At 52.0% G+C, this 56485-nt stretch carries 57 protein-coding genes and 2 pseudogenes (1 of these 59 cut by a window edge); 34 read left to right on the top strand and 25 right to left on the bottom strand.

Going from position 1 to position 56485, the window contains the following annotated elements; all coding sequences use genetic code 11:
• From CWM52_RS14940 to CWM52_RS14905, 8 genes are all read left to right on the top strand, one after another.
• A protein-coding gene (locus tag CWM52_RS14940) for a type IV toxin-antitoxin system YeeU family antitoxin (RefSeq protein ID WP_100684817.1) crosses the window boundary here: on the top strand, window positions 1-212 show its 3' portion. Its footprint begins 112 nt before the window's first position; only the last 212 of its 324 coding nucleotides appear in the window; its start codon lies off the left edge, out of view; it ends in the stop codon at window positions 210-212.
• Between the two features lie 36 nt (window positions 213-248).
• Window positions 249-569 (top strand): TA system toxin CbtA family protein, encoded by a 321-nt coding sequence (locus CWM52_RS14935; RefSeq protein ID WP_100684816.1) that lies wholly within the window; start codon window positions 249-251, stop codon window positions 567-569.
• Window positions 570-682: 113 nt separating this feature from the next.
• Window positions 683-1513 (top strand): DUF4942 domain-containing protein, encoded by an 831-nt coding sequence (locus CWM52_RS14930; RefSeq protein ID WP_049265507.1) that lies wholly within the window; start codon window positions 683-685, stop codon window positions 1511-1513.
• Between the two features lie 76 nt (window positions 1514-1589).
• A complete protein-coding gene (locus CWM52_RS14925) occupies window positions 1590-2597 on the top strand; it encodes a restriction endonuclease (RefSeq protein WP_100684815.1) in 1008 nt (335 codons plus the stop codon).
• Between the two features lie 540 nt (window positions 2598-3137).
• Window positions 3138-3716: a hypothetical protein gene (locus tag CWM52_RS26850; RefSeq protein ID WP_100684814.1), complete on the top strand. Its 579-nt coding sequence runs from the start codon at window positions 3138-3140 to the stop codon at window positions 3714-3716.
• A 132-nt stretch (window positions 3717-3848) separates the two neighbouring features.
• Window positions 3849-4298 carry an STM2901 family protein gene (locus CWM52_RS14915; protein WP_100684813.1) on the top strand — a complete coding sequence of 150 codons (450 nt, stop codon included), beginning with the start codon at window positions 3849-3851 and terminating at the stop codon, window positions 4296-4298.
• Window positions 4292-4618, top strand: coding sequence for a DUF1493 family protein (locus tag CWM52_RS14910; RefSeq protein ID WP_100684812.1), 327 nt, complete (start codon window positions 4292-4294; stop codon window positions 4616-4618). Before CWM52_RS14915 ends, CWM52_RS14910 begins: the two co-directional genes overlap by 7 nt.
• A 17-nt stretch (window positions 4619-4635) precedes the next feature.
• Window positions 4636-5121: an Hcp family type VI secretion system effector gene (locus CWM52_RS14905; RefSeq protein ID WP_100684811.1), complete on the top strand. Its 486-nt coding sequence runs from the start codon at window positions 4636-4638 to the stop codon at window positions 5119-5121.
• Between the two features lie 201 nt (window positions 5122-5322).
• Here the strand turns inward: CWM52_RS14905 and symE are convergent, their stop codons facing one another.
• The 6 genes from symE to CWM52_RS14875 form a co-directional block, all read right to left on the bottom strand.
• Window positions 5323-5655: an endoribonuclease SymE gene (symE, locus tag CWM52_RS14900; RefSeq protein WP_100684810.1), complete on the bottom strand. Its 333-nt coding sequence runs from the start codon at window positions 5653-5655 to the stop codon at window positions 5323-5325.
• 421 nt (window positions 5656-6076) lie between these two features.
• Window positions 6077-7093, bottom strand: coding sequence for a Gfo/Idh/MocA family protein (locus CWM52_RS14895; RefSeq protein WP_100684809.1), 1017 nt, complete (start codon window positions 7091-7093; stop codon window positions 6077-6079).
• Window positions 7094-7115: 22 nt separating this feature from the next.
• The gene (locus CWM52_RS14890; RefSeq protein WP_100684808.1) at window positions 7116-8096 is read right to left on the bottom strand and encodes a PTS glucitol/sorbitol transporter subunit IIB; all 981 of its coding nucleotides are present in this window, start codon (window positions 8094-8096) and stop codon (window positions 7116-7118) included.
• Window positions 8093-8464 carry a PTS glucitol/sorbitol transporter subunit IIA gene (locus CWM52_RS14885; protein WP_100684807.1) on the bottom strand — a complete coding sequence of 124 codons (372 nt, stop codon included), beginning with the start codon at window positions 8462-8464 and terminating at the stop codon, window positions 8093-8095. The genes CWM52_RS14890 and CWM52_RS14885 overlap by 4 nt, the downstream gene beginning before the upstream one ends.
• On the bottom strand, window positions 8461-8988 hold the full coding sequence (locus CWM52_RS14880; protein WP_100684806.1) for a PTS glucitol/sorbitol transporter subunit IIC: 528 nt from the start codon (window positions 8986-8988) through the stop codon (window positions 8461-8463). The genes CWM52_RS14885 and CWM52_RS14880 overlap by 4 nt, the downstream gene beginning before the upstream one ends.
• 155 nt (window positions 8989-9143) lie before the next feature.
• Window positions 9144-9416, bottom strand: a complete 273-nt coding sequence (locus CWM52_RS14875) for a helix-turn-helix domain-containing protein (RefSeq protein ID WP_227521306.1) — start codon at window positions 9414-9416, stop codon at window positions 9144-9146.
• 130 nt (window positions 9417-9546) lie between these two features.
• Here CWM52_RS14875 and CWM52_RS14870 point away from each other — a divergent pair, with 130 nt between their 5' ends.
• The 4 genes from CWM52_RS14870 (at window position 9547) to CWM52_RS14855 (ending at window position 11158) form a co-directional block, all read left to right on the top strand.
• On the top strand, window positions 9547-9828 hold the full coding sequence (locus CWM52_RS14870) for a helix-turn-helix domain-containing protein (RefSeq protein ID WP_100684804.1): 282 nt from the start codon (window positions 9547-9549) through the stop codon (window positions 9826-9828).
• A gap of 110 nt (window positions 9829-9938) precedes the next feature.
• Window positions 9939-10190, top strand: a complete 252-nt coding sequence (locus CWM52_RS14865; protein ID WP_054829351.1) for a helix-turn-helix transcriptional regulator — start codon at window positions 9939-9941, stop codon at window positions 10188-10190.
• Between the two features lie 87 nt (window positions 10191-10277).
• The gene (locus tag CWM52_RS14860) at window positions 10278-10517 is read left to right on the top strand and encodes a helix-turn-helix domain-containing protein (protein WP_100684803.1); all 240 of its coding nucleotides are present in this window, start codon (window positions 10278-10280) and stop codon (window positions 10515-10517) included.
• Window positions 10518-10852: 335 nt separating this feature from the next.
• Window positions 10853-11158: a helix-turn-helix domain-containing protein gene (locus CWM52_RS14855; RefSeq protein ID WP_416308810.1), complete on the top strand. Its 306-nt coding sequence runs from the start codon at window positions 10853-10855 to the stop codon at window positions 11156-11158.
• A 239-nt stretch (window positions 11159-11397) separates the two neighbouring features.
• Here the strand turns inward: CWM52_RS14855 and CWM52_RS14845 are convergent, their stop codons facing one another.
• Complete coding sequence (locus tag CWM52_RS14845; protein ID WP_100684801.1) at window positions 11398-12471, bottom strand: FUSC family protein; 1074 nt, start codon at window positions 12469-12471, stop codon at window positions 11398-11400.
• 265 nt (window positions 12472-12736) lie between these two features.
• Here CWM52_RS14845 and CWM52_RS14840 point away from each other — a divergent pair.
• The 4 genes and pseudogenes from CWM52_RS14840 (at window position 12737) to CWM52_RS14820 (ending at window position 14893) form a co-directional block, all read left to right on the top strand.
• A pseudogene (locus tag CWM52_RS14840) lies at window positions 12737-13233 on the top strand (tlde1 domain-containing protein).
• Complete coding sequence (locus tag CWM52_RS14835) at window positions 13214-13750, top strand: hypothetical protein (protein WP_100684800.1); 537 nt, start codon at window positions 13214-13216, stop codon at window positions 13748-13750. The pseudogene CWM52_RS14840 and the gene CWM52_RS14835 overlap by 20 nt, the downstream one beginning before the upstream one ends.
• Window positions 13751-14226: 476 nt before the next feature.
• Complete coding sequence (locus tag CWM52_RS14825; RefSeq protein WP_100684799.1) at window positions 14227-14586, top strand: type II toxin-antitoxin system RelE/ParE family toxin; 360 nt, start codon at window positions 14227-14229, stop codon at window positions 14584-14586.
• On the top strand, window positions 14570-14893 hold the full coding sequence (locus CWM52_RS14820; protein ID WP_100684798.1) for a helix-turn-helix domain-containing protein: 324 nt from the start codon (window positions 14570-14572) through the stop codon (window positions 14891-14893). Before CWM52_RS14825 ends, CWM52_RS14820 begins: the two co-directional genes overlap by 17 nt.
• A gap of 214 nt (window positions 14894-15107) precedes the next feature.
• Here CWM52_RS14820 and CWM52_RS14815 read toward each other — a convergent pair.
• A pseudogene (locus CWM52_RS14815) lies at window positions 15108-15356 on the bottom strand (SymE family type I addiction module toxin); the annotation flags it as partial.
• 549 nt (window positions 15357-15905) lie between these two features.
• On the opposite strand from CWM52_RS14815, the gene CWM52_RS14810 reads away from it, so the two are divergent.
• The 7 genes from CWM52_RS14810 to CWM52_RS14775 all read left to right on the top strand — a co-directional run bounded on the left by CWM52_RS14810 (window position 15906) and on the right by CWM52_RS14775 (window position 23722).
• Entirely contained in the window at window positions 15906-16148 is a 243-nt protein-coding gene (locus tag CWM52_RS14810) for a hypothetical protein (RefSeq protein ID WP_165785400.1), read from the top strand.
• Between the two features lie 1518 nt (window positions 16149-17666).
• Window positions 17667-18227, top strand: coding sequence for a hypothetical protein (locus CWM52_RS14800; protein WP_100684794.1), 561 nt, complete (start codon window positions 17667-17669; stop codon window positions 18225-18227).
• Between the two features lie 42 nt (window positions 18228-18269).
• On the top strand, window positions 18270-18974 hold the full coding sequence (locus CWM52_RS14795; protein WP_100684793.1) for a fimbria/pilus periplasmic chaperone: 705 nt from the start codon (window positions 18270-18272) through the stop codon (window positions 18972-18974).
• Between the two features lie 8 nt (window positions 18975-18982).
• Entirely contained in the window at window positions 18983-21556 is a 2574-nt protein-coding gene (locus tag CWM52_RS14790; protein WP_227521305.1) for a fimbria/pilus outer membrane usher protein, read from the top strand.
• A gap of 64 nt (window positions 21557-21620) precedes the next feature.
• Window positions 21621-22172 carry a fimbrial protein gene (locus tag CWM52_RS14785; RefSeq protein WP_100684792.1) on the top strand — a complete coding sequence of 184 codons (552 nt, stop codon included), beginning with the start codon at window positions 21621-21623 and terminating at the stop codon, window positions 22170-22172.
• A 146-nt stretch (window positions 22173-22318) separates the two neighbouring features.
• Window positions 22319-23119, top strand: coding sequence for a hypothetical protein (locus CWM52_RS14780; RefSeq protein ID WP_100684791.1), 801 nt, complete (start codon window positions 22319-22321; stop codon window positions 23117-23119).
• A gap of 216 nt (window positions 23120-23335) precedes the next feature.
• A complete protein-coding gene (locus tag CWM52_RS14775) occupies window positions 23336-23722 on the top strand; it encodes a hypothetical protein (protein WP_100684790.1) in 387 nt (128 codons plus the stop codon).
• Between the two features lie 92 nt (window positions 23723-23814).
• Here the strand turns inward: CWM52_RS14775 and CWM52_RS14770 are convergent, their stop codons facing one another.
• The 4 genes from CWM52_RS14770 to CWM52_RS14750 all read right to left on the bottom strand — a co-directional run bounded on the left by CWM52_RS14770 (window position 23815) and on the right by CWM52_RS14750 (window position 28576).
• Window positions 23815-24141, bottom strand: a complete 327-nt coding sequence (locus tag CWM52_RS14770; protein ID WP_100684789.1) for an NIPSNAP family protein — start codon at window positions 24139-24141, stop codon at window positions 23815-23817.
• A 168-nt stretch (window positions 24142-24309) separates the two neighbouring features.
• Window positions 24310-24822 carry a DUF6622 family protein gene (locus CWM52_RS26155; protein ID WP_133121750.1) on the bottom strand — a complete coding sequence of 171 codons (513 nt, stop codon included), beginning with the start codon at window positions 24820-24822 and terminating at the stop codon, window positions 24310-24312.
• A gap of 573 nt (window positions 24823-25395) precedes the next feature.
• Window positions 25396-27075: a glycoside hydrolase family 43 protein gene (locus CWM52_RS14755; RefSeq protein WP_100684786.1), complete on the bottom strand. Its 1680-nt coding sequence runs from the start codon at window positions 27073-27075 to the stop codon at window positions 25396-25398.
• A 61-nt stretch (window positions 27076-27136) separates the two neighbouring features.
• On the bottom strand, window positions 27137-28576 hold the full coding sequence (locus tag CWM52_RS14750) for an MFS transporter (protein ID WP_160702580.1): 1440 nt from the start codon (window positions 28574-28576) through the stop codon (window positions 27137-27139).
• A 444-nt stretch (window positions 28577-29020) separates the two neighbouring features.
• Between CWM52_RS14750 and xylA the strand changes: the two genes are divergently transcribed.
• A complete protein-coding gene (gene xylA / locus CWM52_RS14745) occupies window positions 29021-30340 on the top strand; it encodes a xylose isomerase (protein ID WP_100684838.1) in 1320 nt (439 codons plus the stop codon).
• A 526-nt stretch (window positions 30341-30866) separates the two neighbouring features.
• On the top strand, window positions 30867-32249 hold the full coding sequence (locus tag CWM52_RS14740) for a carbohydrate porin (RefSeq protein WP_100684784.1): 1383 nt from the start codon (window positions 30867-30869) through the stop codon (window positions 32247-32249).
• Window positions 32250-32507: 258 nt separating this feature from the next.
• Here CWM52_RS14740 and CWM52_RS14735 read toward each other — a convergent pair whose 3' ends face one another.
• On the bottom strand, window positions 32508-32753 hold the full coding sequence (locus tag CWM52_RS14735; protein ID WP_032689680.1) for a helix-turn-helix transcriptional regulator: 246 nt from the start codon (window positions 32751-32753) through the stop codon (window positions 32508-32510).
• 125 nt (window positions 32754-32878) lie between these two features.
• Here CWM52_RS14735 and CWM52_RS14730 point away from each other — a divergent pair, with 125 nt between their 5' ends.
• Both CWM52_RS14730 and cspA read left to right on the top strand, forming a co-directional pair.
• Complete coding sequence (locus CWM52_RS14730) at window positions 32879-33139, top strand: helix-turn-helix domain-containing protein (protein ID WP_100684783.1); 261 nt, start codon at window positions 32879-32881, stop codon at window positions 33137-33139.
• A gap of 475 nt (window positions 33140-33614) precedes the next feature.
• Window positions 33615-33827 (top strand): RNA chaperone/antiterminator CspA, encoded by a 213-nt coding sequence (cspA, locus tag CWM52_RS14725; protein WP_031520308.1) that lies wholly within the window; start codon window positions 33615-33617, stop codon window positions 33825-33827.
• A 217-nt stretch (window positions 33828-34044) separates the two neighbouring features.
• Here the strand turns inward: cspA and CWM52_RS14720 are convergent, their stop codons facing one another.
• The gene (locus tag CWM52_RS14720) at window positions 34045-34203 is read right to left on the bottom strand and encodes a YqaE/Pmp3 family membrane protein (RefSeq protein WP_100684782.1); all 159 of its coding nucleotides are present in this window, start codon (window positions 34201-34203) and stop codon (window positions 34045-34047) included.
• A 218-nt stretch (window positions 34204-34421) separates the two neighbouring features.
• On the opposite strand from CWM52_RS14720, the gene pspE reads away from it, so the two are divergent.
• Window positions 34422-34760 (top strand): thiosulfate sulfurtransferase PspE, encoded by a 339-nt coding sequence (gene pspE, locus CWM52_RS14715; RefSeq protein ID WP_100684781.1) that lies wholly within the window; start codon window positions 34422-34424, stop codon window positions 34758-34760.
• A 110-nt stretch (window positions 34761-34870) separates the two neighbouring features.
• On the opposite strand, the gene CWM52_RS14710 is transcribed toward pspE, so the two are convergent.
• Both CWM52_RS14710 and uxaC read right to left on the bottom strand, forming a co-directional pair.
• Complete coding sequence (locus tag CWM52_RS14710) at window positions 34871-36415, bottom strand: MFS transporter (protein WP_100684780.1); 1545 nt, start codon at window positions 36413-36415, stop codon at window positions 34871-34873.
• Between the two features lie 23 nt (window positions 36416-36438).
• Window positions 36439-37845 (bottom strand): glucuronate isomerase, encoded by a 1407-nt coding sequence (gene uxaC, locus CWM52_RS14705; protein WP_100684779.1) that lies wholly within the window; start codon window positions 37843-37845, stop codon window positions 36439-36441.
• A gap of 464 nt (window positions 37846-38309) precedes the next feature.
• Here uxaC and uxuA point away from each other — a divergent pair, with 464 nt between their 5' ends.
• On the top strand, window positions 38310-39380 hold the full coding sequence (uxuA, locus tag CWM52_RS14700; protein WP_100684778.1) for a mannonate dehydratase: 1071 nt from the start codon (window positions 38310-38312) through the stop codon (window positions 39378-39380).
• A 113-nt stretch (window positions 39381-39493) separates the two neighbouring features.
• Here the strand turns inward: uxuA and CWM52_RS14695 are convergent, their stop codons facing one another.
• Window positions 39494-40387, bottom strand: coding sequence for a LysR family transcriptional regulator (locus CWM52_RS14695; protein ID WP_100684777.1), 894 nt, complete (start codon window positions 40385-40387; stop codon window positions 39494-39496).
• Between the two features lie 74 nt (window positions 40388-40461).
• Here CWM52_RS14695 and CWM52_RS14690 point away from each other — a divergent pair, with 74 nt between their 5' ends.
• Complete coding sequence (locus CWM52_RS14690) at window positions 40462-40686, top strand: 4-oxalocrotonate tautomerase (protein WP_304528740.1); 225 nt, start codon at window positions 40462-40464, stop codon at window positions 40684-40686.
• A 145-nt stretch (window positions 40687-40831) separates the two neighbouring features.
• Complete coding sequence (locus CWM52_RS14685) at window positions 40832-41812, top strand: DMT family transporter (protein WP_100684837.1); 981 nt, start codon at window positions 40832-40834, stop codon at window positions 41810-41812.
• A 49-nt stretch (window positions 41813-41861) separates the two neighbouring features.
• Here the strand turns inward: CWM52_RS14685 and CWM52_RS14680 are convergent, their stop codons facing one another.
• From CWM52_RS14680 to CWM52_RS14670, 3 genes are all read right to left on the bottom strand, one after another.
• Entirely contained in the window at window positions 41862-42383 is a 522-nt protein-coding gene (locus CWM52_RS14680; protein WP_165785399.1) for a DUF2867 domain-containing protein, read from the bottom strand.
• A gap of 197 nt (window positions 42384-42580) precedes the next feature.
• Entirely contained in the window at window positions 42581-43909 is a 1329-nt protein-coding gene (locus tag CWM52_RS14675; RefSeq protein ID WP_100684774.1) for an OprD family outer membrane porin, read from the bottom strand.
• A 77-nt stretch (window positions 43910-43986) separates the two neighbouring features.
• On the bottom strand, window positions 43987-44769 hold the full coding sequence (locus tag CWM52_RS14670) for a histidine phosphatase family protein (protein WP_100684773.1): 783 nt from the start codon (window positions 44767-44769) through the stop codon (window positions 43987-43989).
• Between the two features lie 542 nt (window positions 44770-45311).
• Here CWM52_RS14670 and surE point away from each other — a divergent pair.
• Entirely contained in the window at window positions 45312-46187 is an 876-nt protein-coding gene (gene surE, locus CWM52_RS14665; RefSeq protein ID WP_100684772.1) for a 5'/3'-nucleotidase SurE, read from the top strand.
• Between the two features lie 50 nt (window positions 46188-46237).
• Here surE and CWM52_RS14660 read toward each other — a convergent pair whose 3' ends face one another.
• From CWM52_RS14660 to CWM52_RS14645, 4 genes are read right to left on the bottom strand one after another with little or no spacing between them, the layout of a single operon-like run.
• Window positions 46238-49396: a CusA/CzcA family heavy metal efflux RND transporter gene (locus CWM52_RS14660; protein ID WP_100684771.1), complete on the bottom strand. Its 3159-nt coding sequence runs from the start codon at window positions 49394-49396 to the stop codon at window positions 46238-46240.
• An 11-nt stretch (window positions 49397-49407) separates the two neighbouring features.
• Window positions 49408-50667 (bottom strand): efflux RND transporter periplasmic adaptor subunit, encoded by a 1260-nt coding sequence (locus tag CWM52_RS14655; protein WP_100684770.1) that lies wholly within the window; start codon window positions 50665-50667, stop codon window positions 49408-49410.
• Between the two features lie 45 nt (window positions 50668-50712).
• On the bottom strand, window positions 50713-51060 hold the full coding sequence (cusF, locus tag CWM52_RS14650; RefSeq protein WP_100684769.1) for a cation efflux system protein CusF: 348 nt from the start codon (window positions 51058-51060) through the stop codon (window positions 50713-50715).
• Window positions 51061-51089: 29 nt separating this feature from the next.
• Entirely contained in the window at window positions 51090-52475 is a 1386-nt protein-coding gene (locus CWM52_RS14645; RefSeq protein WP_100684768.1) for an efflux transporter outer membrane subunit, read from the bottom strand.
• 173 nt (window positions 52476-52648) lie between these two features.
• Here CWM52_RS14645 and cusR point away from each other — a divergent pair, with 173 nt between their 5' ends.
• Entirely contained in the window at window positions 52649-53332 is a 684-nt protein-coding gene (gene cusR, locus CWM52_RS14640) for a copper response regulator transcription factor CusR (protein WP_100684767.1), read from the top strand.
• Entirely contained in the window at window positions 53322-54773 is a 1452-nt protein-coding gene (locus CWM52_RS14635) for a Cu(+)/Ag(+) sensor histidine kinase (protein ID WP_100684766.1), read from the top strand. The genes cusR and CWM52_RS14635 overlap by 11 nt, the downstream gene beginning before the upstream one ends.
• A gap of 56 nt (window positions 54774-54829) precedes the next feature.
• Here CWM52_RS14635 and CWM52_RS14630 read toward each other — a convergent pair whose 3' ends face one another.
• On the bottom strand, window positions 54830-55951 hold the full coding sequence (locus CWM52_RS14630) for a cupin domain-containing protein (RefSeq protein ID WP_100684765.1): 1122 nt from the start codon (window positions 55949-55951) through the stop codon (window positions 54830-54832).
• Window positions 55952-56485: the final 534 nt, after the last annotated feature.

Genomic DNA, 56485 nt, shown 5'->3' with positions numbered 1-56485 from the left:
GTTTGACGGGAAGCTTTAGCCCAGAGCAGCTACAAAGCCTGGAAAATGTTTTCCCACTGTTTATAGAACAGTTAGAAAATATGTTGCGTTCCGGTGAGCTAAATCCACAGCAGCAACATCAGATGACCATTCAGCTTACAGGTTTAACTTGTATAGCTGATACCCTTAGTAGTTGTGGCTACGTTTACCTCACTGTTTATCCCGCCCAATAACTTCTTCTCTCTTCTTTTTTTATCAGGACCCAAATTATGCAAATTTCATCTGTACCGGCCATGGTGCCGGTTTCGTCACGTCTGTCGCCTGTGCAGGTGTGGCAGCAACTGTTAACGTATCTGCTGCAGCATCATTACGGTCTGACACTTAACGACACTCCATTCCACGACGACGAGGCCATCCAAGAGCATATTGAAGCTGGTATTACACTTGCTGATGCAGTGAATTTCCTGGTGGAACACTATGAACTGGTACGCACTGACCGTAAGGGATTCACTTGGCTGGAGCAGGCTCCGTTCCTGACCTCCACCGATATTCTTAGAGCCAGGCGAGCTACCGGATTAATAAATACCTGAATTCTTCGAGCTTCGTTCCTGATTTTTACCTCTGAACTTCCCACCTTTTTTATTCATCGCATAATGCGCCTGCCACTTCCGGCAGGCGTGTTTGCTTTTATGGACGATTAACGATGCAAACAGAACCCGACGTATTGACGGAACACAATGAGCTCATTCTTTCGACCAGTATCGAACGTGTAGTCACTGGACGCGATTCCGCACTAAAACAGATAGAACAACTCATTGAACAGCTTGATGCCATTTCGCGGTTAACCTCAGAAATTGGCGGTGGTACAGCGCAAGACTGGGCGATGAAGCTAGGGCACCGCTACGATAGTTGGCTGACTGAGAAGGCAGATAAAGCGATGCCTGCCGTCACCCGCAATATCGACAGTAGTATCTGGCGCGATTTGATGCTGAAGTCCGGCATGATGGCCTTAATGGATGCACAGGCTCGCGACCAGTGGCACAAGAACTTGGAGGAGGGCGATCTTCCTGCTATCAGTGAGGCGAACATTCTCAGCACTTTTGAACTGTTACATCTTAACAAAATGGAAGTCTTTGAGCGCGGGATCATTAACGTCTTCAAAGGCCTGTCGTGGAATTATAAAACCAATAGTCCCTGCAGCTTTGGTAAGAAGATCATCATCAATAATCTGGTGAGCCACAATCGCTGGGGATTTAGTCTGAACTGGGGTTGGCGGAGGGATCAGTTGGCAGACTTGGAGCGAATGCTGTTTTTACTGAGTGGTAAATCAATACCTGACAACCGTAGCGATATAACTACTCGGTTGATGGCGCATATTCGAGATAACCCGGATAAGGATGTTTATGAAGATGAGTTCTTCCGTATTCGCTACTTTCAGAAGGGCACTGCGCACTTGACTTTCAAGCGCCTGGATTTGGTCGAGAGGATGAATGATATTATCGCTAAACACTACCCAGGAATGTTAGCGAAGTAGTTTTGGAGAGTTTTGACGCCTACGGCGAACAAGTTTATGATCCAGCTTAATTTCTTTTCCTCATGAAGGGACGGGTATGGGCAACAGAATGTGGATGATCCGCGGTGACGGCGGCAAGCTCTATGACGATTTTCGTGATAAGCAAATTGTAGGCATCGGTTGGTCTCAGCTGGCTCCATTAGTCAAACCCGGCCTGTCCCGAGCCCAGTTACTCGCCTTATACCAGGAGGCAGATCCCTTAACAAAGCTGGGAACAGCCCGTTCTGGTGCATCGCAGGTCTGGCGTTTTGTGAATGAGATCCAAAAGGGTGATTGGGTTATTACCTATTCGCCAGCCAACCGTACTTATTTGCTAGGCAAAGTCACATCCGACTTCCAATATCATCCTGAATGGGTGGAAGAGGGGATGGGGATCGCTCGGCAGGTTAAATGGAATACTCAAGAAATCGACCGCGATAGGCTGTCTGTCGCTACCAAAAACACATTGGGTTCTACGCTGACGGTTTTCCAGCTTCCAGAATATGCGCTAGAAGAGCTTTTGCAGGATAAGAAACCCACTGCAGATGTAATTACTCATAATCCAATTGCGATGGATGAAGATGAGGTTGTTTCTGATCCGCTTCGCGATATGGAAATGCTGGCGTTTGAGGGTATCAAAGATCGTATCAACTCTCTTGACTGGGATGAGATGCAAAATCTTGTTGCCGGAGTTTTACGCAGTATGGGCTATAAAACGCAGGTTTCACCTGCGGGTGCCGATCGGGGTAAAGACATCATTGCTTCACCCGATGGATTCGGTTTTGAAAATCCACGAATTATCGTTGAGGTAAAACATCGTAGGGAGCAAATGGGGAGTCAGCAGATTCGCAGCTTTATCGGCGGTCGCCATAAAGACGATCGCGGGCTTTATGTCAGTACGGGGGGCTTTACGAAAGATGCTCGCTATGAAGCCGACCGCTCGACGATACCTCTGACGCTCTGGACGCTTGATGATCTCGTCCGTGCGCTTATTGAGAACTACGAGCAAGTCGATATCGAGACCAAACTTTTGGTGCCTCTGAAGAAAACTTTCCTGCCGGCCTGAATCTTGCTTTGATAGCCATATCGGTGTTCTACTGGTGTGGCTTTATACCCACTTGCAATGTCTATTTTTTGTAGGGATTTTAACTTGTGGGTACAAGTGCGGGTATAGCTATTTATTCCTGTTTCTAAATAACATTGATATCAGTCTATTAGGTGTGAAATTCGAGTCCGGCCTTCGCACTTCTTTCATTTTTTGATTAAAAAACAATTTAACTGAAATATCTCATCTTTATTATATGCCCAATCTTCCCTGATTTTTTCTTGCACAAAAGCCGCTCTGATGGCGAGTGGCGCTGGTATGTGACTTTCCGTTGTGAGCCGTAACCAGGCTCAAACTCAGTCTGAATATCAGCCACGCTCCCGAAGGATATCTGCATATCCCGCTAAATTTCACCGTTTGCCATAATCCATATGTCACAGCCAGGCTCATACCTCAACATAAAATAAGATTATTTTAAATAAAATCATGTTCTTAATATGGCTTGTCTACTAAGAAACCTGTACCTTAATCCACATATCACAAAAGGATATTGGGTGGTTTATGGACTTATATGGAAAGTTTGTAATCAACGATGCGCACTACTCTCCGTTATCGTTTCCTGGGGCAGGAACATTTTTAGCGTTCTCTGGCGATGGTATTTATCGCAATCGGGGAGCTTGTGGCATGAAGCCAACTTTAGTCAGTTCCATCATCGGTCTTTTTGATTTCCACAGCGCCAGTCGTTTTACTCGTTTCATACTGGGTGAACCCGATCTAGAAGTGTGGGAATCGTTACATTTTTACTTCGCTATTCTGATCACTACCCTGATCAGTGTTTCTGTCATGAGCGCGATGATCACCACTTACAACGGCATGACGCGCAAAGTTAATCCAGCCAACCTCTTTGATGACTGGATTTTATCCACCCTGCGACGTCTTGTTAAGGTATTCGCGTTCACGTTCCTGTTCTGGGCACTGTTCCGCTTCCTGCCTTACTCGTCTGTTTTTACTGACGGAGAAACATATCCGGCTTTCATTATTCCGGCTGCCGTGGCTTGCAATCTGCTGATAACGATGGTTTGTTATTGGCATATGATGAATAAAATTACCAAAATTTATTCTTTATTTAATGCTATATGACAGTGTTGGCTGCATTATTTTTAATGCAAAATTTATGGGGGTTCTGTCATAAAAATCATACTATTACTATATTTCGGCTGAAAAATAATCGCTATAATTGTCATTTCCACATTAATCATAATGGATTGTGATATGGATTCAGTAGAAGAGCTCAATGGAACATACTTTTATAAGGCTGTCTGTAATATTTCGTCAGGAGAGCTATTTTTCTGGGTTTTCCTCGACAAAATTGATGAACAATTTGGCGGGATTACCGATCTCTTAGGGATGGCTTGTATCGTTCTTGGGTTGCCGGTATTGAAAACCAGAGGTAAACCTTACGGAGCGACACCTGGTACGTCCATCGCCTCTAAATATTCTCGGGAATTCCTCAACGTGCATCTATCCGTAAGGCTCCCGACTCTGACAAATGCCAGCATCCGAACGCTAAAACCGATGATGACAAACAATTTAGGCGCATTCGTTGGACGCTCGATTCCTGTTATCGGTTGGGTATTATTGGCAAGCGATGTCGCTCAGATTACTTATAAAACGGTGAATACCTACAACACCATAGCCAGAAAAGAGGATCGTGTATGGTGACAGATAGCGAAATATTAGAGTTTTTCAGGGGAGAGTTATCTCTTGCAGTGACGTTTACTTTTAAGCCTATCCCGATTGAGTTTGATACGCCATTGCAAGGCTATGCCGAATGGGATGAATTACCTTATGCCATTGATGATTTCGGGAAGAAATTTAATGTCGATGTATCAGCGATCAATTTTGATACCTACTACCCGTGGGAAAGAGAGTCTGTATATCGCAAATGGTTTAACAAAGAGCCGATCAAGCAAGTATCAAAGCCGCTAACTGTACGAATGTTCGCAGAGTCAGCTAAAGCTGGTCTCTGGTTATATGACTAATTAAAAGGAGTTTAAGAATGGCTGTTCCCGTTCACCTGTTTTTGAAAGATGATGGCGGCGTGATGATCCGCGGCGGTTCCGATGTTCAGGACCGTGAGGGGAGTGTAGAACTTCGCGGCCTGACGCATAATCTCAGCATTCCTACCGACGGCGCTACAGGGAAATTAACCGGCACACGTAAACATGCGCCGTTTCTGTTCGATAAAGAGATTGATTCCTCGAGCCCATACCTTTACAAAGCCGTTGCCACTGGTCAGACGTTGCAAAGTGCTGAATTCAAGTTCTACCATATTAATAACGCTGGCCAGGAAGTGGAATACTTCAATATTCTGCTGGAAGGTGTGAAGGTTGTTTCTGTGACGCCAATTGTCCACGATACGCGAACGATAACCGGTACGGGCCATCTGGAAAGTGTGCAGCTACGCTATGAAAAAATCACCTGGCGTATTGTAGATGGAAATATCCAATATACAGATGCCTGGAACGAGCGTGCTACGGCATAAATGATGGTCCCTCGTTATACTGAACTCTATTCACTATCAGGTTCCTCTGTCGACGACCAAAGAGGATGATCGGGTGGCTATTAAAACTGATCTGATTCAGGTTACCCTAATAAACATACGATGTTGCACAGGAAAAACCGTTATTTACCCCCGCTTGCACCTGAAAAATAACCGCTCCTGACGCATCAGGAGCGGTATTTATTAGCTTCGTACACGTTTCCCCGCAATCACCCCAATAAACTCTCTTACCTGCTTCTGCTTCCTTGCCGACAGCTTCTCAACCCGACGCATCGCTTCTTCCAGCTCCGGTACCGGCTCTACCGCCGTCAGCACGATACAGCCTGCCATTACCCGTACTTCCACCTTTGTACCCGTCGCAAACCCTGCGGCCTCCAGCCACTGACCCTTCATCGTTAACGCCGGAATACGACTATAATCCGGAAAACGGCTCACATAGCTCACGGTTAACTGACGCTTATTTTTCGGCGACACTTCTGCAACGCATAAATCTGCAATACAATCGACTTCAGTCATAATTGCTATTCCGTATAAATAGTGATTGTGATGAGCGATGTGGACGTGCGCTAACACGTTCACATCGCGTTAAATAACACCTGTAAATCTAACCAGTAATAAAAACAAAGTCCAGTTGATAATAAGACATAATCGGCACCTTCTGATGTATATTAAGAACTGAAGAAGGATATTTAATCTTGATTTTTATGGCGTATAAATAGAATCGATGAATGAGTTTATTTTCTTATAAACCATTAAATGACTTAACGTCATATATTATTGTCAACTATCGGAAACACACTTATTCTATCCTGCGAATAAGTTCACGGACTATAGTGCTGGCAGCTACCCGCATAGCAGGACATCCGGCTATCAGCTAACACCAGTCACCGGATGAATAAAGTGAAAAAGGAAGGGAACATCCCTGTTCCTGGAACCCTTAAACCAGCAGCTCTGCCTGGCCGCTCAGCAGGCTTTTATGCGCCGTCTCGCAAATCCGGCTGGCCTGTAGCCCGTCATCTGCGCTGGCGGCATACGGGGTATTGCTCTTCACCGCTTTAATAAAGTCATTAATCGGGTCAATACCAAACCCGCTGGCGACGCCATCGCGGTAGGTAATGAAGTAGCTGTTCGGGGTCTTAACCGTTTGCTGGCCGAAGATCTCCAGCCCGCGGTTTTGTGAATCGGAGCGGATCCAGGCGTTATCGCACAGCACCGCCATGCGCCCGTCGTTGTCTTTCGGGAAAGCGGCGGGCAGGACCCAGCTGTTTTCAATCACCCACGAACTGCCGTCCTCCATCAGCAGGGTGCTCTGCACGCTGTCCCAGGTGTCCAGCCCTTTACTCGCCAGCAGGCGTTTCTGCCCGACCGCGTAAACTGATTTCACCTCCTGCCCGCTGATATAGCGCACCATGTCGAAGCAGTGCGAGCCGAGGAACCACACCGGCGAACTGTGCGCCGACCAGGCCAGCCATTCGCTGGGAACGGCGATCACATCATCCATATTGATATAGCCGCGCAGGAGCCTGCCGCTTTCCTCCTTCTGCACCTCCATGCGCACGCGGATCGCCGCCGGGTCCCAGCGCTTGTGAAAATCGACGCCGACGATTACCTCATGCTCCCTGGCGGCGGCAATAATCGCTTCGCAGTCGGCCACCGAGGTCGCCAGCGGTTTTTCAATCAGCACATGCTTACCGTGGGCAATGGCCTGCAGAGCCGGTTCCTTATGAAATGGATCGGACGTCGCCACGGAAATGATATCCACCTGCTGTTCATCCAGCAGGGTGGACAGGCTGGCGTACCCGGCGATGCCCAGCTCATCCGCCGCGGCATGGCAGCGCTCGATGTTATTGTCGCAGACCGCGACCAGCTCCACGTCCGGGTTATGCAGATAGGCGTTGATATGGTGCTTGCCATAAATCCCCGTGCCGACAACGGCCACTTTTAACTTGTTCATCATGACGTTCCTTATATGTCTGTTAAAACAGTCCCAGGGAGAATGCCCAGCCAATCATCACGGCCAGCGGGCCGGTCAACTGGCGGGAAAGCAGGAAGGCCGGTACGCCGCTGGCGATAGTCTCCGGTTTGGCCTCCTGCATCGAGAGGCCGACGGGCACGAAGTCGCAGCCCACCTGTACGTTAATGGCGAACAGAGCGGGCAGGGCGAAGGCTGGTGAGATATTCCCCAGCCCAATCTGGGTGCCAATCATCACCCCTACCACCTGGGTAATCGCCGCACCGGGTCCGAGAATAGGCGACAGAAAGGGGATGCCGCAGATCACCGACAGCAGCAGCAAGCCCCACAGCGAGTTCGCCATCGGCGTCAGGGCGTGGGCGATCACGTTACCCAACGACGTGGCCTGGACGATGGCGATCAGCACGGAGACAAAAGCCATAAACGGGATCACCGTTCGCACCGATACGTCCACCGCCTCACGGCTGGCGGCAAACAGCAGGGCGATCACGTGGCCGGTCTTATTACCCAGCGTTTCCACCGCCAGAATCAGCTGATTGCCAAAAGTGGCGGGCGGCGGCGTCTGCGCGACCGTTGGGGCAGGCTCCACAACGATCGCCTGCGGCTCATCCGGTATCGCGTCTGTCGCCACGCGGGTGATCTGCCCTTCATGCACGTCCGACACGTAGTTGCTGGTGTTAATAAACTGCGCCAGCGGCCCGGCTTGCCCGGTAGGCATCACGTTAATCGTCTTGATGCCTTTTTTCGGATACAGCCCGCAGCGCAGCGAGCCGCCACAGTTGATCACCACGCACAGCGTCTCTTCATCCGGCGGAACGGCCTGAAAGCCGTTGATCACCTCCGATTGCGTGAGTTCGCCCAGCCGACGGGCGACGGGATGGATCTCCCGCCCGGTCAGCGACACCACCTTTAGCCCGCTGCCGATCGGCAGCCTCAGCCCGGTACCGAACCCTTCGGCGCCGGGAGCAACGTTGATCAGGTTCATTGCGCACTCTCCTTAACGATCAGATAGCCCTGCAACAGCGCAAGCGCAGGGACTTTGCCGGCAAGATGTAGCGTGCCCTGATGGCGCGGCGCGCTGGCGCTATCGAACACCAGTGTCAGGTGTCCGAGCTCCAGCAGCGCCTGCAGGGCGCGGCTGCCAACGGCGGTGATGAGGTAGTCCTCGCCCCCGAGCGTGAATCGATCGCCCGCTAGTAGTCGGGCGTGCTCGTGCTGAAAAACGGGCCGCAGGGCCAGGGCGTAATCCAGGCAGTCCGCCGGGCCGTCGGCGCGAAAGGTAATCAGCAGGTTATCCGCCAGGCCGTCCGCCGCATGGGGGCCGACGCGTTCGATATGGGCCTGATAGATCATGCCGCACCTCCCGTCGCCTTATGGCGCAGGCGCAGGAACAGATATTCGGTGATCATGCCGCGCAGCAGGCCAATCACGATGGCGGCGGCGATATAGCGCAGGGCCAGTTCGGTCACCGGCAGGCCGAGGGTTTTGATCCCGGCGGCGACGCCCAACCAGATGAACAGCTCCGAGGGCACCACGTGGGGGAACAGGCTGGTCAGCGGGTGGGCAGTGGTGCCCAGTGCGTCCTCATATCCGGGTTTGCTCTTTTCCGGCAGCAGCTTGCCGAGCGTCAGTGCGCCGGGGCTGCTCATAAAGAACCAGCCGAGGATCGGCAGCAGGCCATAGGTCAGGATCCGCGAGCGACCAAACAGCGTCGCTACCCGTTCCATGCGCTGCTGGCCGACCAGCTTCATCAGAAAGTTGATGGCGAGCAGCAGGCAAATCAGCATCGGAATGATCCCGCTCATCATGTCGAGAAAGACCTTCCCGGCGAGCTGGAAAATATTGATAAAGCTTTCAGCAAGGGTAACCAGAAACATGGCGACCTCCTTGCGTGGGGCGGGTTAAAGCGGGTTGCAGTGATACATCCTCAATAGTGGTATGCATAAACAACTCCTTTTTAGCGTGTGTAAATAAAAGACCTCTTTGTTAATTCATTGATAAAAATGATTTCTGGTGAATCTGGCGATTATTTTCAAACAGCAGACGGCAGGGGCTGTCCTTGTCCCGGTGGAGCAAGGACTTTTTTCGGATTACGGGCTCGGGTGAGATCGGAATAACGGCTGGGCCAGATTTCAAAGGGATGAACATTCAGCGCGATAGCAACCAGACGCTCGTCTTCAGGCAATAGACGCATCAAGGTATTTGCCAACTCCACATTCGTGTCCAGAGAAGGTCTCGTCAGGTTGATACCACATGTGCGCAGCGCAGTGATGTTGTAGGCGCAATACCGTTCTTTGTTGGCCATTCCACTCATACCTCTTTTGATATCAGGGTCAGACAGGACAAGATTTTTATGGACTTTAGGAACTCTAAAGATGAAGCATCTTAAGGAATACTAAAGATGCTGTCAATATGACCATTCAAAGGAAAGGGTTATGATTCCGAAGCGTCTGAGAACGACGAGAGAATTGGCGAATATGTCGCAGGAAGAGTTGGCCGCAGCGGCGGGGGTTTCTGAAGATACGGGCTCTTCAAGAATCTCACATTACGAACATGGCAGGCATAAACCAAAATTTGATTTGGTATGCCAGTTAGCAAAGGTGCTTGATGTCCCTGAAGGATATTTTTATACGTTGGATGATAGCTTTGCGGAAGTGATGTTGAAGCGACGTGCTGGACAACGAGGTCAATGGGAGAAGGATAAGTCAGATAGTTGATTTTATTAGTGTATTACTGAATGCTGAACTATCTATCTTTATGAACTCTAAAGATAAAATGACTTGAGTAATGCTAAAGATTACCGTGAAATTCTTACTGGACACACGGTATGATCCCCAAGAGACTTAAAGAAGCACGTTTGCGTGCAAAGCTGACCCAGGAGAAACTGGGGGTACTGGCTGGTATCGAGGAGGCTACAGCTTACTCACGTTTATCTCATTATGAGAATGGTACGCATAAGCCGACGTTTGAACTGGTATGTGAATTTGCACGGGTGCTTGATGTGCCGGAGTGCTATTTTTATATCCGGGACGACCAGTTTGCAGCAGATGTATTAGCGTTGTTTTTAAGCAAGAAGTAAAGAATGACCTCAACAGGCCATATGGTTCATTATCCGGGCTGGCAGGTCATAAAAAATACCATATCGATATAGATCGAGAAAAATGACATGCCTTCTATTTATTCTGATGAATATCAAATGGTTATAAAACTATTGCGTACAGCAAGGAAGGAGAAGGGGTTAACTCAGGTAACGCTGGCCCAGGCGCTGGGGCGTCCACAGTCATTTGTCGCCAAAATGGAGAGTGGTGAGAGGAGATTAGATGTCGTGGAATTCGCGCATATTGCTGCCTTGCTATCTATTGAACCGGTCAATGTATTAAATGTCATTATGTCAAAATACAAATAATAAGGTCTGAATCGCTTTTTTAGGCTTGAATTCATGCGGGCTACAGTCATGTATTTTCGTCTCACTGACGTTGGGTGATGACTTTCATAGAATCCGTCATCAGAATAAAAATTCTTTTGGTTCAGTACAATGCTGGGTTACTTCAACCCGGGAATTACCTCGACATAGGTTCTATATTCTATCTGTGAATCTATTTTTTCGGGATATCGATATAAATTTATGGATAACTGTAATAAAGACTGCTTTTTAATTACTGGTTCAAGTATTAGATTAATGTGTATTTTTATGCGTGAGGTGGTACGCAATTCAGAGGGCGATAATTCTCGTCTTCGGAGATGAACGGGATGGCAAACGTGATCGGAAAGCGACTGAAAATAGCCAGAGTGACCGCCGGTATGACTCAGGCGACATTAGGTGTCAACGCGGGCCTGGAAGAGGAATCCGCAAGCTCCCGTATTAGCTCATACGAAAAGGGCATCCATGCCCCCGATTTTACATTAGCCTGCAAGCTGGCGGCGGTACTTGATGTACCGGAAGCCTACTTCTACGCGGTAGATGACGATTTGGCGGAGTTGATATTGCAGTACCATCGTTTTAAGAAAAACAATCCAGGGAAGATGGTATTGATCGGGCCAAACTAAATGGCATACACCAGGTTTATATTAGCATTGATCCCCTTATGCGATGGGTTGTCCGCGGCCTGACAGTTTATAAAGCTTATATGAATGGCTCCCTCAGATTCAGGCTCTCTTTGGGACCCATATTAAAAAGCTCAGGTTGCAATCTGGCCTCTCCCTGGAGGCAAGTGCGGACTCGTTCGCGCTGACATCAGCGGCATCAAACGCGGGGTCATAAACCCAACCTTTACGGTGCGTGTCAATTATGCGTCGCGTGAGCCCAGCAGTGCCTGTAAGGCATGCTCCAGTTGCCGTGCATTATCTTCTACCGTGAGCCATTCTGGCGGTAGTTCATGGCGCTGGTCAGCGGTGGACTGAGGTGGTGTTCCCATACAAGCCTGCGGGTCACTTTCTTTAAGCGCAACAACGGCGGATTGACGGGCGAGTACCATGCAGCTATCCGACAACCACTGACAATACGTCATCACGACAGTTGGCGGTGGAGTATGGGTGTGTGACATGGCCCGGCTGAGACTTTCCGCTAATAAAAGGGAAGTCGCGTATACCCGGATTGCATGGCGGTCGTAACGCTGTGTGACGGTGGCAAGCCGCCCGGCATTTAGCCGACCCCGTAGTGACCAGCGTTTACTGACCTGTGCTTCAGCTACAGCGGCGCGAAGAGCGGCCAGAGCGGCCTGAGCCTCTGAAAGCTGGCTCAGAGCGGCTTCTGCTCCCTTACTGCTTTGCACCTCACAGGCTCGTAGCATTCGATCCAGTCCATTACCAATCTGACGCAGGAAGTCGGAGGTTGAACGCCCAATGTCGCTGAATGGATTAGACGTAAAGAGCACCTGGCTGAATAATAATCCGACAGAGGCTCCCAGCAGAACGTCCACTAAACGCGTGCCGCCCGCGCTTTCAGGCCCCATGGCAAGAACCAGAGCCACCGATACTCCAGCCTGGATGGGGACCACCGGAGCCGGGCCGATGGCGGCGCCCAACAAAATAGCGAAGAACATACCAATGCTCATCCGCACCAGTGGATGAGTATCGGGGAGCTGCCACATCAACTCCCCCATCACGATACCGAACGTACAGCCAATGACCAGATTTCTTGCCTGTTTCAGGTGGCTGGGTACACCCGGAGCAAGACATACCACGGCACTGACGATGGCAAACGTAGGATGCTCATGCCCTAACAGCCATACCGCCAGTAACCATGCCAGCAGGCAGGCCAGTGCCGTAGCAAGCGCATCGCGCGCTGCCAGCCTCGCACGCGAAGGAAATCCAGTGGTGATTTGGCGCCAGGCCAGGCGTAGACGAACGAACCAATGCAACAGGAAACTCCTCAGCGATGATGCGCATGATGATTCACGGTTCTGGACGACCCGCACAGATGCCCGAAATAGTAGATCACATTGCGGGAAAAGGGGGCAGGATTATGCGTTCGGATGCTTCTCTGGGCATTGAAATACCGCAGCCAGGCGCTTGCTACCAACATAAAATAAGATTATTTCAAATAAAATCATATTATTAACATAGCTTGTCTACTAAGCAGCCTGTACCTTAATCCACAGTTCAAAAAAGGATATTGGGTGGTGTATGACTCTGCATGGAAGGTTTGTCATCAACGATGCGCATGACTCTCCGTTATCGTTTCCTGGGGCCGGAACATTTTTAGCGTTTTCTGGCGATGGTATTTATCGCAATCGGGGGGCTTGTGACATGAAGCCGACCGCAGGCCCGGTTCCGGCGGGTAAATACTGGATTGTTAATCGTCCTGCAGGTGGACTCCGATCGCACGTTAATACCGGTGTTCGGGATCGTTACAACCATGTCATGAATGGTGCGACGCTCAGGCACAGGCGGGATGATTGGGGAACCGACGATGACACATGGAATGAGGGGGTAAACGCGGTAACTTCCGTTTGCATCCTGCCGTGCTATCAAAAGGGGGTATCACTCTGCTACATGCTTCAGATTTTGCCATGTCGCGTAATGCATTGCTGAGAACACCGCAGGTAGATGTTTCTTGTATGAGTAAACTCAAGGCATACGGCACAATTGAGGTGATCGCCAATGGCAAAACATGCCCTTAGCTTGTTGCTTAAAATAATGCTGTTTTATGTGGTTATGCTGATCGTCGCTAAGGCCATTCCTTCCGACGGCTTCGTCAGTTCAATCATCGGTCTTTTCGATTTCCAGAGCGCCAGTCGTGTTACTCGTTTCATACTCGGTGAACCGGATTTAGAAGTGTGGGAATCGTTACATTTTTACTGCGATATCCTGATTAATACCCTGATCGGTATTCCTGTCATGAGCGCGATGATTACCGCTTACAACGGTATGACACGCAAAGTTAATCCAACTGGCCTCTTTGGCGACTGGATTTTATCCACACTGCGACGTCTGGCTAAGGTATTTGCGTTCACATTTCTATTCTGGGCACTATTCCGCTTTCTGCCTTACTCGTCTTTTTTTCCTGACGGAGAAACATATTCAGATTTCATTACTGCGTCTGCCCTGGCTTTCAATCTGTTGCTAACCATGGCTTGTTATTGGCTCATCATGAATGAAATCACCAGCAAAATTTATTCTTTATTTAATGCGATATGACCACGCTATCTGCTGATTTTTACTGCGAATTTTATGGGTGTTTTGTTTTAAAAATAATAATATGACTATATTGCGGCTGAAAAATAACCGCTATGATTGTCATTGCCACATTAATCAGAACGGATTGTGATATGGATTCAGTAGAAGAGCTAAGTTGTCCATCAGGTTCCCCACACTGACAAATGCCAGAATCCGAACACTAAAACCAATGATGACAAACAAGATAGTCAGGAAAGAGAAGCGAATATGGTGACGGATAACGACGTGTTGGCATTTTTCAGGGTCTTGCAGTGACGTTTACTTTTAAGCCTGTCCCAATTGATTTTGATACGCCGTTGCAAGGCTACGCCGAATAGGATGATATGCGTGGTTAAAAATACGGCCAAATTATGTTGGCTTCAGGCACTTTGCATCAGTGAAAAAAAGGATTAATCTAGCACCAGGTGCTATAGTCAAGGTAACAGGATGTCAGCCTGATGCGCGTATTCAAAACCAAATGGTTCAGCAAGGCAGCCAAATCTCACGCCATCAAAGATAGTGAGTTATGTCGGGCTATAGAGGCGGTAGTGCAGGGGAAGGCTGACGATCTTGGCGGGGGAGTATACAAGAAACGGCTGAACCAGAATCGCGATCGCGCCATTATCCTGGCGAAAGGCGGGGAGCACTGGTATTACACGTTCCTTTATGCCAAACAGGATATGGCAAACATTGATAATCGCGAACTGGCCGGGTTCCGCGAGTTAGCAAAGCACTACGCTGCTCTTAGCGATGAAAAGATCACGGCACTGATTAAGAGTAAAGAACTGGTGGAGATTTGCCATGACTGCAAAAAGTAAATTTAAGAGTCCTGCATTTGAGGCCATCCACAGCGCGGCTGCTGGATTATTCAGCGTCGATGCTATCCCGCAGGAGACGATGCGCAACTTTGATAAAGCATGCCTTAATAACGTGAACGATCTGCAACCTGTTGAGATTAAAGCATTACGCGAGAAGCTGAACGTCAGCCAACCCGTTTTTGCCAGCTACCTGAATACCAGTGTGTCAACGGTGCAGAAATGGGAAAGTGGCGTAAAACGCCCCAGTGGGTTATCGCTGAAACTGCTTACCGTGGTGCAGAAGCATGGGTTGAAGGTACTGGTTTGATTTAGTTGTACTGGCTTATTTTGGGTCTGGTCATTTTATGCGATAAATTTCGAGCTAATTTGATGGGGCACTTAGTGCCAAAAGCGGAAATTATTTCTGATGGCTAACGTCTGATACATTTAGCATTTGTATCTGGATAGTGACCAAACTAGCTTTTCGGATGTCAGGCGGATAGGCGAAGAACGTATTGATGTTTTCCCAGTGCACACGCCAGCTTTTGCTTCCTCGCCGACAGCTTCTCAACCCGGCGCATCGCTTCTTCCAGCTCCGGTACCGGCTCTGCCGCCTTCAACACAATACAACCCGCCATTACCCGCACTTCCACCTTTGTACCCGTCGCAAACCCCGCCGCCTCCAGCCACTGACCCTTCATCGTTAACGCCGGAATACGACTATAATCCGGAAAACGGCTCACATAGCTTACGGTTAACTGACGATTATTACATCCGGCGAATACACTCACCGCCCTTAGTGCGGACGTTCATTCGCAGGGCAGTACATCCCCAGTAACCGGATGAATAACCTGAGCGACCAGAGCAGGGGAACACCCCTGTTCCCGGAACCCTTAAACCAACCGCTCTGCCTGCGATATAGCGCACCATGTCGAAGCGCTGGCGGCAGGACGATAATGAATGCCGGCCTCACTGAGCGCTGAGTTATCTGACCTGACTGGAGGTACAGGTACAGCAGGATGGCGAAATGAAAATTTCGGAGGCAGGAAAACGAAATGAATAATCCACCGTGGCGTTTAATTCTGCGCCAGGTCAATATTACAAAGAAATATGACTTATAGTATATTTTTATCAAGGGTGGGATTTTTCACTTATGCCTGGTCAAATATTCGCTGCATTATCATCCTTCTGTTCGGTTTATCCTTGTGTCTTTTTATAATAAAATATAAGTAATTATAAGGACTATTTCTATGGGATTTCATTGTAACGTGTAAAAAATGGCTTATGCTTAAAAATCGACATTGTGTCGAATGGGAAAAACAAACAACAAAGGAGGTTATATGTTTGATTTTTGCCCCAAGTCCATGAAGACTAACGTAGATTTTATTGCATTTACTGTTGCAAAAATGGAGCATGAACAGCGAGGATTGTGTGTGCATGCTGTCTCTGGAAATATGCCTTTAGAAATGTCTGAGTTATTTCATCAGCGTTTAAGATTTTACCGCGAAAAAATAAAGTATTGGGCCTCACGGCGTAGTCCGTTCCATTCCTGTGAAAAAAATGATGTTCTTGATTATAGTTGATATTTTATCTTACGCCCCAGATACATCGTTGGGGCGAATCGTCATTGACCGGCAGGGGTATGAATTATCAGGACGGTGAAAGGGATCCACTTCTGTGTACTGGATGGGGTACCGAACGCGATAATCATGCGGCTGCTCGCCATTCTCCACTCCCTCCGGCGGTATCGTTCATTGTTGTGATGCCGCTTTGCTTATCAGCCAGATTTGCGCAGAAATTTGTGGCCGCAGAGGCTGTAGCGGCTCAATGCCTGTTTGCGGTTCATTATCGTTTTCAAACCTGTATCCCCGGGCAACGACTCACTTTTCCGGATAAGGCGTTTTCTATGGTTATGCCTGACGCCGGGAGACGTTGGCGACGGTTATTGCCTGATAGCGACTTTATCGCCGATGTGCTGCGCTTCTTTGCGCAGCACAAGTCACGCTTTATCAGGGATGGCTCTTATGGGCGACCTCACTCGGTCCGGCTGGTGAGGATGATTTGGTGATTGAGCCGATCGCACTATCCAGGCGGAATATCATTCACGAGAATTATGATTATGACTGAAGCGCCGGGTTTAAGACCGGCCGGGTCTGGCGATTCAACACTATGTCACCATACATCCGGGGTGAAAAACAGAGTGATAAGTTCTGCTGTGAATGCTGTCGATAACCTCAATATTCAGATTTTTACCATTAATAGTGATGTTGTCAGGGGAAAATGAATTTTCTTTTACCGATCTGAAGGCCATCAAGTAAAGAGACGACATGTAAATGACATATTGCATGACGGAAGCAAAGAAGTGACTGAATGAGGCTAAAGAAGTGAAATTTAAGTAATGGTCGAAAGTTTTTATGAGTGCCGTATTGTTAATATTTATAACTGGTCGTTCCATAACTCATAGTGAGTTACATCAATCTTCTTCGGGTTGGCTGGAGAATTATTTGTCAGGGTGATGTGTGGATTGATGGCAGATCGTGTGGCAATGATCTTCAGGGAATGTAATCAAATGCCTGTATTCATAACTTGTCATCGCTGAGTCATTAGTTCACAAAAGATGATTAAGTTCTCTTTTGTGAAGTAAATATGCCCTTTGCTGCAGGTGAAATTATTCTGATGGCAATGGGATAACACGTTAATTCGGGGGCTGATTTTTTTAGAAAAGCCTTTCTGTCAATCAATAAAATCTAACGGAAAATTCCTACGTAAAAAGGATGGTTAATTTAAATTTGTTTTTATTTTAATTTTTCAATTTTATTTTTTTATTTATTTTTCATGTGGTTATGTGTTTTTTATGGTTGCTTTTGTTTTGTGATAAAACAAAAGATATCTGTTTTTAATTAATGTTTCTTATGCATTTTGAATTGCTATTGCCGATCAATGTTGTGGTGTTTGATAGTCAATATCTATCATTGTTGGTGTATCAAACGTTCTAAACAATTATGAAAAAAATATTTCCATGAGTTACAAATTAAAAGGTGAATAACTGACAGAGAAATCCGTTTGTCCTAAAAATAGATCTTTAATCGAATGAGTCTTTAATGCATTGTTATTTTATTTCAGACAATAAATTTATCCTGTCGGCTGTACAGGAACTGCCAAGGTATACAGAGGGTGAATATATATTTCTCTGTGCCACCAATCCGATATACAGAGAAATCCAACCGCTTTGCGAGGACATCGTTGTTGTGGCTGTTCAGGACAGGGAGTTGCGCCGCAGAATACTTCATGTCCCGGCAATGAATAGCTGTCGTGTTATTATTCTCGTGAATATAAGACGCGTATCACTGCGTGGCCTTTCCCGGACATTCCCGTGGGTGTTCAGCGAAAAAATGTCCCTGAATACATTGAGCCGCATTTTGAGGCTGGCGACACGTTTACCGGTTATCAGGAACAAAGTCACAGAACGGGAAACGCTCCTTTTCGATTATCTCTGCAGGGGATATTCATTCACCAAAATGGGCCGCAAGATGAATTTGAGTGCGAAATATCTTTACTCACTTAAACGAACCACTTTAGTGAAATATGGCCTTCCGGAGTACGGCTGCACGGGCATTCAGGTCTGTCGGGATATTATCGGTATGCGTCAGGGAAAAAATTAGTAAATAACCCAACCTGCAGTATTTGACTGAAAGGAAATAGTTATGTCGTCCGTCGTCTTTTTTTTACGAAAAAGCCTCGTTATTGTCTTTATGCTCATGTTGCCCCCTGTTGCCATGGCTGAGGGCGGGATTTCAATTCAGGGAACCCGCATTATTTATCCACTGAATTCCCGGCAGGAAAGCCTCTCCATTCGGAATTCTTCCGCGGCAGACTCATTCCTTGTGCAGTCGTGGGTTGAAAATGCTGACGGAAGTAAAAGTCGGGATTTTGTGGTGACGCCTCCCCTTTATCTGAGCGGGCCGGGGAATGAAAATATTCTTCGCCTGATACGGGTTGCAGGCTCGCCTTATCAGGACAGGGAATCGCTTTATTATTTTATTGCGAAAGCGATCCCCTCTGTGACCGAGGGTGATAACAGCGGTAAAGCCGTTCTGCGCATTGCTGCGGCCAGCCGTATCAAACTGTTCATCCGTCCTGCCGGACTGAGGCCTGCGGTGGATAAAGCGCCTGCTGAAATGCGTTTTCGTCGTGCCGGTAACCGGCTGGAAATTATTAACCCAACCCCTTACTACATCACACTGACTGAGATTAAGGCCGGCGACATCTCCCTCGATGGCGTCATGGTGGCCCCCGTAAGCACCGCCACCGTCAGTCTGCCTGCGGCCTCCGGCAGCCGGATTACGTTCCGGACCATTAACGATTACGGCGCTGTTTCAGCACCTGTTATTGCCCGTTTTTCATCATAGGGTCGGGTATGCTGAAATATTTACTTCGCCAGCCGCTACTGAATGCTTCAGTCATGTGCGCGGTTTCTCTGCCGGCAAGCGCCAGACTGCATTTTGACCCCTCTATGCTTTCAGGCGACCCGGTTGCGGTGGCTGACTTGTCACTTTTTTCATCCGGCGGCTCACAACTCCCGGGAGTCTATCTGGTTGACGCTTATCTCAACGGTAGCCGCGTGGCAACCCGTTCGGTCCGTTTTGTTGCCGTTCAGGCGGGGGAGGCACAATCCGCGGTGCGAGATAATACAGGGCTGCAGGCCTGTCTGAGCCGTGAAGAACTGTCGGATATGGGGGTGAATGTCCCGGCATTTGCGGAATTAGCCGCCCAGCCGGATGAGCAGTGTGTGACCCCGGGGCTGTTTATTCCCCAGGCCTGGACGGCGTTTGACTTCCAGAAAATGCGCCTCGATATCAGCATTCCCCAGGCAGCCATGCGCAAACAGCCGGATGGCTGGATAGCGCCGGAACGATGGGATGAGGGCATTAATGCCGCCCTGGCGAGCTGGCGGTTCAGCGGCAGCGAAAGCCGGGGAAAATACGGTAACAGCCGCAGCCAGTTTCTCAATCTGACCAGCGGCGTCAATCTTGGGGCGTGGCGGCTGCGGGATAACAGTACGTGGAGCTATCAGGAAAATGACTATGGCCGCCGGCAACACTGGCAGCATCTGAACACCTGGTTACAGCGTGCGATCATTCCGTTGCGTAGCGAACTGACGCTCGGTGATGGCACGACCAGCGGCGATGTGTTTGATGCGGTCTCTTTTCGCGGCGTACACCTTGCGACCGACGACAGTATGTATCCCGCCAGCATGCGGGGATATGCGCCGGTGATTCGCGGCACCGCAGGCAGCAGCGCTGAGGTCAGCATTCGACAGAATGGTCACGAGATATACCGGATCAATGTCGCTCCCGGCGCTTTCGTCATTGACGATTTACCGCTCCTTTCATCCGGTGGCGACCTTGAGGTCATGATAACGGAAGCGGATGGTCAGGGACGCATGTTTACCGTGCCTTACTCTTCGGTTCCTGTACTCCAGCGCGAGGGGCATCTGCGTTATGGCATTACCGCCGCTCGCTATCGCAATGTCAGCGCCAGCTATGACGACCCGCTGTTTATGCAGGCCACTCTCCTGTGGGGAATGCCGCATAACGTGACGGCATACGGCGGTACCCGGCTTGCGGAGAACTACCGCGCCGCCACGCTGGGGATGGGATTCAACACCGGCGTATGGGGGGCCGTGTCGGCAGATATAACGCATGCCGACAGCATCCTGGCCGACGGTTCCCGTCACCGGGGGGAGTCCCTGCGCTTCCTCTATGGACGCTCGCTGGTGTCTACCGGAACCACACTGCAACTGGCGGGATACCGCTACTCAACCCGCGGTTTCCATACGCTGGATGACACCGCGCTGAAAAGTATGGCCGGCTGGACCGGGGATTCGGAAGGGGCCGTCGATGCCGCTGGCCGCCCGGTAAAACGTGACTGGATAAATTATTACAACCTGAACAACAACAAGCGCGAGCGTCTGCAGGTCAGTCTTTCCCAGCAACTGGGAAACGTCGGTTCCCTCTCCCTGACGGGGAGCCGCCAGACATACTGGGACGAAGTGGCGGCCACCTCTTCATTGCAGGCGGCTTTCAGCAGCTCGCTGGGACGGGCCAGTTACAACATTTCATATGCCCATACCCGCTACAACGGACAACCGAGGGCAGATAACGTGCTGTGGTTCTCCCTGTCTCTCCCCCTCGACGGCTGGCTGAGTCAGAACGTATGGGCCACATACAGCACTCATCGGGGGACTGACGGCCAGCTCTCACATCGGGCGGGGATCAGCGGTTCACTACCCGATAGGGAAAATGTGAACTGGAGCGCGTCGCAGGGGTACAGCCGGCAGGACGGAAACAGTGGCGACGCCGCCGTGGACTACCGGGGAACCTATGGTAACGCTTCGGCGGAGTACAGCTACAGCCGTAACTACAGACAGTGGCGCTACGGCACATCGGGCAGCGCGGTGCTTCACCGGGAAGGGGCAACCTTCGGACAACCGCTGGGGACCACAAACATTCTGGTGGCGGCCCCCGGCGCCGCGGGCCTTCCCGTCGATAACGCCACCGGCGTACAGACCGACTGGCGCGGCTATACCGTGGTGCCGTGGGCCAGCCAGTACCGGGAAAGCCGGGTGGCGCTGGATGTCAGTAAGCTGGATAGCCATGCGGACATCGACAACGCCGTATCGCGCGTCGTCCCCACCCAGGGGGCGCTGGTGAGAGCTGATTTCCGGGTACGAACGGGAGTCCGGGCCCTGATAACGCTCACTCATAACGGAAAACCCGTGCCGTTCGGGACCACGGTCAGCGTGGCGGACGGCGGCGGCGGCGGCCTGGTGGGCGATGACGGGCAGGTTTTCCTCTCCGGGTTGAAGCTGAAGGGAGAAATTAACGCGCAGTGGGGAAGCCGGCCCGACCAGCGTTGCTCCGCCCGCTACACCCTGCCGGAAGCGGCCCTGAAATCCCCTGTGACATGGAGCCAGGTTATCTGCAACTGATTAGCGGAAGTGATTATTCCGCACCCACAAGTTTTATACACACAACACAACAGGAGTTGTAAACATGACGTTGATGATTAAGAAAACTTTATTAACCGCAGCAACCGTATCCCTGCTGGCGCTTTCTCCGGGCATTCAGGCTGCATCGGATTCCGCCACCGTGAATATCACGGCGACCGTGGTGGATAATACCTGTACCCCTCAGTGGAGTATGAACGGTGTGGATGTTGCAATGGGCCGGGTTTCCCTGAAAGATTTTGGCAGCGATAAAATCGGGGCAACCGAGGCATTCACCCTTAACCTGGCTGGCTGCGGCAGCGGCGCAACCAGCGTGAAGGTCACGGCAAGCGGGGTGTCGGATGCTACCGATTCCTCTTTATTTAAAAACACCGAGACAACAGAAGGAGTCGCCGCGACAGGCGTCGGTGTGGAGATCTGGGGAGACAGCGATCAGGCCACTAAGATGGCGCCTGATGGTAGCAACAGTGTGATGTATCCCATTGCAAACAGTAAGGCTGATATGACCTTTCTGGCCAGACTGAAGCAGAGCGGAGCCACGGCCCCGGGAGCGGGGGCCGTCAAGAGTGTGGTGACGATGATCTTTGATTATCAGTAACGTCATCGCGTTGTTCCGCAGACAAAGCCGATAAAACCAGCGAACATCAATTCCGTCTGCGGTTAATATTCGCCTGGCGCTTCATGCCATAAGTCGGCTGGCGCCAGGCTCATTATTGATACTGAGATTAATTCAGGAATGAATATATGAAAGCCTCCTGGGGATATTTGGGGATTCTGGCGGTTTTTTCCGCAAACACGCTGGCGGCATCCACCATCAGTTGCAGCGCCGTACCCTATGCAACAATAAGTCTGAGCGACAGTGATTACAGCGATCGTGGATGGGCCCCAGGCGCGGTCATATTTCATTATCAGATTTATGTCAGGGACTGGCCGGCAGATTTAATATCCGCGGAGATAACCTCCTGCCTGTTTGATAATGGTGCGCCATGCTACGTCAGGCTCGATATCGGTTCTAAACTGGATGCTTACGGTACCGCGGTGAACCTTATCTGGAATGGCACTACGCACGATTGGGGAAGGGTGAACTGGAGCGGAAACTTTACCTTCCGGCTGAAGGAAGGGTTGGACAGGAATACGGTGCTTACCTACAGCTTAGAGAAACTGGGAAACAACGGTATCGTCTATGACACGCACACATCAGCCACTCCCTATCAGTCTGGTCATGTGAATATTACCAGTGAAGCCCCGTTTGGAAAGGTGTATCCAGGCAAACAGGATAAACAGCTGAGCATTACCTCTGATGCCAGCGGTGACGCGTTATTAACATTCACGCCAGGCTCCGCTAATGGTCAGTCGGGAACGCTCAAAAATTCGACCGGCGATGAGATCGGTTATTCTGTCCTCAACGCCGAGTGGAATAATGGCAAATGGACGAGCAGGCTGACAACCGGGCAGAATTATATGTTGCAACTCAATGATATTGCTAAAGGGACGACGGCCGGGAAATATGAGGGGAATCTTACCGTAACGCTGACATGTGAATAATAAAAAAGGCAATCAGAATAATTAAAACTCCTGGCGTTGATCAAATCATTCTTGATAACGGGGGATTTTCGTCGCGCGGCCTTTCTTTTTATTTCACTGGACGATGGTGCCAGGCGTATGGTAAACCAACGAATCATTAAGAATAGAAGGAGGGCTGATGGATACCGTCGAAGAACTAAACGGAACAGACTTCTATACGAGAAAGGAAAAGAGAAGATGAAACCGTCCGTCAAGTATGAATTCCATCACTTGGGTATACCGCTGCAGGATGAAAAATTCGAAGGCATTTTCAGCGAAAAAGCGGGGATGTATACCACTGATAACCCGGGAAAATTCAGAATACAGTGGCACCGCTTTACCCACGATTCCCCCTTACATCCTTTGTTGAAAACCATCCCCCATGTCGCGTTCAAAGTTGATAATCTTGAGCAGGCTATCGCGGGGGAAGAGGTCATTCTTGGCCCTTATGAACCAATAGATGATTACTTCGTGGCTGTCATCAATGATGCCGGGGCGCCTGTCGAGTTGATCCAAACCACGTTATCAGATGAAGAACTCTGGCAGCGTGCAAGGTCTGGCAAAGGCAGTTTATACCGCAAGTAGGATATCCCGGCCTTCAGCGCGAGTCCGCCGCGTTTATTGCCGATGAGTGTGGAATCCGCAGGCCATCGCCAGGCGAATCCCGATGGCGACCCTTACCGGCGCAGGCCATCCACGCTTTCCGCCGGCAGGTTGATCACGGTTTTCATGCTGGTCTCGATGCTGCCAATGATCTCCCCGCGCGGCCCGCTGCGCCAGTCGGCGCTGGCATAAAAGGCATCAAGAGCCGTCGCCATGCTCTCGGGGCTGTCGAAGGCGCGAATCAGGTAGTAGCAATCCGGGTCATGCAGCGAGTGACCAAACGAAACAACATCGATCCCGTGGTGTTGGTGCAGGGGAACGCTGACTTCCCGCATGATGGTATGAAAAGCGGCACCGCTGCCTTTGCGTAAGGTGTATTGCAGTATCTCGACGGTTCTCACAGCGTTATCTCCGTTAATAGCCTCTGGGGCGTCCTTGGTGGTGATGATAAAGTAAACCGGATGTATTCGTGAAGCCACGAAATATCGCTATACCTGCCGTTTACTGGAGAGGGTGCGTAAGGGCAACAGGTCACGCGGTCTGAAAGGACAAACCGCCCCGGAGCCTTCTCAATAGTGAAGCGATATTGTTTTCTTTTTCTCTTTTATTTTATAGATGACATACAATAAGCCACCCCATGATAAACCGGTGGCAATACCTGAGCCTGCGCCCCACAGACATTGAAATGATAAGTTCATTAATAATTTCGGGTCATTTTCCGTAAGGCAGGTCATGACAAATTTAAAAATAAAAGATCCAATAATCAATGTGAGAATAAATGGGCTGCCAGGACGCGTCACTACTCCAGTGGCGGCATTATATTCAACTGAGGAGTGCCATAATAATGCCATTCTAATAATACAAAATATTATTAATGTGGTGATATAGAGCAGGATGGCGGGAGAAAAACTAAATCCAGCTAAATGATAGATGCTCGCCGCTAAGAATAACACCGGTATGATGAAGATGTTTTTTACGGACGTTTCCCGGCAATGCAGTGCAGATATCCCTCTTTTTATTAAAAAAAGTAAAAGGATCCACACCCAGACCGGGGTGTTTGAAAATATAGCTATAGTCGTCATGTGCTGCCTCTTTTTTGCCGTTCGTCGTGCTTTACGGGTAAGTGAATATGGCCCGGCTGAAGAGCTTCAACCACGCCATATTAACGACAGCAGGCAGACAACCTGGCGACAATCACCTGACGCTTTATTGCAACGTAGCCATGTTATTATCTGTAAACAGAGTATAGTGCTGCGGGTAGCCAATAAATAAGGGAGATATGCATCATGGGGAGACACGTTCTGGTCTGTATTTTCGTGCTGTTTGCTTGTTCTGCCAGTGCCGGACATGGTGGCGCTGGAGGGAAAGGCGGGGATGGCGGATATATGGGCCAGCCTGGTAAACCCGGTGCCGATGGCGGGAATGGCTCGGACGGAGGCAGTTCAGATAATTCATCGGGGCGGGCAGGGTGTCCGGGAGGAACGGATCCCGATGAGAACGGCAATTTTTATCTTCCGGGCACAAAAGAACAGTGCAATCCAGGTCCGCAGGACTCAGTGAAAAAGGGGCGCGCTCTGTAGAGCATAAGAGGCGGTCATTGCCTGTCCACGGCAAAAACCTACGCTATCGCTAAGATAACGTAGGTTCGCCATGACTTAATTAAAACGTGATTCGCTGGCTTGCCAGCTATATGTGCCATCGGCCATTAACGCATCGCCCAGCTCCTGATAATGGAAATCATAAAACTCTGCGCTGGCGTCATAACCTGAGTAGTCGACAGCCGCAAGGCCAACGAACGCCCCGGTAAAGAACCCGCCATAGCTTTGCAGCACATAATCGTCGGAAAGAATGGCGGCATCTAATTGAACAGGGATTTCAGTAAAGCTGACCCCATCAAAGCTGTATTCATAGCTATACGTTTGTTTGCGCACTTTGCTGCGGAACCAGACATACTCGGTCCCTTCCGGGATCTTGATGGCATCATCTTTCAAATATGACGTGTATTTCCCACGGTTATTTTCGCCGATCTCAATGACTGCGCCATTAATTTCGTTCCAGGTGATGAACACAAAACTCCAGTGGCGATCGTTGTAGTAATTCGTTAATCCGGCCATCTGCTGATAATTGAACGGATCAAATTTCACTTTAACCTGGGCATCAAAGTAGAAGGCTTGCCAGCGTCGGGCAATAAGCGACAGGTTATGCGTATTCGCTAATGAACCTTGCCCGATTAAAGTCAGCTTGCCATCGCCGGTGGTCCCCATTTTTTCTGTGAACGGGACACGCAGCGTATTCCAGTCAGGATCGAGGGTTGATGTTTTAAACTCATCGTACTGGCTATGGTCTTTGGCGCTTTCGGTGTAAATGGCATCGCCTGGCCCTTCGACAAAGGTTTTTCCGCCGTGGCCCCCTGCGATACGCGGCCAGCCGTCCGCATCCCAATACACTTTCTGGATTGAGGTTTCTCTGCCCAGGGTTGACCAGCCACGAGGATCATAGGCCGACTCACCTGGACGATTCCACGGACGGGCGCAGAGCGAGGCATAATACCATTCACCTTTGGGGGTGGAGACCAAAGCGCCATGCCCTTGCTTCTGGATGTAGCTGTCTGGTGTGTCGACATTCGTTAAGAAGACTTCCCCAGGCTCGGTTTCAAAGCTGTTGGCATCCAGGGTTTTAGAACGCGCAACAACTTCCTGGTGGGTGAAAACGGTCCCCCCCTGGGCGGCGAAAAGATAATAATAGCCGTTCAGTTTGTAGAGGTGTGGCCCCTCAACGAGGGCGACGGCGGTGCCCCGATAAATGGTCCGCGCTGTCGCCGGTTTTAATTTCAGGGTCTTCGTATCAAGCTCAGTTAACGTGATGCCATCGAAGGGGTGATGATATTCCCGATGGTCCCAGGTTTGCTGAACGATATATTTACGCCCGTCATCGTCATGGAAAAGCGAGGCATCAAAACCGACGCCGTTCAGTTTTATGGGGTCTGACCACGGACCACGGATATCGGTCGCGGTGGTCAGATAGTTGGTCATGTCTTTAAACGCGCCTTCGGTGATTTTCACATCGGTATACACTAACCAGAATTTGCCATCGGCATACGAAAGCGCCGGCGCCCAAATCCCACCGGATGAAGGGTTGCCTTTCATATCTAAAAGGGTGGTGGTAGACAAGGGACTGGGGAGCAGATTCCAGTGCTGTAGATCCTTTGACTCATGTAAACGAACGCCAGGGAACCACTCAAATGTAGAGTTTGCGATATAGTAGGTGTCCCCTACACGGATAATACTAGGGTCCGCATTAAATCCAGGTAATACAGGGTTTTGAATAAGTGACATATCATTCTACCTTTTTAAAATTTATCATTCAGAACTGCGCAATTTTTAATTTATTTTTTAACTATGCCCGTATCTCATCAAGCTGACGGTTGATCTCGATGACATTTTTGTCTGAGACAGGATAGAGTTGAATAATGATCATTGAAATCGCGGCTAACACGATTGGCATCCACACCGCGGTCATAATGATTCCGTCGATCGCGCTTGCGCTTTGTTGCGCGCCGGTTTCGTTAAAGCCATAAGCGGCCAGTAACCACAATGGAATCGCGCCGCCAATCGTAAAACCAATCTTAAAGAAGAGCCCCATAATCGCATTAATGATTGCGGCATTACGCTTGCCTGATTTTAATTCGCCATAGGCAATGACTTCTGGCACCAGCGCCCACATGAAACCGGTCGCCGAGGTTAAACCCCATTGTTTAATGAATGTTGCGATATAAGCAAGCCACAGAGCATCATGCATGCTTTCGCGTGACCATACGTAGGTCAGCAATTCACCCACAATAAACATGCCAAGGAAAAGATGGAAGAAGCCTTTTTTACCAAAAATTTTCTTCAGTTTTGGCCAAAAAACAGGGAAGACAATGCCGGGGATTGAGGCAATAAGACCAATAGCCCCCATCCATTCAGAATGGCCGACAACAAACTGATTGAAAAAGCCATTAACCGTGTTCATGAAAAACATGAAGGTAAAGGCTAACATGAAAAATAACCCGAGAATGACCAGCGGGCGGTTATTCTTGAGTTCAAGGAATAAATCGGTTGTTTTTACGTTAGCCGTCTGTTCGGCCGTCGCGACAACGCGTTCTTTGGTGAATTTATAGCAGAGGTAAAGGGCTACCGCGCCGATCAACATATAAATTGAGTAAACGCCAAACCACGCATAGTTAGCTGAGGGATCGGTATAGTTACCCATATTGAGCTTAAGGCCAAAGAAACCCGTATCCTTGAGGCTGCGATCTTTGGGGGAGGCCATCTGTACAAACATAGGGAACAGGGTATAGACCAGCAGGTTGGCGCTGTTTGCCAGCATCATGCGCGTACTTGTCAGCTTATCAATCGATTCAGGATCCCGGGTCAATGAGGCATTCAGAGAGCCATAGGGAATATTCACCAGTGAATAAACTAAATCCAGCGCCAGATAAATGATAAACGCGAAAGGAACCGAGCCCCTTATTCCAGGAATGGGCGCGAAAAGTAACGCGGAAAGAATCACGAGCGGAATGCCGGCTCTTAAAAGCCAGGGGCGGTATTTCCCGGCGCTTGAACTTCTTTTGTCAACGTAGGTACCGACCATCGGGTCCCAGAAAACATTCACGATGCGGACAAACAGGAATATAAATCCTGCGGTGGCGGTGCTGATTGTATTTACCGTCAACATGTGAAGAGCAAGAAAACCACCTATGGTACCAAAAACAAGGTTTTGCGCAAAATCACCCATCCCATAACCAATACGTTCTCCGCGAGTTAATTTATGATATTCATCATGCCGACTTTGCAGTATGTTTTTGCTCATTCTAATCAAGTCTCCGGTTTCTTACGTGAATGTGAAATACTTTGTTACACGGATGGGCTGGGAGAATCCATTACGTTTTTACATTAATTTGTTATGTTTTTTTACTTCTGTGATCATCGAAACTAAGGCTCTCCACAGGCTGCGTATCTGGCATGTTGAGCGGTCGTCCATAAACATTATCCACAGTATACGAGTACCACTAAAAAACAGGGTTTTATTTTTTTGAGTCATCAGATAAATTCCGTAGAAAAAGGCTGGTTAATATGACTATAAATGGCCTGAATATATGGCGATGTTATTTGCGAGATGGTTCACAGTTGTGCATTTTCTTAATTGCTGAGTGAAATAACGTAATTGAGCAACCTCCAGGGAAAATACAGGATAGGTCCAAATTATTTATTTTTCGCTTCCTGAATTATGGAGTTCATTATGCCCGTTTATTTCGATCAACTTGACAGAGTACGTTTTGAAGGTCCAAAAACAGCCAACCCGCTGGCTTTTCGCCATTATAATCCGGATGAAATCGTGCTGGGAAAAAGGATGGCAGAGCACCTGCGCTTTGCCGCCTGCTACTGGCACAACTTCTGCTGGAATGGCGCAGATATGTTTGGCAGCGGGTCTTTTGAACGGCCATGGCAACAGGCCGGGGATGCGCTTAACCAGGCAAAATTTAAAGCTGACGTCGCTTTTGAATTCTTCCATAAACTCAATGTGCCGTATTACTGCTTCCATGATGTGGACGTTTCGCCGGAAGGCGCATCGTTGAAAGAATATCGCAATAACCTGGCAAAAATGACCGAAGTGCTGGCGCAAAAGCAGCAAGAAACCGGGGTGAAATTGCTGTGGGGGACGGCCAACTGCTTTACTCACCCGCGCTACGCTGCCGGGGCGGCAACCAACCCTGATCCGGACGTCTTTTCCTGGGCGGCGGCGCAGGTCGTTGCCGCCATGAACGCCACCCAGCAGTTAGGCGGCGAAAGCTATGTTCTGTGGGGCGGGCGTGAAGGTTACGAATCCCTGCTGAATACCGATTTGCGTCATGAGCGCGAACAAATTGGCCGCTTCCTGCAGATGGTGGTTGAGCACAAACATAAAACGGGTTTCCGTGGCACGTTGCTTATCGAACCTAAACCGCAAGAACCGACTAAGCATCAGTACGATTACGATGTTGCTACGGTATATGGATTCCTGAAGCAGTTTGGTCTGGAAAAAGAGATCAAGGTGAACATTGAGGCCAACCACGCGACGCTTGCCGGGCATTCTTTCCACCATGAAATTGCCAGCGCCATTGCCCTGGATATTTTCGGCTCCGTTGATGCCAACCGCGGCGATGCTCAGCTCGGCTGGGATACCGATCAGTTCCCGAACAGCGTCGAAGAAAACACGCTTGTTATGTATGAGATCCTCAAAGCCGGCGGTTTTACCACCGGTGGCCTGAACTTTGATGCCAAAGTACGCCGTCAAAGCACCGATAAATATGATCTGTTCCATGGTCATATTGGCGCAATGGATGTGATGGCGCTGTCACTCAAAAAGGCCGCTCGCATGATTGAAGACGGCAAACTGGAACAACGCGTGGCAAAACGCTATGCCGGCTGGAGTGGTGAAGTGGGGCAGCAAATTCTGCAAGGGAAAATTTCGCTGGCGCAAACCGCTCAATACGCTGAACAGCATAACCTTAATCCTCAGCATCAAAGCGGGCATCAGGAATTACTCGAAAACCTCGTCAACGCTTATCTCTTCGACTGAATTTGGCGTAAGTGCCCCTGTGGGGGCACTGATTGAACATGCCATTAATCGTTACGGCAATTGATTTCGGCACATTCGGTGAACCCGATACGCTACAGATAGATTGACGATTCCTGCGTACTGAGCCATGCGCTTTAAGCAATATCAAAGCGCCGCAGCGACAGCGAATTATTGGGGGCACACAAATCGCGGGTAAGGAAGTTAACGAGGACGATTTATGCAATATGCCTTTGCCAAAAACCGCTGCCGGGGCCGCGCCTGTTCTGCACTGCCAGCCAGGGAGGAGGGCCAAAGACTGCGGTAACGCAAACCATCGATAATGCTGGCTTATGAATTAAGCGAAATGATTCATCTGCCCGGCGCGCATACGTAAATATCACTCATGGAGATACTGTCACGATAATAGCGCAAAGCCTCTGAGACCGTAAAAATAACAATTATATTGTTCTTATGATAGCGACATATTCTGTCACCCCAGAATGGGATTGTTATTATCTGAATAAAATTAAACTATATTGAGATAAACATGAATATGATAAAAAAACTTCCATTAGCTATGGCGGTTATCGCCACTCTTTGCCCTTTTACCTCCGTTATGGCGCAAGAATTTACTCAGGAACAAATTGACGCCATTGTCGCCAGAGCCGTCGATAAGGCGCTGGCGGATCGCCAGGCGAAAATGGACGCCGCCGCCGCGAAGAAGGTGGATCTGGAGACCAATCCCCAAACCGCCGCGCAGTCACCGGATATGGCGATTCCATTTGGCCTGAAGTTTAGCGGCTACGCCCGCTACGGCGCCCATTTCCAGACCGGCGATCAGAAATATATCGGCGTCGATGGCTCCTATAACGGCGCCTCGGCCATCGGCCGTCTGGGTAACGAAAGCAACGGTGGCGAATTCCAGATAACCAAAGCCTTTAAGAGCAGCCAGGGCGCTATCTGGGATCTCAACGTCATGTTCGACCACTGGAGCGACGAAGTTAACCTGAAAAAAGCCTACGTTGGCGTCACCAACGTGCTGGAATCCAATCCGAACGCCTACATCTGGGCCGGTCGTGATTTCCATCAACGTCCACAGCAGGGCATCAACGACTACTTCTGGATGAACCACGACGGCCAGGGCGCCGGGGTGAAAAACTTCGATATCGGCGGCGTGCAGTTCGACGTGGCGGGGGTGTCGCAGGTGAAATCCTGTAGCCCGGAAGTAATGGGGGATGAATCTAACCCCTCGCGCATTACCTGCACCGGCGGGTCTGATACCGGCGACAGCGGTCATTACGCGCTGACGACCAAAACCCACAATATCAAGGCGGGCCCTATCGACGTTGAAGTCTATGCCAACTACGGCTTTGACTCCAAAGCGGTGGATAACGACGCGCAGATTGATGCCTGGCAGGGCGGCCTGCTGTTGAGCCACACCAACGACAGCGGCGTGAACAAAGTGATTCTGCGCTATTCCGATAATGCCGATAACAGCGTGTACGACAAAACGGACGGGTTGACGACGGTTTACGCCAGCTTCGAGGGGCTATACAAGTTCACTCAGCAGGCGCAGGTCGAGTATCTGCTGGCCTTCCACAACTATGACAACAGCAAGGACAACACCGACAACCGGAAGAACTACGGTGCCATCGTGCGTCCGATGTACTTCTGGAACGACGTGCACTCCACCTGGCTGGAAGCGGGCTATCAGCGCGTTGACTACGATCGGGGCGGGGATAACCACGGCTGGAAACTGACGCTGTCGCAGAACATCGCCATCGGCATGGGGCCGGAGTTCCGTCCGATGCTGCGCTTCTACGTCACCGGCGGTCAGGTTGACAACAAACGCACGGCGAAGGTGAACGGCACCAAAGACGATCAGCTGGATTCACTGAACGTCGGCGGGATGTTTGAGGCGTGGTTCTGATGTAACGGCAAGACCCTTTTCTGGTGTGTCGCCCGGCTCAGCCGTTCGGCGCACCAGAATATGCCCTTAGCCTGCATCACGAATGCGGGGCGGCGACAGGGTATATACGCTTAAATGCTATCCATTCGATGACGGATTGTCCGTGTGCGCGAATATCGCCGTCGGCTACCGCCAGCTTCAGGTCATCGGACGATTAAGGCAAACACGCCCCAGCCCAGGTCTTCCCGGAACCAGGTCACGTGGCATCCGGGGCCATCGTCAGCGCTGATACCAGCCCGCCACCACTTCCGCCAGATCGTCTTCAACCGTATAGAAATAACAGGCCGGGATCTTCAGCACTTCTGCCAGCCGACAGGCCAGCGCGAAGTCAGGAGTGTGGATGCCGCGTTCATACTGGTTCATCCGCGCGCTCGCCGTCGCCTCATCAATACCCGCGAGGATACCCAGTTTTTGTTGGGAAAGTCCCGTTCTGAGGCGCGCTTCTTTTAAACGGTGCGGCAGCATGATGATCCTGAAAGACTGGAAACAGAATCACGATTCTGGTAGCTGTTAGTTGAAAATGTACTAAGTATTACTTAGTGTAGTGGTGAGAATATGTACGACTTCACTAACGCAAAGGAATGAATGAGATGAACAGAACTGATATGCATCCGGCTGATATCATTGCGCAATTAAAAAAGCGCAACCTGTCGCTGGCGGCGGTGTCGCGCCAGGCGGGGCTGAGCTCGTCGACGTTGGCCAACACGCTGTCCCGCCCGTGGCCGAAGGGGGAGTTTTTAATCGCGCAGGCGCTGGGTATCGACCCTGCGGAAATATGGCCGAGTCGCTACTTCGATCGGGAGGGCAACCCGATCGACAGAAAGAAACTGATTCGGGACAGGCGTGAATAATCTGTTTTGACGGCAGGCCGGATGCCTGTCCGTAAGGCAGTACATCCGGCCGGCCCGCAGAGCCGGTATTTATTCAGGTTTTCTCTCGGGATATCTATGCCGGTGGCACAGGTATTATTTATACGTTGCAAAAGACGCGCGCTAATACCGCGAAATATCAGGTGCATCGCGATTCGGCAAAACTGAGATGGCGATTGATGTTATCGCTGGCATTTTACGGACATATAGCCATCCAGGTGTTTAAGTGGGTAAAATAAAAAACATAAATCTTGCTATAATAATTTCGCTATGTCTTAATGGCGTCATCGGTTTGGAATACAGACCTTATGAAAGCAGTTTTAGTCAAGCAGTCCTCAGTTCAAGTGCTATCCACAGATACTCTTCTTCATGAGCCTCCTCCTAAGTGCCAAATAAGTCACTCTAAATACAGGCCATCATCGCCACGCTTAGTGGCTCATTAATTAAGGAAGTATCTATGTCTAATAAAATGACTGGTTTAGTAAAATGGTTTAACGCAGATAAAGGTTTTGGCTTTATCACTCCGAACGACGGCAGCAAAGATGTATTCGTACATTTCTCTGCTATCCAGAGTGACAGCTTCAAAACCCTTGATGAAGGCCAGCAGGTTTCCTTCACCATTGAAAATGGCGCTAAAGGCCCGGCAGCTGGAAACGTTACTCCGCTGTAATCCCTTATCAGCGACGCTTACAATAGCGATGAAGGCGATGGCCTGAGCAGTTAAGCTCTGCTGATAATGAAATGAACCCGCCCCGTGCGGGTTTTTTGTTGCCTTCCGTTCGCCACCCAATGCTGGCCAGTGATGGCGTAAATGTGAAATATAAGACTCCGATGGAAAATACCTGGCGAAAATAAACGGCGCCGATGCGCCGTCATGATGATGCGGGTTAATCGCGCGTTTGCACCCAGAATGCGTGAATCAGACCCGGGATATAGCCCAGCAATGTCAGTACAATATTCAGAACAAATGCCCAGCCGAATCCTTTACCCAGTAATACGCCAAGTGGCGGCAAAATAATCGTTAAAACAATTCTCCAGAATCCCATATATACTCCCTATAAAAATCAACGTTGTAACAGGTGACGTTAACTTTAAGCATAGTAATTTTAACGGAGACTGCCAGTTTGCCTGCGGCGTGGACTCTGCGCTCATATCACCGATTATCGCTTTGTCCCCATTTTCCAGATGAGGTCAAAGATCGCCCGGGATACCTTCGTTAGTATGATTTCGGGTGACTAAGAAAAATAAAAGGAGAACTGTCGTTATGTTTAATCTGCCACAGGTCATGAAAAAAACGCTCCTGACCGGCGCCATGCTGATGGCGTCGACCTCATTGTGGGCGGCTGAGCACTGGATTGATGTCCGTACCCCTGACCAGTTTCAGGCAACGCACGTTGAAGGGGCGGTGAATATTCCGCTGAAAGAGCTGGATGCGCGCATCGGCGAAGTGGCAAAAGAGAAGAATGACACGCTGCACCTGTACTGCAATACGGGGAACCAGTCCGGCAAAGCAGAAAAAATGCTGCGCAGCATGGGGTATCAGCATGCCGTCAACGAAGGCGGGCTGCAGGATGTCGAAAAAACGCAGAAGATGGTGAAGTGATCCGCTTGCCCCATCGTGAGGGCGCGTCTTAAATCGGCTGGCCCTGAAAGGGTCAGCCGGGCAGGGCTACCGCACGGCAGCAGGCATTATGCTGCTGCCGGCGGCAGCGGTTAACTCAGTACCGAGGTTGCTTTCCCCGCTTTTGCTCGCTCGGGCGGGGTGTTACGCCAGAGTGTGTCATAGCTATAACCCGTCAGGTCTTCAACCACATGGCGCGCTTCAGGCGTGACGTCCTGCTGAAGACCGTTCGCCTTCAGGCGTTCAACTTCATCGACAAAAATCTTGTGCGTACGTTTGTTCAGATGGAAGGTCAGCGCCTGCCATAGCGCAATCAGCAGCAGGACGGCGGTGCCGGCAAACAGCAGCGTCGCGATGGTGTTAATCGCTTCCTGAGGCTGAGTCTGGCTCCCTTTCACGAAGCCACCGCTTTGCAACAGCAGGCCCACGGCAAAGGTGGCGATGGCGACCGTCGTTTTACGCGAGAACGTCATTACCGCGGCAAACAGACCTTCGCGACGCTGACGGGTAATCATTTCGTCAATATCGGGAATAAACGGGAAGACGTTCCACGGCGTAAATTCCAGCACGCAGCGACCAACCTGGTAGATACCGGCGATGATCACCAGCAGCATGACCTTGTTGTCGGTCGGGAACTGATACACGAGGAAGAACCCGCCAAGACACAGCAGCATCAGGCTATAGGCGAAGACATAGAGGCGAGAAGGGCCATACTTAATGATAGCCACCCCCGCCGCCAGCGTAACCGGCAGCCCGACGATACTCATCGACAGCAGCGTGCCCGCCAGCGAGGATGAGACGTTCAGACAGTAGACGCAGAAAAAGACGAACACGGTGTTGTAGACGTCCTTCGCCGTAAAGGAAAAGAGATAAATCGCCAGGTGCTTACGGAACGCCCGTACCTTGAGGGTCGAGGCATATTCCTTAAACAGGTTGCCAAAGGCGGCAAGCTTCTCGGCTGCCGTTGTGGATTTGCGCTCTTTTTCCATTTCCGCCAGCATTTCCGGCGTCAGCTCGCGCTCCCATGTCACTTTCCACGAGATAAAGACGCAGACCATGAACATCACGGCAAACACCACGCCGTTCACCAGATAGGCATCGGCATTATTTTCACCCAGCGCGCCAATCAGCAGGCCGGGGATAAAGGTGGCAAGAAAGGTCCCGGATGCCGACAGGAACATACGGCATGTGGAAAGTTTGGTCCGGCTATTAAAATCTTTGGTCATCTCGGAAGGCAGCGTTTCCCACGGGATCAGCACCATGGCGGCAATGATCTCAAAGGCCAGATACACCGCGAGATAGAACCAGTAGTTCATGCCGTTTAGCCACAGCAGGGTGTAAACCAGCATGAGCGGCGCGCCGATCAGCAGGAAAAACCGGCGTCGGCCAAATTTCTTACCCAGATAGTTTTTATAAAAATGATCGGTGAAGCTGCCCATAAACAGGCTGACGACGGCATCAACGATACGGGCGAGCGCGACAATCGACGCCGCTTCAATCGGCGACAGGCCGACAAAGGTGGTATAGAAGAAAAGCAGCCACGCGCCAATTACGGTAAATGCGCCGCCGCCCATGATATCCGTCAGACCGTAGCCGATACTGACGGGGATGGTCACTTTTCTGTTCTTACGAGTCATGGTTTATCCCTGTATCCTACGGTTCAAAAACGAAAATAACGACGGGCATTGTCCACGCAAATACCGCGGATCATGGCGTCGAGGATGGCGCGATCTTCCGGCACTTCACCTTTCTCTACCCAACTGCCAACCAGGTCACAGAGGATCCGGCGGAAATAATCATGTCGGGTGTAGGAGACGAAGCTGCGGGAATCGGTCAGCATGCCGATAAAGTTGGCCAGCAGCCCCTGATCGGCCAGGGTATTGAGCTGGTTAACCATGCCGCGTCGGGTATCGTTAAACCACCACCCGGAACCGAACTGCAGCGGTGATTTCATGCCATCCTCGCCGCTCTGGAAGTTGGCGAGGGTCGAGGCGACCACGTCGTTATAGCTGGCGTTGAGGTTATAAAGAATGGTTTTCGGCAGACCGTCATTTTCCACCATGGCGTTCAGCAACGCGTTCAGGTTCTGCGCAAGGTGGGTTTGATCGCCAATAGAGTCAAAGCCGCAGTTGATGCCGACCTTGTTGAACATGGTCACGTTGTTGTTACGAATGGCGCCAAAGTGAATCTGCATTGCCCAGTCGCGCTGTTTGTACATTTTGGCCAGCGCGACAAAAATCATACTTTCCCAGGCCTGGAGCGCGCGCTCATCCAGCGTTTCTCCCGCCAGCCGGCGCTGAAACAGCGTGCTCTGTCCGGCCTCATCAAGCGGGCAAAAACCGATTGCCAGCGGGCCGTGGTCCGATACGCGACAGCCCGTGCTGTGGAAAAAATCAATACGCGCTTCGAGAGCGGCCAGGAACTGATCCAGCGAGCTTATCGTCCGCTGGGTTTTCTGCGCCAATCGTGAGACAAACGTCAGGAAGCGCTCGGGGCTGGTGTCGAACAGCTCGTCAGGACGAAATGTCGGCAAAACAGCAGTGGAAAAATCGCTTTTTGCTGCCAGTAGCTGATGGTATTGCAGATCGTCGAGCGGCCCGTCGGTCGTGCACAACGCTTCAACGTTTGAACGGCGGATGAGCGACTGGGGTAAAAAGTCGTCGTGGCGTAATTGCGCATTACACCGCGCCATAATATCGCGCCAGTTTTTGCTATTAAGCGTTTCGTCGATAGCAAAATAATGTTTCAGTTCAAGGTGGGTCCAGTGATAAAGGGGGTTGCCAAAACTGGCTTCGACCGTTTGCGCCCAGGCTTCAAATTTTTCTTCGGCGCAAGCCTGGCCGGTAATTTTGTGCTCAGATATTCCATTCGCCCGCATGGCCCGCCATTTGTAATGATCGCCCTCCAGCCATAGCTGAGTAATATCCGTGAACGGTTTATTTTCCCAAATGGCTCTGGCATCAAGGTGACAGTGGTAATCAATAATCGGTAACGCTTGTGCTACCTCAGAATACAGCCGCTGACCTGGCGCATTGTTTATCATGAAGCTATTGTTTATCAGTGACATACCTACTCCGTACACGATATTACTTTTACGACGAATCCCCAGCGTTAAGCCGGGGTCGGTGTATGACGGGAACATAATGGCGTTGAGGGTAAGCTTCCTCTTCACTCATTGTCTACTACCATACAAGATATGATGATAAAATTGTGACTTAAATCATATTATTTTTTCAGTGATATTCGGGACGTAAAATAAATGCCTGTTATGAATTTAGTGGATAAAAATAAAGTCGTGTTATAGATGGTGATGAATTTAAAGTAAATTCGTTATTATTTTTTACAAAATAAAAACAATTAACCCTGGCAGAAATAATAAAGCCCATGCTCAGACCATGCCTCTTTTTATCGCGCCGTCACGCTTTTTTAACGCGGTGGTTGATCAAACGATAATTACTGCATATGCTAGTCAATACTAGTATGGTACATCTTGTAAACATGCACAGATGCAACGATTAAGGCGGATACAAAATGCAGATGACAATGCGCTGGTTTGGGCCACAGGAAGACAAAATCCCACTGGAGTATATCCGGCAGGTGCCGGGTGTGGAGGGGGTTGTCGGGGCACTGTATGACGTTGCTCCCGGAGAAGTCTGGCCAGTCGAAAAGATTAAGGCTCTGGTTGACCAGGCCCATGCCGCGGGCCTGACAATGGAAGTGATTGAAAGCGTCAACATTCACGATGACATCAAAATAGGCACCCCGGCACGCGATCGCTACATTGAAAACTATAAACAGACGATCCGTAATCTGGCGGGCTTTGGCGTCAAGGTCATCTGTTATAACTTCATGCCGGTCTTCGACTGGATGAAGACCGACATGAACTACGTCCTGCCAGATGGCTCGCTGACGATGGCTTTCGAAAAGAGCGGCATCGATAAGAGTCTGGAAGAGGTCGTCAAAGAGGTGCTCGATAACGCCAACGGTTTTGCGTTACCGGGATGGGAGCCCGAGCGGCTGGCTAAAGTGCAGGAGCTGTTCTCCCGCTATAGCGGCGTCGATGATAATAAACTGCGGGAAAACCTGTTTTATTTCCTCAGAGAAATTATTCCGGTGTGCGAGGAAGTCGGGGTGAAAATGGCGATTCATCCGGACGATCCGCCGTACTCTATTTTTGGCCTCCCGCGGGTGGTGAAAAATCAGGATGACCTGACGAAGATTTGCGATGCCGTGGATTCACCGGCGAATGGCATCACGCTGTGCACCGGCTCAATTGCGGAAGATCCGGATAATAACGTCTATGAAATTCTTGCCGAATTTACGCGTCGCAAGCGTCTCCATTTTGCCCATGTGCGCAACATTAAGCTGATTAAGGATAAAGACTTCTACGAATCCGCGCATCCGTCGCAGTATGGCTCGCTGGATATGTATCGCGTCATGCAGGCCCTCCATGATAACGGCTTTGACGGCTATATTCGCCCGGATCACGGCCGCTTTATCTGGGGCGAAACCGGCCGTCCCGGATACGGTCTTTACGATCGCGCGCTGGGGGTAACCTACCTGCTGGGCCTGTGGGAAGCGCTGGAGAAGAAGTCGCAATAAATCCGCTTGCCGGAGGCCACTTGGTCTCCGGCTGTGTGTTTTTTGCCGTCGTGAAAACAGGCGCGTTGCTCCGACGGGGCGGCGCAGAATCAGGTCTGCTGGCGTTTTTTCCGTTATTGCTGCGCGCCAAAGCGCTGTATCAGAAAATCGATCACGCTGCGCAGCTTGGCTGATGGGCGTGTATCCTGTTGATAAATAAGATACATCGGCGTTGGCTTATACGACCACTCGGGCAGCACCGGCACCAGGCGTCCCTCGGCGATATCGTCCTGCAGCAGCGATTCCGGTTGCAGCACGATACCGCAGCCATTCAGGGCGGCAATCCTCAGCGCCTGACCCTGGTTAGACATAAACCGGCCTTTCACCACCGCTTTAAATATCTCGCCGTCGGGGCCCATCAGCTCCCAGCGATCCTGATGTATCCAGTAGGAGATCCCCAGACAGCTAAAGCGACTCAGCTGATTCGGATGCGTCGGCGTCCCGTGCTGGCGGAGGTAGTCGGGAGAGGCGGCAAGGATTCGGCGATAGGCGCGCAGCGGCCGGGCAACGATATCTGGCTGGTGAATTTCACCGATATGAATAGCTAACTCAGCATCCCCGCTACTCAAGCTGGGTGTCTGATTATCCAGCGTCAGCATGACGTTGACCTCCGGGTTTTGCGCCATGTAGACGCTCAACGCCGGGACCAGTATCTGACAACCGAAGCTGACCGGCGCCACCATATGGACCAGCCCTTTGGCCGTCGATTGCAGCTCCATGGCGCTATGCTCGGCGAGTGAAAACTCTGCCAGCACCCGGCGACAGCGCTCATAGTAGAGCAGCCCGACTTCGGTCAACTGTTGGCGACGGGTGGTTCGATGCAGCAAACGTGCGCCAAGCCGTTGTTCAATCGCCCGAATCTGTTTGGCCACCATCGTGGCCGATACGTCGCTGACATTGGCCGCGGCGGCAAAGCTGCCGCACTCGACAACCCTGACAAACATCTCCATTCCGGCAAGTTTATCCATGATTAACAACCTGTAGGTTCTGATTCACCCAACCTGATGCACATTTATTGCTCCTCGCCTTTCGGTAAAGATGAATTTATCGACCCCAGACGGGGTCCCAAACGGAGAGGAAAAATATGCCTGTTTTACGTTTAGAATTACAGCCGGGTCGCACGCCGGAACAAAAGCGCGATTTTGCCCGTGAAGTGACCCGGGTCGCGGTTGAAACGCTGAAATGCAAAGCGGAGAGCGTGGATGTGATCATTGTCGAAATCCCCAAAACGCACTGGGCCAAAGCGGGTGTCTTGCCCACGGAATAGCTGTCGGGCCACGTGACGCGTCGCCGGCGCGGAATCACCGTGCCGGCTAAACGTCGCACCATCCAGATAAATTATCTCCCCCCACCGTGGTTTCTCTGCAACCGGCAATCTCTGCCGTTGCAGGGATATGATTGGATATATCGCGATGAAAAATACCTATACGACCGGCGTGATGTGTTGCCTGTTAGCCACCTTATCCTGGGGGGCGACGTTCCCCATTATGACCAGCGCCTTGACGCGATGCGATCCTTATACCTTTACCACGCTGCGCTATGGCTTTGCCGGACTGGCATTAGTGGTGGCGCTCGGTTTGCGTGAGGGCAGGCAGGGGCTGAGCCTGAAGGGGCAGCGCGTCGGACTGGCCTGGCTCCTGGGCACGGCGGGATTTGTCGGTTTTGGCTTTTTGGTCTTCTCAGGGCAGCAGATGGCCGGGAAAGACGGGGCGTTGACGGCCTCTATCATGATGGCCACGATGCCGATGCTCGGGATTCTCGTTAACGGGATCGTGCGTCGGATTGCGCCGCCCGCGCTCTCCGTTGGCCTGGTCATGCTGTCATTTTTTGGCGTCATTACCGTTATTACCAAAGGGCAGTATGGCAGCCTGCTGAACAGCCCTTCCAGTTATGTCGCCAATGCGCTGATGATTATGGGAGCGCTATGCTGGGTGATTTATACGCTGGGAGCAGGCTTGTTCCCGCACTGGTCGCCGTTAAAATATACGGCAATGACCACCGGGCTTGGCATGACGAGCATCCTCACTCTCAATGCCGCGCTGTATCTCAGCGGCAAGGTGTCAGTCCCCGCGACTGCTGATTTTGTCTTTATCATTCCTCATATTTTTTATACGGCAGTGATTGCCGGTTTTATCGGCATTCTGTGCTGGAATATGGGAAACAAAATTTTGACGCCGATGAATGGCGTGCTGTTTATGGATGTGGTGCCCCTGACCGCCTTCTCTATTTCGGCGATGGCAGGCGTGACGCCCACCGCGGCGGAAATAACCGGCGCTGGTATGACTGGCGCGGCGTTGATCCTCAATAACCTCTATTTACGCTATCGCGGCGCGAAAACGGCGATGCTCGCCCGACCGATGCAGGAGGAGAGGCTGCCGTCGCGATGTGACTGACCGCCTCCGTCACGAGCGGATAGCCGCGCGGCGGGGGTTCTGGGCGCGGTTATCGCCAGCCCCTTGCCATCGCTCGCTTGAGCATGGCGCGCACCACCAGGCGATGGAATGGGGCAATCAACGTGATGTAAAGCTTCCCGGTTCGGTTGTGGCAGTGCACTACGGAGGCCAGCACCACCTCTTGTTCATTCGCCAGCGCCTCGCGGCGCTGGCGAATGAACACCGCGATTCTGAAATCGAGATGGCTGTCATTGGCCCCGACGATAATCTCGTTGGCCTCTACCGCGAGCACCGGGAAAAAATCGATGTGGGGCGTGCCGTCTGCGATCAGTTTTGCGCGCATCTGAGCGGAGGACTGAATGCCGAAGGGCCTGACCATCAGATCCCGGCAGGCCAGCAGCCATCTGAACCAGCGCGGTGGCCTCGCCAGCACCTGATGAGCCAGAGTCTTGATATCAGCAGGGGCATCAGGAGGCAGGGTGACGGCGAAAGCGTCCGCAAGTTCGGAGGAAGGAAAGAGGTTCACGATCCGGCTTTCACCGGGTAACGGCACGGTACGAATGGTTGACAAGGCAATCCCTCGGCAGTCGGTGGGCAGAATAGCGGCGCGCCATCATCGAGTGTCCTGGCGCGCCGCTGTTCTATTGTTTCATGAAAAAGAGACGCGATGACAGTGTCCCGCCAGTTTACCGACGTAAAACTATTTTACGCGCGCCGATTGTGCTGTATCGCGTGATTGCCGGTATCACTGCGTACGGCGGCGAAGGCTCAGAACAGCGTAAACCGATACTCGATGATGACCTCGGAAGAAAGTGAATTGGCCCGGATGTAGTGACCATCGTTCAGCACCGGCGTTTTTCCGTTCATGCGATAGGACCATCCCGGCCCGAACATCGCCCAGACGGTCAGATTTTTCAGCTGCGGATGCGTTGGCGCCCAGCGGCTAAACGCGTTGATTTCCCCGGTACGCACGCGGTTGCCCTTGTAGTTGAACTGCGCAATGTTGCCCGCCAGACCGACCGCCAGCTCTGGCGTCAGGTTGTAGTCTGACATATTCGCCAGCACCAGCTCCCCGTCGCGCAGGTAGTCGCTACCGGCGTAGGCCATCGAAATAAAGGTACCGCGCGAGTTTTTGCTCATATGTCGGGGGAAAAAGCCGATTTCGTCGGCTTTTTCGGCATCGGTATAGCCCAGCCCCCACTTCGTGCTCCAGTTGTCCGCCTGCCATTTCACATCAATGGCAAAATGCCGGGCATCGCTGTCGAAATCACGCTTGCTGGCCGGCATCGCTTTATATTCATCCAAAGCATGAGTGGCATAAATCTGCGTGCCGATATTCAGTTGCTTCAGCGGTTTGAGTTGCGTGAACAGCACGTAGCGGCGCAGGTAATTATCGCTTTCGCCATAGCCGTACTGTACATTCAGCCGCTCGCCCTGCCACAGGATATCGCCGCTGGCGATGTGGTTGAGGTACCGTCCGGTGTTGGTCTGGAAGCGCTTCTTATCCGGCGAGTTACGTTCCATCGAACTTTCGATATAGGCGCCGCGCAGAGTCACGTCATCGTAGTTGACGCTGCCGCTCCAGCCGAGATAAGTCGTCGGCGACAGACGGGTAGAGGTAGAGATGACGCCCGTGTTTTTAATCATCTGCCAACCCCAGCGGGCGTTCAGATTGAGATCGGCGAGTTGATATTTCAGCTTTATGTTGCGCTGACCAAATTTGGAAAAACCCTGGGCATTGCTCTTTTTATTACCGTTCCCCTCGTTGTAGAGCACGCCGCGCGAGTTAAAATAATCGCTGGCACCTAGCTTGATGGCGCCATAATAAATTGCATCGAAGCCAATGATATCGGCGAAATAGCCTGACTGGTAATCCACGGCAACGCCCTGACCCCAGGCGTTGTGCACTTTCTTTGGTTCTGTCTCCTCTTCCTTAAGATATTTCCAGTAGTTTTTAAGCGACAGCGTCATATGTGACTGGCTAAAAAGAGGATCGGCAAATACCGTATCCATCATATCCGGTTGCGGAACGCTATTTGCTGACCAGGCGCTGACAGGAAGGGTCAGCAGCAGCATCGTCATGATATTATTTTTCATTATAAATCCCGAGGCGAGACACCGCGAGCCAACTGGGGCTGGCGGCAACAGTTAGCTGTAATAATATAATTAAGCGATCAGTTATTTTTATTGAGAGCCTGCTTTCCGGCTGCGATATATTTCATTGTGCCAATTTCTGCAACGGAATATGTACCATCTTTATAGACAATTTTTACCACCGCCGCGTTGGCCAGCGGTTTATTTTTTGCCGCATCGTCGGTCAGATCGGAAATCATAATTTGCATCGAGGTGCCGGACGAAATGGCGAGAATATTTTTGTCGCCATGGGTTATGGCATTTTCAACGATGGTATGTAGCGCCGCCTGAGTCCGACGTTTTACCTGCTGATAGTTTTCCGCCATGCCCTGCGGGTCGGCGGCGGCCAGTGCGTTCTGGCTTTCATCTACCGGCAGGGTGCCTGCTTTCATTTTGCTGAACAGGGCGGCGCTGTCTTTTAAGCCCAGCTGTTGTGCGCCGGCCGCTGCCATATCCTTGTTGAAGCCGCCTTCAAAGCTGCCAAAGAAGGCTTCGCGCAGGCCTGGCAACTCGATCAGGCGATAATCGTTGATCCCGGCCTGTTTCAGAATCACCGCCATAGTTTCTCGCTGTCGTCCGGCATCGCTGGAATAAAAACGGTCGAACTTCACCTCTTTTAAACCTTCGCCGAGATAACGGGCGACGCGGATACCGTCTTCCGTCAGCGGAGAATCGGCCCATCCCTGCACGCGGTCGAAGGTATTTAATAGTGTTTTCCCGTGTCGGGCAAAATAGATATTAACGCTGCCATCGTCTTTCATTTCCGCGGCTGAACAGGTTGCTGCGCTGGCGAACATGATGACTGCGGTTAGCCATTTTTTCATATTGTTCTCCTGTTTATTATGTTAAAGCCAAAAAAAACCTACGTCAGCGACTCGGGATGGGCATAGTGTATGATGCCGCCGGAGTCTCTGACGTAGGTTTTGCCTGTATTGAAAACAGTAACAATCCACTACCACCGACCTTATCATGTCAGGGATGGAAAAACAGGTGGAATTTGTTTTGATATTAATAAATGTGATCGTTCGCATGCCCTGTGATTTGTTACCAATAACATTTTAACTCTCCGGGTATTGTCAGGAAATAACAGGGAAGATTCTTAATAATTAGATGTCGGGATTCGGGGGGAATATCATTTGATCCCCTTTGCTTTTGGTAGAATAGTTTTTTGTTATTGATCGTAGTCACATAATAAACCTGTTGCTTGTGGATTATTCTGTCGATACGGGGTATTTTCCCCTTGTCCTGGGATTGTAACGGAATAACGGCAAAACCTAAGAGACCTGGCGCAAGTCAATTTGCGTGCAGGTTTCTTAGGTTTTTTTTTGCGCCAGACAAATATCTTGATACTGACTAAGGAGTCATCGTGAAAATCAACATTCTCGCCGCTGCGCTGCTCACCGTACTGACCGCCTCGACCCAGGCGGCGGAAAAACCGCTCAGAATCCTGCTGGTTAACGACGATGGCTGCCAGTCGGTTGGCACTACGTCGTTGCAGGAAAAGCTGGCCGCCAAAGGGTATGACGTGTGGATGGTGGCGCCCGACACCAACCAGAGCGGCATCGGCTCAGCGATAACCTTCAAACCGGGTAAAACGTTCGACGTTAAGAAAGTCGCCGACAAACGCTACTGCTTCCCGGGCACGCCGGCGGATGCCGTGGATTTTGGCCTGTGGGGCCTGATGCAGGGCGCCGCGCCGGACCTGGTCATTTCTGGGGTGAATGACGGGCCGAATACCGGCATGGCGCAGGTAAACTCCGGCACCGTCAGCGCGGCGGCCCGCGCGCTGCGTTACGGTTTCCCGGCTATCGCCGCCAGCATTGGCTATCGCTTCACGCAAGAGGAGATGAAAAACAAATGGCCGAGCACGCATAAATACTGGCCAGACTCCGTGGATTACGTGGTGACGGTGGTGGATAAACTGAACGCTACGCGCCAGCCCGGCGTGGCGCTGCTGCCGAAAGGCTCCGGGCTGAGTATCAACTATCCGCCGCTGCCGACCGCTGAAATTAAAGGTGTCCACTATATCGACAATCAGCAGTTTCCAACGCCGCAGATCGGTTATGAACTGCAGGCGGACGGTACGGCGAAGCAGACGATGAACCCGGCATCGCTGGAACCCACGACAGCAGATAACGACAGCGGCTGGTTGAACAAGGGCTATATCACTTACACCTTGTTCGATGGTTCGTGGAATGCGCCGCAGTTCCAGGCGCAGTATGAGAAATTACTGGGCCGTTAATCCGGCGCTGAAATCGTAAAAGCGGGTGCCGTTCTGGCCCCCGCCTGATATCAGGCCGCCATCGATTTCCGCCTTTGCCGATGGCGGTACAACCACATCAGCTTATATGCCGCCGGAATAATAAACAGCGACAGCAGCGGGGCGGTGATCATCCCGCCAATCATCGGGGCGGCGATGCGGCTCATCACCTCCGAGCCCGCGCCAGTCCCCCATAAAATCGGCAGCAGACCGGCGATAATCACCGCCACGGTCATCGCCTTTGGCCGCACGCGCAGCACCGCCCCCTGATACAGCGCCTCGTCGAGTTTTTCGACGCTGAAGGTGTGCGGGTTTTCCAGCGACGGGTCAGCCTCGATGGCGTGGCGCAGATACATCAGCATCACCACGCCAAACTCCGCCGCTACCCCGGCCAGCGCAATAAACCCGGTGCCGGTGGCCACCGACAGATGGAACCCCATCCCATACAGGAACCAGATACCGCCAACGAGGGCGAACGGTACGCTGGTAATGATCAGCAGTGCCTCGCCAAAACGGCGGAACGCCAGGTAGAGCAGGATGAAGATGATCATCAGCGTCATCGGCACCATCAGCTTCAGCTTCTGATTGGCGCGTTCGAACAGCTCAAACTGCCCGGAGTACGACACGCTGATCCCCGGTTTCAGCTGTACCTGTTCAGCGATGGTTTTTTGCAGATCGTGCACCACGGAAACCATGTCGCGATCGCGGGCGTCGATGTAGATCCAACTGGCCGGGCGGGCGTTCTCGGTTTTCAGCATCGAAGGACCGGTCACCACCTTCACCTCGGCGACGTCGCCGAGGGTGATTTGCTGCTTCATCGGGGTCAGAACTGGCAGCTGGCGCAGGGCTTCCGGGCTATCGCGATAGCTTTGCGGGTAGCGGATGTTGATCGGATAGCGCTCGACGCCTTCTACCGTTTCACCCACCATGGCACCGCCGATGGCCGACGACACAAACAGCTGAACGTCGCCCACGGTCATGCCATAGCGGGCCGCTTTTTCGCGGTTGATATCGATATTAAGGTAGCGCCCACCCACCAGACGTTCTGCCAGCGCTGAGGTGACGCCCGGTACGGTTCGGGCGACCACTTCGATCCGTTCGGCAACCTCGTCGATATCGGAGAGGACCGTGCCGGAAACCTTAATGCCGATCGGGCTTTTGATCCCGGTAGAGAGCATATCGATGCGGTTACGAATCGGCGGTACCCACAGGTTGGCCAGTCCCGGCAGACGCACGGTTTTATCCAGCTCGGCGATAATCTTCTCCATGGTCATCCCCGGTCGCCACTGCTCCTGGGGCTTGAGCTGAATGGTGGTTTCGACCATTTCCAGCGGCGCGGAGTCGGTGGCGGTCTCCGCCTTACCGGTCTTGCCAAACACGCGGGCCACTTCCGGCACGGTCATGATCAGTTTATCGGTTTTTTGCAGCATATCCGCCGCCTGCGCGGCTGAGATCCCCGGCAGCGTCGAGGGCATATACAGCAGATCGCCTTCGTTGATCTGCGGTAAGAACTCGCCGCCTGTTCGGTTCAGCGGCCAGATAATGGTCAGGATCGACAGCAGCGCAACCAGCAGCGTGGTTTTCGGCCAGTGCAGAACTTTCAGCAACAGCGGATGATAAATGCGGATCAGAAAACGGTTGAGCGGGTTGCTGGCTTCCGCCGGGATCTTGCCGCGGATCCAGAAGCCCATCAGGATCGGGATCACCACGATCGCCAGCAGCGCCGCACCCGCCATCGACCAGGTTTTGGTAAAGGCGAGGGGGCCAAACAGCTTCCCTTCCTGACCTTCGAGGGTAAAAATCGGGATAAACGACAGGGTGATAATCAGCAGGCTGATAAACAGCGCCGGACCGACCTCCACCGAGGCATCGGTGATAATTTTCCAGCGCATGTCGTTGGCCAGTTTCTGCCCCGGGTTATGGTGCTCCCACTCTTCCAGCCGCTTATGGGCGTTTTCGATCATCACGATGGCGGCGTCAACCATCGCCCCCACGGCGATGGCGATACCGCCCAGCGACATGATGTTGGCGTTAAGTCCCTGAAAATGCATGATAATAAAGGCGATACACAGACCAAGCGGCAGGGAGATAATCGCCACCAGGGCGGAGCGGATGTGCCACAGGAACAGCGCGCAGACCAGCGCCACGACGATGAACTCCTCCAGCAGTTTGTGGCTGAGATTGTCGATCGCCCGGTCGATCAGCTGGCTGCGATCGTAGGTGGTGACGATTTCCACCCCTTCCGGCAGGCTGCTTTTCAGGGTCTCAAGCTTGTCTTTAACGGCGGAAATCACGTCGCGGGCGTTTTTGCCGGAGCGTAGGATCACCACGCCGCCGGCCACTTCGCCTTCGCCGTTGAGTTCGGCGATGCCGCGGCGCATTTCCGGGCCGATTTGCACCCGCGCCACATCGCGTAAAAAGACCGGCACGCCGTTCTCGCCGGTTTTCAGTACGATATTATTGAAGTCATCCAGCGTCTGCAGGTAGCCGCTGGCGCGCACCATATATTCGGCTTCCGCCAGCTCGACGGACGAACCGCCCGCCTCCTGGTTGGAGACATCCAGCGCGGATTTTACCGCTGACAGGCTGATGCCATACTGGGTCAGTTTCTGCGGGTCGACGACAATCTGATACTCTTTGACCACGCCGCCGACCGACGCCACTTCCGAGACATTGGGGATGGTTTTCAGCTCGTATTTTAAAAACCAGTCCTGCAGTGAGCGCAGTTCGGCGAGGTCGTGTTTACCGCTGCGATCGACCAGCGCATATTCGAAGACCCAGCCCACGCCGGTCGCATCCGGTCCCATTTCGGCGCTGACGCCCGCCGGCAGTTTGCCCTGCACCTGGTTGAGATATTCCAGGACCCGGGAGCGCGCCCAGTAGGGGTCGGTGCCATCCTCAAAAATGACGTAGACATAGGAGTCGCCAAACTGCGAGAAGCCGCGTACCGTTTTGGCTCCCGGCACCGACAGCATGGTGGTGGTCAACGGCCAGGTGACCTGATTTTCGACGATTTGCGGCGCCTGCCCCGGATAGCTGGTTTTCACGATAACCTGCACATCCGAGAGATCCGGCAGCGCATCGACCGGCGTATGGACTATCGTCCACGCCCCCCAGAGGCTGAGAAACAGTGCGCCCATCATCACCAGAAAGCGGTTAGCCACCGAGCGACGGATTATCCATTCAATCATGTGTCATCTCCTCAGTGGGCGTGCGCGGCAGGCGTCTGCGCGCGCATCCTGTCGAGAGCGCCGGAAATATTGGCTTCCGAATCAATCAGGAACAGGCCGCTGGAGACCACCTTCTCGCCTTCGCTGAGACCGGCGCTGACCGCCGTGACGCCGCCGGATTGCTGGAACACGTCGATACGTTTCGGGACAAAGCGCCCGTCGTTATCCACCGTAATCACCCGCTGCTCCGTGCCGGTATCGATCAGCGCTTTTGATGGAATCAAGAGCATCGGCTGGCTTTGAGTGTTCAGCCGGAGCCAGGCGTTCATCCCCGGTTTGAGCATCTCATCGGCGTTATCTACCTGCAGGCGTAGCTGTAGCGTGCGGGTCGTGGCATCTGCGCTGGGCAAAATCGTCCATTTGCGGATGGTGAAGGTTTTCCCCGGCCAGGCCGGTACGGAAATCGTAAACTGCGCGCTGTCTTTAAGCAGCCAGGCAACCGATTCTGGCACCGCGGCGCTGATCCACACCGGATCCATGCCCTGAATTTTCGCCACCACGTTATCTTTGGTGATGTTCATCCCGCTGCGTAAATCAAAGGCGGTGATAACGCCGTCGATCGGCGCTTTGAGGGTGAAACGGGTCTGAATTTTGCGCGTCGCTGTTAAGCGGCGAATATCCTCTTCCGGCATGCCGGCGAGGCGCAGACGCTCCAGAATCCCCTCCACCTGGGTAGCGGTGCCGCCGGTATCCCGCAGCAGCAGATATTCGCTCTGGGCTTCGACCCAGTCAGGAATGGTCAGATCGACCAGCGGCGTGCCCTGGCGAATTTTATCGCCAACGGTGAGGGGATAGACCTTTTCGATAAACCCCGCCGAGCGCGCCTGCACAATCACAAACTGATATTCGTTAAAGCTGACGCTCGCCGGGAGCAACTGCTCGAAATGCAGCGGGCCACGGCGAACGGGTTCAGTTTTTAGCCCCAGGTTTTGGGTCTGGGTGGGATCGATACGCACGCCGGGCGTGGAAGCGGGGGCTCCCTCTTCGTCGGCATACTTCGCCACCAGGTCCATATCCATAAACGGTGATTTCCCCGGTTTATCAAAGCGCGTATTGGGGTACATCGGGTCATACCAGAACAGCACTTTACGGGCCTCTGTTGTACCGGTTGGCGCCGCGCTGTCCGCGGCGGTGGGCGGCGAGAACCAGGCGTACAGGCTTGCGGAGATCATGCCGCCAATAAGCATACTGCCGATAATCAGCGCGCTGTTTTTGAGGGTAAACGAGGCCATATCTGTGTCCATTCCGGTGTGATTGGGAAGCTATCTCCGCGGGCGTTACTGTGCGAGATGGATATCCTGTAATAAGGAGAGATTGCCCTGCTGAATAAAGGTAAAGGCGACTTTGCTGCCGGCTTTAATGTTGTTGAGCGGCGTTTGCGGGGTAAAGGTGAAACGCATGGTCATCGGCGGCCAGTTCACCGCCGGAATCGCATCATGGGCGATGGTGACCTTTTTGCTCTCCGTATCAATGGATTTAACCTCGCCGGTGGCGCTGATGGCCTGTGTCTGCTGCGCGGCTGGCTGGGCATTCATCATGTCGCCATGCTGGTGTTCGTTGGCCTGCGCGCTGAACATGAGCGCAGAAAGAAGGCTGAAAATGAAGGTTTTAGTAAGGTGATTCATGCTGCATACTCCTGAAAGTAAATGATGATTTATTCCACCCAGCCGCCACCCAGGGCGGTGAATAGCTTGATTTCGTTGACCTGACGGGCGTAGTTGAGGTCCAGCAGGGTTTGTCGCGTGGTGAACAGCGAACGCTCGGCATCGAGCACTTCGATATAGCTCACCGCGCCATGCTGATAGAGCGCCCTGGCGCGTTGCCGCGTCGTTTGCAGTGAGGCGAGGTAGCGTTGCTGAGCGCTGATCTGGTCAGCCAGGCTCTGGCGCAGGGCCAGCGCGTCGGCGACCTCTTTGAAGGCGGCCTGGATTTTTTGCTCGTAGTTCACCACCGCCTGCTGCTGGCGGATTTTCGCTAAATCGAGGTTGGCCTGATTGCGCCCGGCATTAAAAATCGGCAGTTCGATTTTGGGGACGAAATTCCACATTCCGCTGGCGGGGTTAAACAAGCGGGACAAATCCGCGCTGCTGCCGGAGAGCGAACTGGTTAAGGTTATCGACGGGAAAAAGGCCGCGCGGGCGGCGCCGATATTGGCGTTCGCGGCGCGTAAACCGTGCTCGGCTTGTAAAATATCCGGCCGCTGTAGCAGGATCTGCGAGGACAGCGTTGGCGGCAAGGCGACGCCGTTGATATCAAGGAGGCTGCTGGCCGCGTCATCAGGCAGATGCTGATAGCTGCCCAGTAGCAGCTGCAGGGCGTTGTTGGCCTGCGCCAGTTCGCCTTCACGTCTGGCGATATCGGCACGGGTACTTTCGATGACCCCGCGTGCCTGCTCCAGCGCCAGGACCGTGGTGCTGCCGGTCAGCAGCTGTTTCTCGACAAAGGCGTAGGAACGCTGGTAGTTCTGCAACGTCTCCTTCGCCACCTGCAGCTGAGCCCAGGCCAGGCGCTGGTTGAAATAGCTCTGCGAGACATTCGAGACTAATAGAATATGAACCGCCCGGCGGGCTTCCTCGCTGGCGAAATAGTTTTGCCTGTCCGCCTCGCTTAAGTTTTTCAGACGGCCGAAGAAATCGAGGTCAAAGCTGAGGTTAAGCCCGGCCTGATAGTCGCTGGCGGTGGTGGTGTCACCTTTGAGCTTGCCGCTCCAGGTGGTGCTGGCGGCGCTATTCAGCTGCGGGTAGCGATCGGCGTCGGTGACGCCATATTGCGCTCTTGCCTCCTGGACTTTGAGCGTCGCCATGCGCAAATCCCGGTTGTTCAGCAGCGCTTCGCCAATCAGCGACTTCACCTGCGGGTCGACGAAAAATGTCCGCCAGCCGCTATCCTGATAATTTACCGGCATCGTGACCAGTTTGTTCTGGCTGCGCGAGAACTGCTGCGGCACCGGCGAGGCTGGCTGCTGGTACTCCGGAGCGAAAGAGAGGCAGCCGGTCAGAACAAAAGTCACGCTGAGCGTGATGAGCTTTAATTTGCGCATAGGGCAGGACGTTTTTCGGCGGCGAATGAATGACGGCTACTCTACAAAACGGCCGCTGTTCGATGCGTGACAGGAAAATGACAAAGCTGTCATTTTCCTGAGAATTCATTGCTATCCGGTTTGGCTCCTCTAAAATTGGAAACCCGCACTCAAAGCGCGTGAAGGAGCATGTCATGAAGATTTTGATCGTCGAAGATGAGAAGAAAACCGGGGAGTACCTGACCAAAGGGCTGACGGAATCCGGTTTTGTCGTTGATCTCGCCGATAACGGTCTGAATGGCTATCACCTGGCGATGACCGGCGATTATGACCTGCTGATTCTCGATATTATGCTGCCTGACGTGAACGGCTGGGATATTGTCAGAATGCTGCGCGCCGCCAGTAAAGGCATGCCCATCCTGCTGCTGACGGCCCTCGGCACCGTTGAGCATCGGGTGAAGGGGCTGGAGCTGGGCGCGGACGACTATCTGGTGAAGCCCTTTGCCTTTGCCGAGCTGTTGGCGCGGGTCAGAACCTTGCTGCGCCGCGGCGCATCGACAATAGCGGAAAGCCAGTTTCAGGCGGCGGATCTGTTCGTCGATCTGGTGAGTCGTAAAGTGACTCGCGGCGGAACGCGTATCACCCTGACCAGCAAAGAGTTCACGCTGCTGGAGTTCTTTCTGCGTCACCAGGGGGAAGTGCTGCCCCGGTCGCTGATTGCCTCCCAGGTCTGGGATATGAACTTTGACAGCGATACCAATGCCATCGACGTGGCGGTCAAGCGGCTGCGGGCCAAAATCGATAATGACTTTGAACCGAAGCTTATCCAGACCGTGCGCGGCGTGGGCTATATGCTTGAGGTTCCGGATGTTGAGTAAGTGGTTCCCGCGGCCTTTTTCGCTGGCTTCGCGACTGACTTTTTTTATCAGCCTGGCCACGATCGTGGCGTTCTTTGCCTTCACCTGGATAATGATCCATTCGGTCAAAGCGCACTTTGAGGAGCGTGACGTTCACGACTTAAAGCAGCTCGCGACAACGCTTGAAACGGTACTTAATCATGACGACTATCCGCAGGCGCAGCGGCTGGATATCTTAAAAAACGTGATTGCGGGTTACGCCAATGTCTTTATCTGCCTCGATGATGCCAACGGGAATATTCTGTTCCAGTCGCCGAATGGCCCGGATCTGAGCCATATCATGAGCACCCCCGGGCTGGCGGCCCGCCTGCAGGGCGGGCGTGTTACCTCGTGGAGCGATCCGTATCCGCAGGCGGCGACGCATAATAACCACCCGATGCAAAGCCGCGCCTGGCGGTTGATTATGCTGCCGCTCGGCAACACGGCGGAGGGCAAACCGGCTTATCATCTGCTGATGGCGTTATCGATCGATTTCCACCTGCACTATATTAATGAGCTGAAGGCGAAGCTGATTTCAGCCGCCTCGGTGATCAGCATTCTTATCATCTTGATTGTGCTGCTCGTGGTCTATCAGGGGCACAAACCGATCCGCCAGGTCAGCCGGCAGATTCAAAACATCACGTCCAGAGATCTCGACGTCCGCTTAAATCCCGGGAGTGTGCCGGTGGAGCTGGAACGGCTGGTGATTTCGTTTAACCATATGCTGGAACGTATTGAAGATGTTTTTACCCGCCAGTCCAACTTTTCTGCCGATATCGCCCATGAGATCCGTACGCCGATTACCAACCTGGTGACGCAAACGGAAATCGCCCTCAGTCAGACCCGCAGCCAGAAAGAGCTGGAGGATGTGCTGTACTCCAGCCTGGAAGAGTTTTCGCGGATGTCGCGGATGGTGAGCGACATGCTGTTTCTGGCGCAGGCGGACAACAATCAGCTGATCCCCGAGCAGAAAACCCTGAACCTGGCCGATGAGGTCAACAAAGTGTTCGACTTCTTTGAAGCCTGGGCAGAAGAGAAAGAGGTGACGCTGCGTTTTACCGGCAATGCATGCTGGGTCACCGGCGACCCGCTGATGCTGCGGCGGGCCATCAGCAACCTGTTGTCGAACGCGATTCGCTATACGCCGGGTCAGCAGGCGGTGACGATTCAGGTCAGTGAAATCGCCGGGCAGGCGAAGCTGGTGGTAGAAAATCCGGGGACACCGATTGCGGTTGAGCACTTACCGCGGCTATTCGACCGTTTTTATCGCGTCGATCCTTCCCGGCAGCGCAAAGGGGAGGGGAGCGGTATCGGCCTCGCGATCGTGAAGTCTATTGTCACCGCGCATCACGGCAGCGTGGTGGTGGAGTCCGATAGTCGCTCAACGCGCTTTATTCTGATCTTGCCCAAACAGATGCCGTAAATGCCGAAAGCCGGATAGAACCAGGCTTTCGGGGGACCTCCGTGCGGGGCGGTGGATTACTCTTCGAAGTACCAGTAGCCCTGATTGATCAGACGCGTCAGTTCACTCACGAACGCCGGATTCTGTAGACCGCTGCCGAGCTCTTCTTTACCGAGTGAGGTATAGCGGCACAGGGCATCCAGCGCTTCAGCATCGGTGGTGTCCAGCTGTTCGCTATGCGCGAAGAAGCTGTCGCCGATATGCAGAACGCGCAGGCCGCTGAGGCGAGAAAGTTTTTCGCCGCCCATTAGCGCATCGACCACTTCCTCTTCTGCATACGCCGGTTCCGCCGGAGCAATATCCAGCTCGTGGCGCGGGGTGGTTACGAAGCTGCCGAACCACTGTTTAAAATCTTCCGGCTGGCGAATCATATCGATCATCATCGACCGCAAGCGCTCGAGCTCATACTCTTCAACCCGACCAGGATGCTCACGACAGGTGAGGTACGGATCGCTGTAGTGCTCGCCGCCAAGATCGTTTTCCAGCACATAGTCGGCAAAGCTGCTGATCAGATCGCGACCGTTCGGGCCACGGAAGCCGACGGAGTAGTTCAGCGCGGTTTCGTGGGTAATGCCATCGTGCGGGAATCCTGGCGGGATATAGAGGATATCGCCCGGCTCGAGGTCTTCATCAATAATCGGCGGGAATGGGTCGACATGCAGCAGCGCCGGGTGCGGACAGAACTGGCGCATCGGCAGTTTGTCACCCACGCGCCAGCGACGGCTGCCCATGCCCTGAATAATAAAGACGTCGTACTGGTCGATATGCGGGCCCACGCCGCCGCCGGGGACGGAGAAGGAGATCATCAGATCGTCAAGGCGCCAGTCCGGCAGAACGCGGAAGGGGCGTACCAACTCGGCAGCCGGCATATGCCAGTGGTTCACCGCCTGCGCCAGCAGAGACCAGCCGGTCTCGCCCAGACCGTCAAAATGTTCAAACGGCCCGTTGCTGGCCTGCCAACGATCGTTAACCAGGCTCACCAGGCGACTGTCGACTTCGGGTTCCATGGCCAGACCGGCCAGCTCATCCGGCGTAATCGGATCGACGAAGTCCGGGAAAGCATTCTTTAATACCACCGGCTGCTTTTGCCAGTACTTCTCTAAAAACTCGGGCCAGTTGATGTTCAGTTGATAAGCCATAGGTTCACACCAGTAATGTAGAAACGGGCCTGATTATAGAAAGGAGTCGACCAGCGGCGCTTTGTCATGAGTCAAGACAGCCGCTTAATTCGCCATCCGCGATGGTGCGCCGTAAGGGGATTAAAGAAAGAAAGGGGGAAAAATGCCGATAGTGAATACCGCGCGCGCTTTTTTACTCCTTGCAGGATTTGGCCTCGTTGCCGCTGTAAGCCGCGTGGATACTGAGTTTCTTCGCTTTATGGCTACGGGGTGAAATACGGGAAAGTTCAAATAATGAGCGTTTGATAAGTTTTTTGTATTTTAAGGCTTGCCATGGAAACAAAACTCCCTATAATGCGCTCCCACTGACACGGCGAATGTGAACGAGTTCACAGATTAAGCCGGGTCGGCAGAGAAAAAATTCTGAAATTCAGGGTTGACTCTGAAAGAGGAAAGCGTAATATACGCCACCTCGCGACAGAGCGCTAAAGCGCGTCGCAACTGCTCTTTAACAATTTATCAGACAATCTGTGTGGGCACTCAAAGTGACATGGA

Origin of the sequence: Raoultella sp. T31 (genome assembly GCF_002806725.1) — a bacterium.
GTDB lineage: Bacteria > Pseudomonadota > Gammaproteobacteria > Enterobacterales > Enterobacteriaceae > Klebsiella > Klebsiella electrica.
Note: the sequence above shows the minus strand (reverse complement) of the source record. Positions and strands in the feature narration are given on the sequence as shown.

What these genes read in the sequence shown, in the direction of transcription:
- CWM52_RS14800 (WP_100684794.1), top strand. Translation starts at nt 17,667, where the DNA reads ATGCATTGTTATTTTATTTCAGACAATAAATTTATCCTGTCGGCTGTA.
- CWM52_RS26155 (WP_133121750.1), bottom strand. Translation starts at nt 24,822, where the DNA reads ATGACGACTATAGCTATATTTTCAAACACCCCGGTCTGGGTGTGGATC.
- CWM52_RS14895 (WP_100684809.1), bottom strand. Translation starts at nt 7,093, where the DNA reads ATGAACAAGTTAAAAGTGGCCGTTGTCGGCACGGGGATTTATGGCAAG.
- CWM52_RS14775 (WP_100684790.1), top strand. Translation starts at nt 23,336, where the DNA reads ATGAAACCGTCCGTCAAGTATGAATTCCATCACTTGGGTATACCGCTG.
- xylA (WP_100684838.1), top strand. Translation starts at nt 29,021, where the DNA reads ATGCCCGTTTATTTCGATCAACTTGACAGAGTACGTTTTGAAGGTCCA.
- CWM52_RS14935 (WP_100684816.1), top strand. Translation starts at nt 249, where the DNA reads ATGCAAATTTCATCTGTACCGGCCATGGTGCCGGTTTCGTCACGTCTG.
- CWM52_RS14825 (WP_100684799.1), top strand. Translation starts at nt 14,227, where the DNA reads ATGCGCGTATTCAAAACCAAATGGTTCAGCAAGGCAGCCAAATCTCAC.
- CWM52_RS26850 (WP_100684814.1), top strand. Translation starts at nt 3,138, where the DNA reads ATGGACTTATATGGAAAGTTTGTAATCAACGATGCGCACTACTCTCCG.
- CWM52_RS14645 (WP_100684768.1), bottom strand. Translation starts at nt 52,475, where the DNA reads ATGCGCAAATTAAAGCTCATCACGCTCAGCGTGACTTTTGTTCTGACC.
- CWM52_RS14710 (WP_100684780.1), bottom strand. Translation starts at nt 36,415, where the DNA reads ATGACTCGTAAGAACAGAAAAGTGACCATCCCCGTCAGTATCGGCTAC.
- symE (WP_100684810.1), bottom strand. Translation starts at nt 5,655, where the DNA reads ATGACTGAAGTCGATTGTATTGCAGATTTATGCGTTGCAGAAGTGTCG.
- CWM52_RS14860 (WP_100684803.1), top strand. Translation starts at nt 10,278, where the DNA reads ATGCCTTCTATTTATTCTGATGAATATCAAATGGTTATAAAACTATTG.
- CWM52_RS14795 (WP_100684793.1), top strand. Translation starts at nt 18,270, where the DNA reads ATGTCGTCCGTCGTCTTTTTTTTACGAAAAAGCCTCGTTATTGTCTTT.
- CWM52_RS14905 (WP_100684811.1), top strand. Translation starts at nt 4,636, where the DNA reads ATGGCTGTTCCCGTTCACCTGTTTTTGAAAGATGATGGCGGCGTGATG.
- CWM52_RS14865 (WP_054829351.1), top strand. Translation starts at nt 9,939, where the DNA reads ATGATCCCCAAGAGACTTAAAGAAGCACGTTTGCGTGCAAAGCTGACC.
- CWM52_RS14630 (WP_100684765.1), bottom strand. Translation starts at nt 55,951, where the DNA reads ATGGCTTATCAACTGAACATCAACTGGCCCGAGTTTTTAGAGAAGTAC.
- CWM52_RS14790 (WP_227521305.1), top strand. Translation starts at nt 18,983, where the DNA reads ATGCTGAAATATTTACTTCGCCAGCCGCTACTGAATGCTTCAGTCATG.
- CWM52_RS14670 (WP_100684773.1), bottom strand. Translation starts at nt 44,769, where the DNA reads ATGAAAAAATGGCTAACCGCAGTCATCATGTTCGCCAGCGCAGCAACC.
- CWM52_RS14870 (WP_100684804.1), top strand. Translation starts at nt 9,547, where the DNA reads ATGATTCCGAAGCGTCTGAGAACGACGAGAGAATTGGCGAATATGTCG.
- CWM52_RS14810 (WP_165785400.1), top strand. Translation starts at nt 15,906, where the DNA reads ATGTTTGATTTTTGCCCCAAGTCCATGAAGACTAACGTAGATTTTATT.
- CWM52_RS14890 (WP_100684808.1), bottom strand. Translation starts at nt 8,096, where the DNA reads ATGAACCTGATCAACGTTGCTCCCGGCGCCGAAGGGTTCGGTACCGGG.
- CWM52_RS14910 (WP_100684812.1), top strand. Translation starts at nt 4,292, where the DNA reads ATGGTGACAGATAGCGAAATATTAGAGTTTTTCAGGGGAGAGTTATCT.
- CWM52_RS14880 (WP_100684806.1), bottom strand. Translation starts at nt 8,988, where the DNA reads ATGTTTCTGGTTACCCTTGCTGAAAGCTTTATCAATATTTTCCAGCTC.
- CWM52_RS14820 (WP_100684798.1), top strand. Translation starts at nt 14,570, where the DNA reads ATGACTGCAAAAAGTAAATTTAAGAGTCCTGCATTTGAGGCCATCCAC.
- CWM52_RS14855 (WP_416308810.1), top strand. Translation starts at nt 10,853, where the DNA reads ATGAACGGGATGGCAAACGTGATCGGAAAGCGACTGAAAATAGCCAGA.
- CWM52_RS14755 (WP_100684786.1), bottom strand. Translation starts at nt 27,075, where the DNA reads ATGTCACTTATTCAAAACCCTGTATTACCTGGATTTAATGCGGACCCT.
- CWM52_RS14915 (WP_100684813.1), top strand. Translation starts at nt 3,849, where the DNA reads ATGGATTCAGTAGAAGAGCTCAATGGAACATACTTTTATAAGGCTGTC.
- cusR (WP_100684767.1), top strand. Translation starts at nt 52,649, where the DNA reads ATGAAGATTTTGATCGTCGAAGATGAGAAGAAAACCGGGGAGTACCTG.
- CWM52_RS14780 (WP_100684791.1), top strand. Translation starts at nt 22,319, where the DNA reads ATGAAAGCCTCCTGGGGATATTTGGGGATTCTGGCGGTTTTTTCCGCA.
- CWM52_RS14930 (WP_049265507.1), top strand. Translation starts at nt 683, where the DNA reads ATGCAAACAGAACCCGACGTATTGACGGAACACAATGAGCTCATTCTT.
- pspE (WP_100684781.1), top strand. Translation starts at nt 34,422, where the DNA reads ATGTTTAATCTGCCACAGGTCATGAAAAAAACGCTCCTGACCGGCGCC.
- CWM52_RS14720 (WP_100684782.1), bottom strand. Translation starts at nt 34,203, where the DNA reads ATGGGATTCTGGAGAATTGTTTTAACGATTATTTTGCCGCCACTTGGC.
- CWM52_RS14660 (WP_100684771.1), bottom strand. Translation starts at nt 49,396, where the DNA reads ATGATTGAATGGATAATCCGTCGCTCGGTGGCTAACCGCTTTCTGGTG.
- CWM52_RS14730 (WP_100684783.1), top strand. Translation starts at nt 32,879, where the DNA reads ATGAACAGAACTGATATGCATCCGGCTGATATCATTGCGCAATTAAAA.
- CWM52_RS14685 (WP_100684837.1), top strand. Translation starts at nt 40,832, where the DNA reads ATGAAAAATACCTATACGACCGGCGTGATGTGTTGCCTGTTAGCCACC.
- CWM52_RS14655 (WP_100684770.1), bottom strand. Translation starts at nt 50,667, where the DNA reads ATGGCCTCGTTTACCCTCAAAAACAGCGCGCTGATTATCGGCAGTATG.
- CWM52_RS14885 (WP_100684807.1), bottom strand. Translation starts at nt 8,464, where the DNA reads ATGATCTATCAGGCCCATATCGAACGCGTCGGCCCCCATGCGGCGGAC.
- CWM52_RS14875 (WP_227521306.1), bottom strand. Translation starts at nt 9,416, where the DNA reads ATGGCCAACAAAGAACGGTATTGCGCCTACAACATCACTGCGCTGCGC.
- CWM52_RS14785 (WP_100684792.1), top strand. Translation starts at nt 21,621, where the DNA reads ATGACGTTGATGATTAAGAAAACTTTATTAACCGCAGCAACCGTATCC.
- CWM52_RS14695 (WP_100684777.1), bottom strand. Translation starts at nt 40,387, where the DNA reads ATGGATAAACTTGCCGGAATGGAGATGTTTGTCAGGGTTGTCGAGTGC.
- CWM52_RS14740 (WP_100684784.1), top strand. Translation starts at nt 30,867, where the DNA reads ATGAATATGATAAAAAAACTTCCATTAGCTATGGCGGTTATCGCCACT.
- CWM52_RS14735 (WP_032689680.1), bottom strand. Translation starts at nt 32,753, where the DNA reads ATGCTGCCGCACCGTTTAAAAGAAGCGCGCCTCAGAACGGGACTTTCC.
- cusF (WP_100684769.1), bottom strand. Translation starts at nt 51,060, where the DNA reads ATGAATCACCTTACTAAAACCTTCATTTTCAGCCTTCTTTCTGCGCTC.
- uxaC (WP_100684779.1), bottom strand. Translation starts at nt 37,845, where the DNA reads ATGTCACTGATAAACAATAGCTTCATGATAAACAATGCGCCAGGTCAG.
- cspA (WP_031520308.1), top strand. Translation starts at nt 33,615, where the DNA reads ATGTCTAATAAAATGACTGGTTTAGTAAAATGGTTTAACGCAGATAAA.
- CWM52_RS14835 (WP_100684800.1), top strand. Translation starts at nt 13,214, where the DNA reads ATGGCAAAACATGCCCTTAGCTTGTTGCTTAAAATAATGCTGTTTTAT.
- CWM52_RS14925 (WP_100684815.1), top strand. Translation starts at nt 1,590, where the DNA reads ATGGGCAACAGAATGTGGATGATCCGCGGTGACGGCGGCAAGCTCTAT.
- CWM52_RS14635 (WP_100684766.1), top strand. Translation starts at nt 53,322, where the DNA reads ATGTTGAGTAAGTGGTTCCCGCGGCCTTTTTCGCTGGCTTCGCGACTG.
- uxuA (WP_100684778.1), top strand. Translation starts at nt 38,310, where the DNA reads ATGCAGATGACAATGCGCTGGTTTGGGCCACAGGAAGACAAAATCCCA.
- CWM52_RS14675 (WP_100684774.1), bottom strand. Translation starts at nt 43,909, where the DNA reads ATGAAAAATAATATCATGACGATGCTGCTGCTGACCCTTCCTGTCAGC.